52 protein-coding genes and 1 tRNA gene are annotated in these 57,671 nt (G+C 63.0%); 41 read left to right on the forward strand and 12 right to left on the reverse strand.

The window, feature by feature from the left end; translation table 11 throughout:
- Positions 1-820: 820 nt before the first annotated feature.
- The 9 genes from RT131_RS12560 (at position 821) to RT131_RS12600 (ending at position 9,177) form a co-directional block, all read left to right on the forward strand.
- The gene (locus RT131_RS12560; protein WP_313173147.1) at positions 821-1,570 is read left to right on the forward strand and encodes an SDR family NAD(P)-dependent oxidoreductase; all 750 of its coding nucleotides are present in this window, start codon (positions 821-823) and stop codon (positions 1,568-1,570) included.
- 260 nt (positions 1,571-1,830) lie between these two features.
- Positions 1,831-2,520: a HEPN domain-containing protein gene (locus RT131_RS12565; RefSeq protein ID WP_313173148.1), complete on the forward strand. Its 690-nt coding sequence runs from the start codon at positions 1,831-1,833 to the stop codon at positions 2,518-2,520.
- Positions 2,521-2,659: 139 nt separating this feature from the next.
- Positions 2,660-3,667, forward strand: coding sequence for a WYL domain-containing protein (locus RT131_RS12570; RefSeq protein ID WP_313173149.1), 1,008 nt, complete (start codon positions 2,660-2,662; stop codon positions 3,665-3,667).
- Between the two features lie 206 nt (positions 3,668-3,873).
- Entirely contained in the window at positions 3,874-4,668 is a 795-nt protein-coding gene (locus RT131_RS12575) for an ATP-binding protein (protein WP_313173150.1), read from the forward strand.
- Positions 4,669-4,703: 35 nt separating this feature from the next.
- Positions 4,704-5,987 (forward strand): hypothetical protein, encoded by a 1,284-nt coding sequence (locus tag RT131_RS12580; RefSeq protein WP_313173151.1) that lies wholly within the window; start codon positions 4,704-4,706, stop codon positions 5,985-5,987.
- A complete protein-coding gene (locus RT131_RS12585; protein WP_313173152.1) occupies positions 5,987-7,639 on the forward strand; it encodes a hypothetical protein in 1,653 nt (550 codons plus the stop codon). The genes RT131_RS12580 and RT131_RS12585 overlap by 1 nt, the downstream gene beginning before the upstream one ends.
- The gene (locus RT131_RS12590) at positions 7,636-8,283 is read left to right on the forward strand and encodes an OmpA family protein (protein ID WP_313173153.1); all 648 of its coding nucleotides are present in this window, start codon (positions 7,636-7,638) and stop codon (positions 8,281-8,283) included. The genes RT131_RS12585 and RT131_RS12590 overlap by 4 nt, the downstream gene beginning before the upstream one ends.
- Positions 8,284-8,374: 91 nt before the next feature.
- Complete coding sequence (locus RT131_RS12595) at positions 8,375-8,773, forward strand: hypothetical protein (RefSeq protein WP_313173154.1); 399 nt, start codon at positions 8,375-8,377, stop codon at positions 8,771-8,773.
- On the forward strand, positions 8,770-9,177 hold the full coding sequence (locus RT131_RS12600) for a hypothetical protein (RefSeq protein WP_313173155.1): 408 nt from the start codon (positions 8,770-8,772) through the stop codon (positions 9,175-9,177). The genes RT131_RS12595 and RT131_RS12600 overlap by 4 nt, the downstream gene beginning before the upstream one ends.
- Before the next feature lie 564 nt (positions 9,178-9,741).
- Here the strand turns inward: RT131_RS12600 and speA are convergent.
- Complete coding sequence (gene speA, locus RT131_RS12605; protein WP_313173156.1) at positions 9,742-11,631, reverse strand: arginine decarboxylase; 1,890 nt, start codon at positions 11,629-11,631, stop codon at positions 9,742-9,744.
- A gap of 234 nt (positions 11,632-11,865) precedes the next feature.
- On the opposite strand from speA, the gene speE reads away from it, so the two are divergent.
- The gene (gene speE / locus RT131_RS12610) at positions 11,866-12,723 is read left to right on the forward strand and encodes a polyamine aminopropyltransferase (protein ID WP_282267936.1); all 858 of its coding nucleotides are present in this window, start codon (positions 11,866-11,868) and stop codon (positions 12,721-12,723) included.
- 267 nt (positions 12,724-12,990) lie between these two features.
- Complete coding sequence (locus tag RT131_RS12615; RefSeq protein WP_313173157.1) at positions 12,991-13,647, forward strand: RIO1 family regulatory kinase/ATPase; 657 nt, start codon at positions 12,991-12,993, stop codon at positions 13,645-13,647.
- 147 nt (positions 13,648-13,794) lie between these two features.
- Here the strand turns inward: RT131_RS12615 and RT131_RS12620 are convergent, their stop codons facing one another.
- Entirely contained in the window at positions 13,795-14,133 is a 339-nt protein-coding gene (locus RT131_RS12620) for a P-II family nitrogen regulator (protein ID WP_057628415.1), read from the reverse strand.
- A 156-nt stretch (positions 14,134-14,289) separates the two neighbouring features.
- On the opposite strand from RT131_RS12620, the gene RT131_RS12625 reads away from it, so the two are divergent.
- The 3 genes from RT131_RS12625 (at position 14,290) to RT131_RS12635 (ending at position 17,825) form a co-directional block, all read left to right on the forward strand.
- Positions 14,290-14,547 (forward strand): accessory factor UbiK family protein, encoded by a 258-nt coding sequence (locus tag RT131_RS12625; RefSeq protein WP_313173158.1) that lies wholly within the window; start codon positions 14,290-14,292, stop codon positions 14,545-14,547.
- A 10-nt stretch (positions 14,548-14,557) separates the two neighbouring features.
- Positions 14,558-16,072 (forward strand): YifB family Mg chelatase-like AAA ATPase, encoded by a 1,515-nt coding sequence (locus tag RT131_RS12630; RefSeq protein ID WP_313173159.1) that lies wholly within the window; start codon positions 14,558-14,560, stop codon positions 16,070-16,072.
- Positions 16,073-16,298: 226 nt separating this feature from the next.
- Entirely contained in the window at positions 16,299-17,825 is a 1,527-nt protein-coding gene (locus RT131_RS12635; protein WP_313173160.1) for a hypothetical protein, read from the forward strand.
- 275 nt (positions 17,826-18,100) lie between these two features.
- Here the strand turns inward: RT131_RS12635 and RT131_RS12640 are convergent, their stop codons facing one another.
- Positions 18,101-19,516 carry a PLP-dependent aminotransferase family protein gene (locus RT131_RS12640; RefSeq protein WP_313173161.1) on the reverse strand — a complete coding sequence of 472 codons (1,416 nt, stop codon included), beginning with the start codon at positions 19,514-19,516 and terminating at the stop codon, positions 18,101-18,103.
- A 270-nt stretch (positions 19,517-19,786) separates the two neighbouring features.
- Between RT131_RS12640 and RT131_RS12645 the strand changes: the two genes are divergently transcribed.
- Together RT131_RS12645 and RT131_RS12650 are read left to right on the forward strand one after the other, a co-directional pair.
- Complete coding sequence (locus tag RT131_RS12645) at positions 19,787-20,986, forward strand: hypothetical protein (protein ID WP_313173162.1); 1,200 nt, start codon at positions 19,787-19,789, stop codon at positions 20,984-20,986.
- Positions 20,986-21,939 carry a hydroxymethylglutaryl-CoA lyase gene (locus RT131_RS12650; protein ID WP_313173163.1) on the forward strand — a complete coding sequence of 318 codons (954 nt, stop codon included), beginning with the start codon at positions 20,986-20,988 and terminating at the stop codon, positions 21,937-21,939. Before RT131_RS12645 ends, RT131_RS12650 begins: the two co-directional genes overlap by 1 nt.
- Before the next feature lie 163 nt (positions 21,940-22,102).
- Here the strand turns inward: RT131_RS12650 and RT131_RS12655 are convergent.
- Positions 22,103-22,179, reverse strand: a tRNA-Arg gene (locus tag RT131_RS12655).
- Between the two features lie 127 nt (positions 22,180-22,306).
- Between RT131_RS12655 and ubiA the strand changes: the two genes are divergently transcribed.
- A complete protein-coding gene (gene ubiA / locus RT131_RS12660; RefSeq protein WP_313173164.1) occupies positions 22,307-23,200 on the forward strand; it encodes a 4-hydroxybenzoate octaprenyltransferase in 894 nt (297 codons plus the stop codon).
- A gap of 154 nt (positions 23,201-23,354) precedes the next feature.
- Here ubiA and RT131_RS12665 read toward each other — a convergent pair whose 3' ends face one another.
- Together RT131_RS12665 and RT131_RS12670 are read right to left on the reverse strand one after the other, a co-directional pair.
- Positions 23,355-23,936, reverse strand: a complete 582-nt coding sequence (locus RT131_RS12665; RefSeq protein WP_313173165.1) for an HdeD family acid-resistance protein — start codon at positions 23,934-23,936, stop codon at positions 23,355-23,357.
- Positions 23,937-24,081: 145 nt separating this feature from the next.
- Complete coding sequence (locus RT131_RS12670) at positions 24,082-24,783, reverse strand: ComF family protein (protein ID WP_313173166.1); 702 nt, start codon at positions 24,781-24,783, stop codon at positions 24,082-24,084.
- Between the two features lie 73 nt (positions 24,784-24,856).
- Between RT131_RS12670 and bioB the strand changes: the two genes are divergently transcribed.
- The 4 genes from bioB to bioC all read left to right on the forward strand — a co-directional run bounded on the left by bioB (position 24,857) and on the right by bioC (position 28,955).
- Positions 24,857-25,885: a biotin synthase BioB gene (bioB, locus tag RT131_RS12675; protein WP_313173167.1), complete on the forward strand. Its 1,029-nt coding sequence runs from the start codon at positions 24,857-24,859 to the stop codon at positions 25,883-25,885.
- 90 nt (positions 25,886-25,975) lie between these two features.
- Positions 25,976-27,184: an 8-amino-7-oxononanoate synthase gene (bioF, locus tag RT131_RS12680; protein ID WP_313173168.1), complete on the forward strand. Its 1,209-nt coding sequence runs from the start codon at positions 25,976-25,978 to the stop codon at positions 27,182-27,184.
- Positions 27,185-27,201: 17 nt separating this feature from the next.
- Positions 27,202-27,969, forward strand: coding sequence for a pimeloyl-ACP methyl ester esterase BioH (bioH, locus tag RT131_RS12685; RefSeq protein WP_313173169.1), 768 nt, complete (start codon positions 27,202-27,204; stop codon positions 27,967-27,969).
- Between the two features lie 98 nt (positions 27,970-28,067).
- Complete coding sequence (gene bioC / locus RT131_RS12690; protein ID WP_313173170.1) at positions 28,068-28,955, forward strand: malonyl-ACP O-methyltransferase BioC; 888 nt, start codon at positions 28,068-28,070, stop codon at positions 28,953-28,955.
- A 430-nt stretch (positions 28,956-29,385) separates the two neighbouring features.
- Here bioC and RT131_RS12695 read toward each other — a convergent pair whose 3' ends face one another.
- Genes RT131_RS12695 through RT131_RS12705 form a run of 3 tightly spaced genes read right to left on the reverse strand, consistent with a single transcriptional unit; the run spans position 29,386 to position 31,414 of the window.
- A complete protein-coding gene (locus tag RT131_RS12695) occupies positions 29,386-29,817 on the reverse strand; it encodes a ketosteroid isomerase-related protein (RefSeq protein WP_313173171.1) in 432 nt (143 codons plus the stop codon).
- A 29-nt stretch (positions 29,818-29,846) separates the two neighbouring features.
- Positions 29,847-30,455: a YdcF family protein gene (locus RT131_RS12700; RefSeq protein ID WP_313173172.1), complete on the reverse strand. Its 609-nt coding sequence runs from the start codon at positions 30,453-30,455 to the stop codon at positions 29,847-29,849.
- Positions 30,452-31,414 (reverse strand): pyridoxal-phosphate dependent enzyme, encoded by a 963-nt coding sequence (locus tag RT131_RS12705; protein WP_313173173.1) that lies wholly within the window; start codon positions 31,412-31,414, stop codon positions 30,452-30,454. Before RT131_RS12705 ends, RT131_RS12700 begins: the two co-directional genes overlap by 4 nt.
- Positions 31,415-31,557: 143 nt before the next feature.
- Between RT131_RS12705 and RT131_RS12710 the strand changes: the two genes are divergently transcribed.
- The 11 genes from RT131_RS12710 to RT131_RS12760 all read left to right on the forward strand — a co-directional run bounded on the left by RT131_RS12710 (position 31,558) and on the right by RT131_RS12760 (position 44,396).
- Positions 31,558-32,181, forward strand: a complete 624-nt coding sequence (locus tag RT131_RS12710) for a hypothetical protein (protein WP_313173174.1) — start codon at positions 31,558-31,560, stop codon at positions 32,179-32,181.
- A gap of 491 nt (positions 32,182-32,672) precedes the next feature.
- Positions 32,673-34,562 (forward strand): tRNA uridine-5-carboxymethylaminomethyl(34) synthesis enzyme MnmG, encoded by a 1,890-nt coding sequence (gene mnmG, locus RT131_RS12715; RefSeq protein ID WP_313173175.1) that lies wholly within the window; start codon positions 32,673-32,675, stop codon positions 34,560-34,562.
- A gap of 219 nt (positions 34,563-34,781) precedes the next feature.
- A complete protein-coding gene (locus tag RT131_RS12720; RefSeq protein ID WP_313173273.1) occupies positions 34,782-35,600 on the forward strand; it encodes a nucleotidyltransferase domain-containing protein in 819 nt (272 codons plus the stop codon).
- A 65-nt stretch (positions 35,601-35,665) separates the two neighbouring features.
- Positions 35,666-36,199, forward strand: a complete 534-nt coding sequence (locus RT131_RS12725; protein WP_313173176.1) for a gamma carbonic anhydrase family protein — start codon at positions 35,666-35,668, stop codon at positions 36,197-36,199.
- Positions 36,200-36,390: 191 nt separating this feature from the next.
- Complete coding sequence (locus RT131_RS12730) at positions 36,391-37,203, forward strand: DUF2167 domain-containing protein (RefSeq protein ID WP_313173274.1); 813 nt, start codon at positions 36,391-36,393, stop codon at positions 37,201-37,203.
- Between the two features lie 183 nt (positions 37,204-37,386).
- Complete coding sequence (locus tag RT131_RS12735; RefSeq protein ID WP_313173177.1) at positions 37,387-38,085, forward strand: RDD family protein; 699 nt, start codon at positions 37,387-37,389, stop codon at positions 38,083-38,085.
- On the forward strand, positions 38,082-39,074 hold the full coding sequence (locus tag RT131_RS12740) for a stage II sporulation protein M (RefSeq protein ID WP_313173178.1): 993 nt from the start codon (positions 38,082-38,084) through the stop codon (positions 39,072-39,074). Before RT131_RS12735 ends, RT131_RS12740 begins: the two co-directional genes overlap by 4 nt.
- Positions 39,064-40,653: a DUF4129 domain-containing protein gene (locus RT131_RS12745; protein ID WP_313173179.1), complete on the forward strand. Its 1,590-nt coding sequence runs from the start codon at positions 39,064-39,066 to the stop codon at positions 40,651-40,653. Before RT131_RS12740 ends, RT131_RS12745 begins: the two co-directional genes overlap by 11 nt.
- The gene (locus tag RT131_RS12750) at positions 40,650-41,798 is read left to right on the forward strand and encodes a DUF4350 domain-containing protein (RefSeq protein WP_313173180.1); all 1,149 of its coding nucleotides are present in this window, start codon (positions 40,650-40,652) and stop codon (positions 41,796-41,798) included. Before RT131_RS12745 ends, RT131_RS12750 begins: the two co-directional genes overlap by 4 nt.
- Entirely contained in the window at positions 41,795-42,814 is a 1,020-nt protein-coding gene (locus RT131_RS12755) for a MoxR family ATPase (protein ID WP_313173181.1), read from the forward strand. The genes RT131_RS12750 and RT131_RS12755 overlap by 4 nt, the downstream gene beginning before the upstream one ends.
- A gap of 283 nt (positions 42,815-43,097) precedes the next feature.
- The gene (locus RT131_RS12760) at positions 43,098-44,396 is read left to right on the forward strand and encodes a DUF58 domain-containing protein (protein ID WP_313173182.1); all 1,299 of its coding nucleotides are present in this window, start codon (positions 43,098-43,100) and stop codon (positions 44,394-44,396) included.
- A 464-nt stretch (positions 44,397-44,860) separates the two neighbouring features.
- Here the strand turns inward: RT131_RS12760 and RT131_RS12765 are convergent, their stop codons facing one another.
- Together RT131_RS12765 and RT131_RS12770 are read right to left on the reverse strand one after the other, a co-directional pair.
- Entirely contained in the window at positions 44,861-46,048 is a 1,188-nt protein-coding gene (locus RT131_RS12765) for a glutathionylspermidine synthase family protein (protein WP_313173183.1), read from the reverse strand.
- 4 nt (positions 46,049-46,052) lie between these two features.
- On the reverse strand, positions 46,053-46,616 hold the full coding sequence (locus RT131_RS12770; protein ID WP_312369406.1) for a DUF1190 domain-containing protein: 564 nt from the start codon (positions 46,614-46,616) through the stop codon (positions 46,053-46,055).
- Between the two features lie 542 nt (positions 46,617-47,158).
- Here RT131_RS12770 and ilvD point away from each other — a divergent pair.
- Together ilvD and RT131_RS12780 are read left to right on the forward strand one after the other, a co-directional pair.
- Positions 47,159-48,997: a dihydroxy-acid dehydratase gene (ilvD, locus tag RT131_RS12775; protein WP_313173184.1), complete on the forward strand. Its 1,839-nt coding sequence runs from the start codon at positions 47,159-47,161 to the stop codon at positions 48,995-48,997.
- 30 nt (positions 48,998-49,027) lie between these two features.
- Positions 49,028-49,633: a hypothetical protein gene (locus RT131_RS12780; RefSeq protein WP_313173185.1), complete on the forward strand. Its 606-nt coding sequence runs from the start codon at positions 49,028-49,030 to the stop codon at positions 49,631-49,633.
- Here the strand turns inward: RT131_RS12780 and RT131_RS12785 are convergent.
- Positions 49,621-50,679: an integron integrase gene (locus RT131_RS12785; protein WP_313173186.1), complete on the reverse strand. Its 1,059-nt coding sequence runs from the start codon at positions 50,677-50,679 to the stop codon at positions 49,621-49,623. The two genes, RT131_RS12780 and RT131_RS12785, sit on opposite strands and share 13 nt — an antisense overlap.
- Positions 50,680-50,856: 177 nt before the next feature.
- On the opposite strand from RT131_RS12785, the gene RT131_RS12790 reads away from it, so the two are divergent.
- The 7 genes from RT131_RS12790 (at position 50,857) to RT131_RS12820 (ending at position 56,783) form a co-directional block, all read left to right on the forward strand.
- Positions 50,857-51,258 carry a DUF4288 domain-containing protein gene (locus RT131_RS12790; RefSeq protein ID WP_313173187.1) on the forward strand — a complete coding sequence of 134 codons (402 nt, stop codon included), beginning with the start codon at positions 50,857-50,859 and terminating at the stop codon, positions 51,256-51,258.
- 402 nt (positions 51,259-51,660) lie between these two features.
- Positions 51,661-52,080: a DUF4279 domain-containing protein gene (locus tag RT131_RS12795; protein ID WP_313173188.1), complete on the forward strand. Its 420-nt coding sequence runs from the start codon at positions 51,661-51,663 to the stop codon at positions 52,078-52,080.
- Between the two features lie 121 nt (positions 52,081-52,201).
- Positions 52,202-52,612 (forward strand): hypothetical protein, encoded by a 411-nt coding sequence (locus RT131_RS12800; protein ID WP_313173189.1) that lies wholly within the window; start codon positions 52,202-52,204, stop codon positions 52,610-52,612.
- A gap of 423 nt (positions 52,613-53,035) precedes the next feature.
- Positions 53,036-53,416: a hypothetical protein gene (locus RT131_RS12805; protein ID WP_313173190.1), complete on the forward strand. Its 381-nt coding sequence runs from the start codon at positions 53,036-53,038 to the stop codon at positions 53,414-53,416.
- A 419-nt stretch (positions 53,417-53,835) separates the two neighbouring features.
- Positions 53,836-54,249, forward strand: a complete 414-nt coding sequence (locus RT131_RS12810; RefSeq protein WP_313173191.1) for a hypothetical protein — start codon at positions 53,836-53,838, stop codon at positions 54,247-54,249.
- A 751-nt stretch (positions 54,250-55,000) separates the two neighbouring features.
- Complete coding sequence (locus RT131_RS12815; RefSeq protein WP_313173192.1) at positions 55,001-55,324, forward strand: hypothetical protein; 324 nt, start codon at positions 55,001-55,003, stop codon at positions 55,322-55,324.
- A 1,003-nt stretch (positions 55,325-56,327) separates the two neighbouring features.
- Positions 56,328-56,783, forward strand: a complete 456-nt coding sequence (locus RT131_RS12820) for a hypothetical protein (RefSeq protein WP_313173193.1) — start codon at positions 56,328-56,330, stop codon at positions 56,781-56,783.
- Positions 56,784-57,671: the final 888 nt, after the last annotated feature.

Consider the following 57,671-nt stretch of genomic DNA (forward strand, 5'->3'; position numbering starts at 1 on the left):
TCCCTGTCCTTCCATATCCCCGCGCCTGTCGGCGCGCCCCCTTAACTAAAGGGGGAAGTGAAACCGCCTACGGCGGCTTCACCCCAAGGGTTTGCGCTGCAAACCTTGGGCCCCACTCCCTGTCCTTCCATATCCCCGCGCCTGTCGGCGCGCCCCCTTAACTAAAGGGGGCTATTACGACTGTAGGTTCGCGGGTAGTGCCTTTGGAACTTTCTAGCCCCGATATCGGTTGATGTCGGGGCTTTTGTTTGTGCACTTGTAGCCCGGGTAAGCGCAGCGCACCCGGGGCTTTGCTCGTCCGCTTGCTTGAGTTTGTCTGTTTGCGAGGTTCATTTCCCTGCAAAAAGCACCCCTCCCCAACCCTCCCCTGCGCCTGCGGCGCAAGGGAGGGAGCGAAGCGCGGCCGCACTGCGAACTGACAGATGCCGCAATCTGCCCCCTCCCTTTGGCGCAGCCAAGGGGAGGGTTGGGGAGGGTTGGGGAGGGGTGCTTTGGCTTTGGCTTTGGCTTTGGCTTTGGCTTTGGCTTTGGCTTTGGCTTTGGCTTTCGCTTTGGCCGCTGCTGTGGCTTTAGCCCTTCTCCCGCCTGCGGGAGAAGGGTTGGGATGAGGGCGCCTTGGCCTTGGCCTTGGCTTTCCCTTCTCCCGTTTACGGGAGAAGGTGCCCCGAAGGGGCGGATGAGGGGAGCTTTGGGTTTTACCGATAAAGCCCCTGCCGAGCATGGCTCGGCACTACAGATGAGGCTTGGCGTTGCCCCATTCCTTCTCCCGCTTCCGCCGCCACAGTGCGAAAATTCACTCCCCTGCCCCAAGGATTCCGCAATGTCCAAGACCGCTTTGATCACCGGCGCCACCTCCGGCTTCGGCGCCGCCGCCGTCCGTCGCTTTGCTGCGGCCGGCTGGAAAGTGATCGCCACCGGTCGCCGCGCCGAGCGCCTGCAGCCGCTGGTCGAAGAATTCGGCGCCGACAAGATCCACGCCGCCGCCTTCGACATCCGCGACGCCGCCGCGATGGAGGCCGCGCTGGCCGCCCTGCCGCCTGCCTTCCGCGACATCGACCTGCTGGTCAACAACGCCGGCCTTGCCCAGGGCACCGCCGCAGCCCAGCACGCCAGCCTGGAAGACTGGCGCACCATGATCGATACCAACATCACCGCGCTGGTCACGCTGACCCATCACCTGCTGCCCAAGCTGGTCGAGCGGCGCGGCGCCATCATCAACATCAGCTCCACCGCCGCGCTGTATCCCTACCCGGGCGGCAATGCCTACGGCGGCACCAAGGCCTTTGTCAGCCAGTTCTCGCTGGGCCTGCGCTCGGACCTGCACGGCACCGGCGTGCGCGTGACCGCGATCGAACCTGGCATGGCCGAAACCGAATTCACCCTGGTGCGCACGCATGGCAACCAGGCCGCATCGGACCAGCTGTACGGCGGCGCCAATCCGATGACCGCCGAAGACATTGCCGAGCAGATTTTCTGGGTGGCCAGCCTGCCGGCACACCTCAATGTCAACCGCATCGAGTTGATGCCGGTGAGCCAGTCGTTTGCCGGGTTCCAAGTGCATCGCGGTTGATTCACACATACTGCACCGCAACAATTCTGCACCTCATAAACCAAAGACGCCCTGAAGCTGAACCCTTCGGGGCGTTTTCATATCCGGCGTCGGTCAATTACCCGTTTCCCGCCCAGACAACTCAAGTATTTCGTGTGCACGCCGATGAGGCTTGTGTATTGCCAAATACATTTTTTCACGCCATCTTCATCATCAGGGGGTCCGGTCGGGGGTTGATCAGACGGTAAGTTGCAGCAAGGAACAGGGAAGCAAGCCGCCTCATGGAAGTCGGAACAGCGAGTGCACTGCGCGAGCGCCATCGCGCAATAAGGAACACGCAAAGCGAGGCACTGGCGATTCGCCTGCATCGCGCTATCAGCTGGTTGGCCGCTGCGGAAAGCAACCGGCATGACAATGACACCCGTTTCGTTCAATTGTGGATCGCCTTCAACGCGGCATACGCCGGCGAATTCCCAAACGAACAGAGCGAACGCCAACACGTTGCTGACTTTGTAACGCGGTTGGTCAGCTCAGATACCCAACAATGCTTCCACGCCTTGTTGTTCAAACAGTTCTCCGGACCGATCCGCCTGCTGATCGATAACCGCTACGTCTACGCGCCGTTCTGGAATGCACTGCGCGACCATGATTCCAGCGATCGTTGGAAAATCCAGTTCGAGGCCAGCCGCAAAGCAGCGATGGGCGCCTTGCTCGAAAACCGTCTCGCCGAACTATTGAGCATCGTGCTGGACCGCCTCTATGTGCTACGCAACCAGCTCGTGCACGGCGGGGCAACGTGGAAAAGCAACATCAACCGCGACCAGCTCCGCGATGGCAACAACCTGCTCGGCGCACTGGTGCCAGCCATCATCACTGTGATGATGGAGACCGATGCATTCGAAGATGACGCCATCGCCTACCCCATTGTGCCGCAGCGTCTGGGCGTCTCTCGGGAAACGCATCGCCATTAAATAGGTATCGGTGCTGGCAAGACGCGACGACCGCGACAGAAACCGACGCACCAACTAATTAACGTCCGCTCGTCACCCAGACCGCACGCTGCCATGGGCGGTTCACCCGCAACCCCGGATTGATCACCTGCCATACGCCATGTCCAAGAAAGACCCCAAAGATCCCCTTGTCCGATGCCTCGTCCTTCTTGGGCTGATCCCGCGTTATCCCAAGAGCAGCTCGGTACAAGAGCTCAAGACAGCGCTTGAACAACGCGGTTTCTCTGTCACCGCTCGAACGTTGCAACGCGATTTGGGCGAAAAGCTCAGCACACGTTTTCCGTTGATCTGCCAGGACGATGGACAGACGTATCGCTGGAGCTTCGACAGCCAAGCGCAGATCAGCCTACCGGCCACTGATACCGCAGCAGCGCTCGCTATGAACCTGGCAGAGGGTCACCTTAAACACCTGCTGCCACCCGGCGTACTGGCGCTGCTGGAACCGCAGTTCGCAACCGCCCGCAACCATCTGCAATCGCTGCAACACAATCCGCTTACCCGCTGGGCAGAACGCGTACGCAGTCTGCCCAATGGCAAAGCACTATTACCCGCCAGCGTTGATGGTGCTGTATGGGAGAACGTGGCGACCGCCCTGCTGGAACAGCGCCAGCTGCAGGTCGACTACCTCAGCCGGGTCAAGGGCGAAGTCAAAGCCATGACTCTGCATCCGAAAGGCCTGGCGTCGCGCGGCCCGACCAGCTACCTGATCGCCAGCGTCGGTGACTACATCGACTTGCGTCACTTCGCCTTGCACCGTATCCAGCGCGCCGAAGTACTGAGCCTTTCGGCACACGACGACGATTTCGACATGGATGCCTACCTACCAACGGCAGCATTTACCCCAAGACAGGGCACGGGCACCGTGGAACTGGTAGCAGATCTGCATCCAGATACTGCATGGATATTGCGCGAAACCCCACTAAGCGAAGACCAGATCCTGGAGTCATTGCCGGACAGCGACTGGCTACGGCTAAAGGCAAGTGTCCCGGATGACCGAGAGACTCTTTGGTGGCTGTCCAGCATAGGAAACAAATTGAAAGTGCACCAACCTAGTCGCTTTGTCAGCGAAATAAAAGAAGGAGCCCTGCAGTTGCTCGAATTGTACTGACAACCGATTTCATACCCACTCAATTGACCAGAGCTCTGAACTACCCAGCAAGAATTTCAAGAAAAGCAACTATGACTAGCTCTTCTCGCTCATCGCCGTCTCAAGCAAAACACGCACATCTCTTGCCAATTGCTCGCGCCCCCCGATTCACCCTCGAAAGGGACGTGATATTGGGGGCTCAGGCGCGCCTGAAACTACAAGAATGTTTGGCACGCATCCGCCATCACCGCACGATCTACAGCGACTGGGGCTTCGCCGCGGTTGACCCACTGGGCCGCAGCAGCGTAATAAATTTCCATGGACCGCCTGGTACGGGAAAAACCATGGCTGCCGAGGCATTGGCCGGAACATTGGGACTGGACTTTCATCACATTGGCATTGCCGAGCTGGAAAGCCGCTATCTAGGTGAAACCGCGCACAACATCCAAGCCGCGTTCAACCTTGCACGCGAGAATAATTCACTGTTGTTCTTCGATGAGGCTGACACCCTGCTAGGGGCACGTTTGTCCAACGTAACTCAAGGTGTGGACAACGAAATAAACGCAATGCGCTCAACCCTATTGATCGAATTGGAGCGTTTCGAAGGCATCGTAGTGTTCGCAAGCAACTTCGCTCGCAACTACGACGAAGCATTCCGCAGCCGCATCAGCTACCACATCCATTTCGACCTGCCGGACAAACTCGCGCGCAGTGCGCTGTGGGACCGCATGCTGGTGCCAGGCATCCCGCTCGCCACCGAGCGTGCCACCTTACTGGAGCAGGCCTCTGAGGCATCGCGAGGGCTTTCGGGCCGAGATATCCGCACATGTCTACGGCTGGCGCTACCCAAGGCACTGCTTGAGGCAGATAGCCAGCCCGCGCTCGCACGGCTGAGCTGGCAGAACCTTCATCAGGCCATCACCGATGTGCAGAGCTCTCAGCAGCAGGTCGGCCGTCCCCCTTCGCACAGCGCTGCGACGCAGGGAACGGTACAGGCTGCACGCGATCTTCTTGGCGTCTAAGCACGCCCCCTTTTGATACCTGAAGGAAAACCGATATGGGATGGTTCAGTAATCTACTCTCCGCTACCAGCAACTTCGTCAGCAAGGCCGCCAGCGCAGCAACCAGCGTAGCCCAATCCACCTGGGCTGCCATCAAAAGGACTGCGGCCAAAGTAGTCACATGGGTTGCCAATCATGGGGAAAGCACCGTTGCCAAGGCCAAGGACCTGTGGAAGGCCGCACGTCCTTACGTGGCGCATGCGACGACCTGGCTGCACAAGGCCGGGATGGCGCATCCGCTGATCAAGAAAGTCGCGGTGCTCATCGATGGGCTGCTTGCACTGGAAAAATCTCCGGTGTTGCAGTGGCTGGACAAGGCAGTGACATGGATCGTGGAGCAGGCTAAGCGCCTGAACGCCGCGATGGAAGAAGGTGCGCAAGTAGAACTGAATGACGCAGAGCGCGCGCATGCGGAGCAGTACCAGCAGTCCTTCCGTGATGCTCAAGGCAGCTTCAGCGGTGAGCAGGCCTACTCAATTTCGGTAGTGGCCATGATCAACGACCTGGTGCTGGCGCAGCACAACATCAATGCGCTGGTAAAAAGTGGCGAGGTTGTCGACGTGGACCACTTCCTGCGCCTGCGTGCCACTCAAAAACTCCTGAAGGAGGCCAATATCCGCTTCGCGAAACTGAATGAGGAGGCCTTGGTTTCGGCCGACGATATCTTCCTTGTGCGTGTGGCAGCTGATCTACTAGCGCCCGCCCCCACACTTTCAGAAACTGACGCACAGACGCTGGATCAGCTGCTACAGCGCCGCTATAACTGCGGCCTGCTGCCGTTCGCCTTCGAGGAGCTTCTTCCTGCCTGGCACATGCGCAACGAGGTGCTGAACGAGCAGTGGAAGGTACTAAGCAAGCAGGTAGCTCAGAAGCAGGTCCTTCTGCGCCGGCTGGAATCCGATCTTTCGGTATCGATCGATGGTCGATTGAGCGATGAAGAACAAGCGATGCTTAACGACCTGCGTAAGTCCCTACCGCTGGACCGCAAAGCATTCGAAACGATCAGTGCAGAAAAGCTGGCGCTTTCCCACTATTTGCATGCCGCAGAAGGCTTCCTGCAGGTTCTGGAGAAATCCGCCGAAGAACTGGAAGCCACCGGCATGGGCTATCTGATCGGCACGGGGCAGCAAGTGGGTGAGCTGATCATTCAAGGCGCGGAGCAGGGTAAGCGCTGGGAGCAATTCAGCACCGAAGAGCAGGACCTGATTATTGACTTTGCCAACATCTTCGAGGAAGAGTGCCTGCAGCGCGTGCAGCGACTGGTTGAGGTCAGCGCCTGATGCTCGACCATGTCGTGCACTTCATTACCCCGGACTGGAGCGAACCATTCCAGTTAGGATTCTTTGCCATCATCCTCTGCGCCGCCTTGCTAACAATCATTGGGGTATGGCGTACCGCGCGTCAAGCGAACTGGGAAGCCAACTGGGAAGGCACCGGCCGTGGCACTGCGGGGCTGGCACTAGATGTTGATCATGGCTCGTTCAACGATGTCTGCGATGCAGTGGCTACCAAGCCGGAAAAGTACGCCGAGATCGTACCCGGCCTGCTATTGATCTTCGGCCTTTTGGGTACATTCGTTGGCCTCGGCATTGCGTTGGACAGTGCCTCCTCGATCCTGACCAACGCCAATGCGCAGAATGCGCTAGATGGCGGCATGAATGATCTGCTGGAAATGATGGGAGGGCTGGGCACTAAGTTCAAAACGTCAACTTGGGGAATTCTTGGCTTCCTACTGGTGAAGCTGGCACTAGCTAGCATGGGCCGCGACACCAACCGCCAGCAGTGGGTGATTGCCCGCATGAAACAGGAGATGGACAGGGCCAGACAGATCGGCAAGCAACAGGAGGAGCAGCGCAACCAGCGTATGCAGGCGGCCTTGGTTGACTTAGCCGTACACATCGATGACTCACTGGAACAGCGGCTGCAGCAGGACCGCGGGCTGCGTCTGCAGCACCATGAGGACATGGCCACCGCGATGCAACAGGCCTTGCTGGCGCTTGGCCAGACCTATGGGCAGCAGCTCAGTGCGGCGCTAGAGCACGATCGCACTCTTCGATTGCAAGCCAACAGCGCGAGCGTCCTTCAGTTGGGTGCTCAGCTGACGGGCGCGCTGGAAGATCTTCGAAGGCAGCTGGGCCAAGGCAACGATATCGCTTTGAATACCCAACAGATCCTGCAGACGTTCACCGCTTCGCAGGAGGTTTTCAGCGACTCGATTAAGCGCAGCGCTGACACGATGTCTGAGGCAGCTTCCAATATGAACGGTGCTGCTGACGAAATGTCGGCGGTGATTACTTCTTTTGACATCGGCGTACGTGAGACGCTGGGGACCATCGAGGGCAACCTAGGTACCACCATTGGGAGCATGGACCGCTCGCTACGCGATAATCTCGGCACCATGGCGACCCTGCTGGACGGCACGGCCAGTACGTTGCAGAAGTCGCTGGATACATTCTCGACCAACACCGGAGATACGCTGAAGCAAGTGACCACCAGCATGGCCGCTGCTTCGGAAAGCCAGAACAAGGTGATGGGCGATGTGCGCAACGCAATGGGCGACGTGCAGGAGATGGTGCAGGACACCACCAACTCCATCGCTGCCATCAGCGCAACGCTCAGCGACAGCCTGCGTTCGGTGGCCAAGAGCAACCTGCAAATGGCAGCACTAGTGGACCCAGTGAAGGATTCACAGGCCAACATGTCGCGAGTAGTTGCCTCATTACAACAACTAGTGCTCCGTCTGGATCGCGATGGTAGTGAGGGAGAGCAGCTGCGTGAGGAGGTCGCGAGGGGCTCCGATGCCGTAGTCAGAGCTCACAAGGACAGCCAAGACCTGCTGCAACGCCAGACCCATAGCTTGGAAGCATTGCGCGGTCTGATGCAAGGCATTGTTAGACCCCTCCCCAAGGATGAGGCGGAGCTGGCGGGATGAAGGATAAGCCCAACGAATGGGTAGCCATCTCCGATCTGATGGCCGGAGTACTTGCTGTGGTGATGCTAATGCTGGCGGTAGTCGTGCTGCAGCGCAAGTTTGCCGAAGCTCAACACCAGCGCGACCTGGCCGCGCTGGATACGATCAGCGGTAGTCCGGTAACCGAGCTACTCAAGAAAGTGCAAAACACGCTAGGTGAGCAGGGTGCCAGCCATCTGATCAGCGTGGATGTGCCAAGTCGCCGTATCACCCTGCGCGATGGTGTCTTCGCGCAAGGAAGCGCCTGTGTGACTTCGACAGCCGCAATTGCAGTGGGAGCGGTTGAAGAGCAGGTCGGTAGGTTTTTACGTGACAATCCTTCAGGCCGAATCTTCGTTGAAGGCTATACCGACAATGCACCAGTCAAACGTCCAGTCATCGACTACGTTCGTTTCTGCACAGTTTACGACGACAATTACACGCTCTCAGCAGCACGCTCTCGTGAAGCGCGTAAAGCGATGCTTGGAACTCTTGAAGCCACATTGGCAAGACGCATAGTTGTAGCAGGGTATGGCGACTCACGCCCCTTGCCGAATATTTCCCCGTCCGATTCGCGTAACCGTCGTGTCGAGGTTCTATTCACTATGGATGGAACTTCTGATTAGGGAAGAAGCGTGGCGACACAATCTGTCGCCACGCGCCCCCATCATTGACCTGACGCAGCCGCTCCGGCTGCCCTTCAAAAGGGGTACTCTGATGGAAGCCCTTGCCGTCCTGTTTTTCCTGTTCAATCTGTTCGTCATCCTGCCGCTGCAGATCTACGCCTTCATCCGCGGCATCAACGTGCAGCGCTACAACCTTGGCATTGCCAAGGGCCGGCGCTACAAGCAAGGTTTCTGGTGGCGGCAGGCGGCGGCCTTGGCACGCTCGCGCAAGGCCGGTGGTGTCAACTTCGTTGTCACCGCCGTACTGGCTGCTATTGGCTTGGTACTGGCCTTCTCAATCAACGCCTGGCTACAGGTTGGGCTCTGCAGCTACATCCTGGTCAACGCGCTGGTGGCCGCCAACTTCTTCGCCACTCAGTTGCCGATCATCGATGCCGAGGCGGCCGCATCTAGCGACAATTCCACCAGCACGCCGGAGGCGACGCCTTGATCCGCATTATTCGTTCCGTTGGCGCCTTCGGCTTGCTGCTGGCGCTCAGTGGGTGCACGGGCACGCCAGGATGCAGTAGCGGCGACAGTCAGGACCTGCTGGGCGACATAATCGAGGAGGCGTTTGAAAGATCTGCCCATGGCAAGGAATTGCGGCCATTGGTGGACTACCGCGTGCGCAGCATCCAGACCGTAGGCCATGACAAGGATGTCGACCGCTACGAATGTGCGGCGACGCTTGAGATCAGTTTGGCTGGTAGCAACGCAAAGCCGGTCTCACAGGAAATCGAGTACGACGTCTATCTGATTCAGGACGATGAAGCCGATTTTGAGATCAGCTTCGATGAGGGCGTTGACACCGCCATCAGCAATGCGGCGCTGCGCAAGGCCATGGGCTGGCGCTGATGCGCCCAGAGCAAGCACAACAAACCAAGCACGCGCCAATCTCGGCGCAGTCAGGAGCGTTCATTGGCCATTCCCACCCCGCCAATCACTTTCTACTGCCGCAACTGCAATTGGAAGAAGACGTTGCCGATGCAAGTGGGCGACTGGCGCCTTCCAGGGTTCAGCCGTTTCTCTTCCTGCCCCAACTGCGGGCGCGAGGATACGTTGCAAGAACGACGTGCCGGACCGCTGGATCTCGCAGCCGCTCGCCTTGCCAGAATCGTTCGCGGTAGCTGATGGACTTGTGCGCTGGCGACACGCTTTGTCGCTTGCGCAGCGCAGTATTGCACTCAGGCTGCGGCGTTCCTTGCGCCCGGTCTTTCACACCAGGAGATACGCATGTTCAAGATCGTAGGTAGCGTCGTTGTGTACGGCTTCGCACTGTTGGGCCTGGCCGCTTACTTGGACAAGGCGCATGGCGATGGGCGCTTGTTCGCAGATGATTGAGGTGGGAGTGGCGGATAGCCTGCCCTCACCCCAACCCCTCTCCCGCGTGCGGGAGAGGGGCTCTAGACCACGCTGGCTTCAGCCCAGCGGTTCGTCCGACAGGTAGGTGTAGCCGGTCAGGCCAGCTTCCAACGCTGCATCCAGCTCGGCGGCGCGGGCGGCCGGCAGCTGGGCATCGGCCACGCGCTTGCGGTAGGCCGCACGCAGGTCGGCCAGGCTGTAACCCACGTAGTCCAGCATCACGTCGGTGGTGTCGCCGCGACGCTGCTGGGTGATCACGTAGCCATCGTCTTCGACCACCACTTCCACCGCGTCGGTGTCGCCGAACAGGTTGTGGATGTCGCCGAGGATTTCCTGGTAGGCGCCGACCAGGAAGAAGCCGATGCGGTAACTCTCGCCGTGACGCACCGCGTGCAGCGGCAGCGAGCTGTCCAGGCTTTCGTTCTCGACGTAGGTCTTGACCATGCCATCGGAATCGCAGGTCATGTCGGCGATCACGCCGCGACGCTCGGGACGCTCGTTCAAGCGCTCGATCGGCACGATCGGGAACACCTGGTCGATTGCCCAGGCATCGGGGATCGACTCGAACACGCTGAAGTTGACGAAGTACTTGTCGACCAGACGATCATTCAATTCGTCCAACGCCGGGCGATGGCTCTTTTCGTCGTAACTCAGGCGCGCGCGCACGCCGTTGGCGATGGCGTAGAACAGGTCGTCGATGCGCGCACGCTGCGGCAGGTCGATCTGGCCCAGTGCATAGGCACTCAGGCCCTCGGCGTGGAAATGCTGGGCTTCCTGGAACAGTTCCACCGCCGGGCGCTGGTCTAGTTCCTCGTGGATCTCGCGCAGGTGGCGGATCGCCGCCGGCTCGTCGTCATGCGCTTCCGGCACGCGGCCTTCGGCTGCCTGCTCAACCTCCGACACGTTGGCGATCAGCACCGCATGGTGCGCGGTCATCGCGCGGCCGCATTCGGTGATGATGCGCGGCGGCGTCAACGCATGCTCTTCGCAGGCTTCGGCCAGCGGCTGCACGATGTTGCTGGCGTAGGCATTGAGGCCGTAGTTGATCGAGCAGTAGCTGCGCGAACGGGTGCCTTCGTAATCGATACCCAGGCCGCCGCCGACATCGACGTGGCTGATCTTCGCGCCCAGCTGCGACAGCTCGACGAAGTAACGGGTGGCCTCGCGCATGCCGTTGGCGATGTCGCGCACATTGCTGATCTGGCTGCCCATGTGGAAATGCAGCAGATTCAGGCAATCGGCGTACTCGGTGTCACGTAGCGCCTTCCACAGGTCCAGCAGCTGGCGCGGGGACAGGCCGAACTTGGCCTTGTCGCCACCGCTGTTCTGCCACTTGCCGGCGCCCAGCGAGGCCAGGCGCATGCGCACGCCGAGGCCCGGCTTCACGTCCAGTGCCTTGGATTCCTCCAGCACCAGCTTCAGCTCGGACGGCTTCTCGATGACGATATAGGTCTGCAGGCCGAGCTTGCGGCCGATCAGGGCCAGGCGGATGTACTCGCGGTCCTTGTAGCCGTTGCAGACGATCAGCCCGCCCGGCCGGCTCAGCGCCAGCACCGCCATCAGCTCCGGCTTGGAACCGGCTTCCAGGCCGAAGCCTTCGCCGTGGTGGCTGGCCAGGGTGCCGGCCACGCCACGGTGCTGGTTCACCTTGATCGGGTAGACCGCGGTATAGCCACCAGCGTAGTCCCAGTCGGACTGGGCTTGGGCGAAAGCTGCCTGCAGCTTGCCCAGGCGCTGGCCGAGGATGTCCGGGAAGCGCACCAGCAACGGCAGCTTGGCGCCGGCGGCACGCGCCGAATCGACAACCTGCGGCAACGACACCGCCGCGCCCTGGGCGCCTGCGGGACGGACCACGACGTGCCCGGCGGCATCGACGTCGAAATAACCATCAGACCAGTGCGGAATCGAATAGGTCTTGCGGGCCTGTTCGAGGGACCAATCGCTCATCGGCGTAGCAACTCTCAGCTGTGGATAAATAAGGACGCGCATTCTAACGCTAGCGGGGCAAGGGTCCGTTACAATCCGCGCCCTCACTACCTCCCCTCTCCCCCCGGGAGAGGGGTCGGGGGTGAGGGCAAGCGTGAAACCTGACTGTGACAGGCTTCGCCCTTACCCTCATCCGCCCCTTCGGGGCAGCTTCTCCCGGTGGGAGAAGGACAGCCCCAGCACCCAGGAATCATCATGACCTCCAACGAAAACTGGTTCATCGAACACTTCCAGCCGACCGGTTCGGCTATTGGTTTCCGCATCACCGGCAAGCTGGACGAGGTGCAGTCGCCGTTCCAGAAGATCGAGATCTATGACAGCACCGACTGGGGCAAGCTGATGGTCATCGACGGCGCCATGATGCTGACCACCAAGGACAATTTCTTCTACCACGAGATGATCAGCCACCCGGTGCTGTTCACCCACCCGGCGCCCAAGCGCGTGGTGATCATCGGCGGCGGCGACTGCGGCACCCTGCGCGAGGTGCTCAAGCACCCGGGCGTGGAGAGCGCCACCCAGTGCGACATCGACGAGCAGGTCACCCGCATGGCCGAGAAGTACTTCCCGGAACTGTGCGAATCCAACGGTGACGCCCGCGCCGAGCTGCTGTTCGACGACGGCGTGGCCTATATGGCCAACTGCGCCCCGGGCAGCGTGGACGTGGTGATCGTCGACTCCACCGACCCGGTCGGCCCGGCCGAAGGCCTGTTCAACAAGGCCTTCTTCGAAAGCTGCTTCCGCGCCCTGAAGGACGACGGCCTGCTGGTGCAGCAGAGCGAGTCGCCGCTGGCCCTCCTGGAGCTGATCAAGGACATGCGTTCGGAAATGGGCAAGGCCGGCTTCCAGTCGTTCAAGACCCTGCCGTTCCCGCAGCCGTGCTACCCGACCGGCTGGTGGTCGGTGACCGTGGCCAGCAAGCAGGCCGGTTTCGGCTTTGGCTTCCGCGAGGCCGATTCGGCCGCCAAGCCGTTCGACACCCTGTACTACACTGCCCCACTGCACACCGGCGTGCTGGTCAGCCCGCCGTTCGTGGCCAAGGCACTGGGCGAATAAGCCCCCTGCCAGCGCCGTGAACCCAACCCCGCGCCGGCAATGGCGCGGGGTTTTTCGTTTTCCGGCGAGGACGCAGACAGGCGGGCTCTCATCATTCACATGGCCGCAACAATCCTTTCCGGCGCCTGACTCCTACATTTTTTTTACATTCAGCAATTCATGGACTGTGCAGTTTTATAATTGCCACACATCCCCGCCCGTCCAGGGCTCGTTAGACCGGCTTTGCAAGACGCTTTCCGCGCCGTTGCCCGCGTCAGGAAGGTTTTGATGAACACATTGCCCAGTTTCGACGGCGATCACGCCGTTGTTCCCGTCCACCATTTGCTCAAGCGCGGCGAACGCCTGCTCGAGCCTGATGTCTACCGCACCGAACTGGATGGCCGCCCGGCCGTGGTCAAGGACTACCGCCGCTATCAGGGCACCCCCCTCTCCCCGGTGGCACGCCTGCTGGTACGCCGCGAAGCCAAGGTGCTCAAGCGCCTGCAAGGCTGGAAGCACGCGCCTGCGTTGCTCGGCACCCTGGGCGGCCTGGCGTTGGGCATGGAATTCATCCCCGGCGACACCTTGAGCGCCGGCGTGCAGGGCGTGAGCCAGGAAGTCTTCGACCAGCTGCAGAACGCCCTGGCGCGCCTGCATGCAGCCGGCATTACCCACAACGACCTGCATGGCACCAATGTCGTGGTCAGTGCCGGTGTACCGGTGCTGCTGGACTTCACCTCGGCGCTGCGGGCACCGCGCTGGCTGCGCAACTGGCCGATCTTCCGCCAGCTGCGCCGCGGCGACATGAAGAATCTGGTGAAGATGCGCCAGCGTCTAACCGGGCAGAAGCCTTCCGCCGAACAGGCCGCGGCGCTGGCCGAGCCGGGCTGGGTGCAGGCGGTGCGTAATGCGTGGAAGCGGCTTTATCGGTGGATCAAAGGCTAAGGCCAAAGCTACCCCTCCCCAACCCTCCCTTTGGCTGCGCCAAAGGGAGGGGCCAAGCTCTGCTCCCTCCCTTGCGCATAGCGCAGGGGAGGGCTGGGGAGGGGTGCTTTAAAGCTCTAAAGCTTCAAATCCCCAAAACCCCAAACCTCAAAGCGCATCCCCATCCAGCTCGCCGGTGCGGATCCGCACCACGCTGCCCAGGTCGTACACGAATACCTTGCCGTCGCCGATCTTGCCGGTGCCGGCGGCCTTGACGATGGCCTCCACCACTTCATCGGCCTGCGCATCGGTCACCGCGACCTCGATCTTCACCTTCGGCAGGAAATCGACCACGTACTCGGCACCGCGATACAGCTCGGTATGGCCCTTCTGCCGACCAAAACCCTTGACCTCGGTGACGGTGATACCGGCCACGCCGCGCTCGGCCAGCGCCTCGCGCACGTCGTCCAGTTTGAACGGCTTGACGATGGCCATGATCATCTTCATTGGTCGGCTCCTTGGGTGATAGCGGAAGCATACCCCGAGACGGCAACGTGCCACCCGCCTGCATCCGGACTATCCTTACCCACAGTCAAAACGGATACCGATGCCCGCCATGGGCGGCCAGCTTCCACGCTAGGCCCACCCCTGCGGAGAACCCCCATGATCGACCTCAATCACATCGATGCACTGGCCCGCCGCCTGAGCGACCTGGTGCCGCCGGGCCTGCGCGATTCGCGCGAAGAACTGCAGGCCACCTTCAAGAGCGCACTGCAGGCCGGGCTTGGCAAGCTGGACCTGGTCACCCGCGAAGAATTTGACGTGCAGCGTGCTGTCCTGCTGCGCACCCGTGAAAAGCTCGACGCGCTGGAACTGGCCGTCGCCGCCCTGGAAAGCCGCGCCACCGACAACAACGCCTGAGCACCGGGCCATGAGCCTGGCCTTGGTGCACAGCCGCGCCCGCGCGGGTGTGCATGCACCGCTTGTGCAGGTGGAAGTCCACCTGTCCGGCGGCCTGCCCTTCACCCAGATCGTCGGCCTGCCCGAGGCCGCGGTACGCGAATCGCGCGACCGGGTGCGCGCCGCCATCCTCTGCGCGCAGTTCGACTATCCGGCGCGCCGCATCACCATCAATCTCGCACCGGCCGATCTACCCAAGGAAGGCGGTCGTTTTGATCTGCCGATCGCACTCGGCATTCTCGCTGCCAGCGGCCAGATCGACCGCAACGCACTAGCCAGCTACGAGTTCATCGGCGAACTGGCACTGACCGGCGAGCTACGCGCGGTAGATGGCGCCTTGCCCGCCGCCATTTCAGCCGCCAACGCGCAGCGCTGCCTGATCGTGCCGCCAGGCAACGCGAGCGAAGCAGCGCTGGCCCAACACGCCGAGATCAAGGTCGCTCGCACGCTGCTGGAAGTCTGCGCCGCACTGAGCGGCAGCAAACAGCTGCCCGATGCGCAGGTGCCGCCAACCGAACCCGCCGCGCTGGCCGACCTCAGCGATGTGCGCGGTCAGCAACATGCGCGGCGTGCGCTGGAAATTGCCGCGGCTGGCGGCCACCATCTTCTGCTGCTGGGCTCACCCGGCTGCGGCAAGACCTTGCTGGCCTCGCGCCTGCCCGGCATCCTGCCCGAGGCAAGCGAGGAAGAAGCACTGGAATCCGCGGCAATCGCCTCGATCAGCGGGCGCGGCGTTGACTCCAGTCGCTGGCGGCAACGCCCTTACCGTTCGCCGCATCACACCGCAAGTGCGGTTGCCCTGGTTGGCGGTGGCTCGCATCCGCGGCCCGGCGAAATTTCGCTCGCGCACAACGGCGTTCTGTTCCTGGACGAGTTGCCGGAGTGGAATCGCCACGCGCTGGAGGTGCTACGCGAGCCACTGGAGTCCGGCACAGTCACCGTTTCGCGGGCCGCGCGCAGCATGGAGTTCCCCGCACGCTTTCAACTGGTGGCGGCAATGAATCCATGCCCGTGTGGTTGGGCCGGCGACAGCAGCGGTCGCTGCCGTTGTTCCGCTGAGAGCATCCGTCGCTATCGCGCACGCATCTCCGGCCCCTTGCTGGACCGCATTGACCTGCACCTGCAGGTGCCACGTTTGGCACCGAGTGAATTGCGTGGTGATGCCCCCATTGGCGAGAGCAGCGCCGAGGTACGCGACCGGGTGATGCGGGCAAGGTCACGTCAACTGCAGCGCGCCGGCAAGGCCAACGCACATCTTGGCCAAGCGGAAACCTTGCGGGACTGCGCGCTATGTGCTGCCGACAGCGACCTGCTGGAACAGGCGATGGAGCGGTTGCAGCTGTCGGCGCGCTCAATGCACCGGATTCTGCGGGTCGCACGGACGATTGCCGATCTTGCTGCCGAAACTGCCATCCAACGGGCGCATCTGACCGAGGCGATTGGGTATCGGCAGTTGGATCGGGGTGGTGGTGGGGGTGAGGGGTAGGTTGTTTGGGGTTTTGGGGCTTGCTTGGAACCACTGCAACGGCAAAGGCTTGACCCCTCCCCAACCTTCCCCTGCGCTTCGCACAAGGGAGGGGGCAGAGCTTGGCCCCCTCCCTTTGGCGCAGCCAAGGGGAGGGCTGGGGAGGGGTAAGCTCTTCAAGCACCACATTCAAGACAAATCCCGAAAATCCGTTCACCATCGCCGGCAGCCCCCGCGGAGACCGGCCATGGAACGTATCGAACGCCCCTACTTCCCGATCATCTATGTGCGCGGCTATGCGATGACCCGCGACGAGATCGTCGAGACCACCTCCACGCCCTTCATGGGCTTCGAGGCCGGTTCCACCAAGATGCGCCAGGCGCAGGACGGCAGCATCGTCAAGTTCGTCTTCGAGTCGCCCCTGGTGCGCTTGATGAAGGACTACAACTACCGCGACGTCTACGAGTTCGGTGCCGAGCGCCGTGACCGCATCTCACCGCGCTGCATCGTCATCCATCGCTACTACGATCCGGCCGACCCCGCCTTCGGCGATGGCAAGACGCCGTCGATCCCGGATGCCGCTGCCGCATTGGGCAAGCGCATCGAACAACTGCGCGACAGCATCTGTGGCACCAACGCGGCCATGCGCAAGGAGTTCCGCGTCTATCTGGTCGCCCATTCGATGGGCGGGCTTATCTGCCGCTGCCTGCTGCAGAACCCGGACGTGGCAAGTGCCGAGGTGCGGGCGATGGTCGACAAGGCCTTCACCTATGCCACGCCGCACAACGGCATCGAGGTCGGCGGCATCAACCTGCCGAACCTGCTGTCGATCAACGACATCAACAATTTCAACCGCAGCAACATGGGCAAGTACCTGAAGGTGCCCAAGGACAAGGTCAATACACTGGGCAACTCCGGCTTCCCGCCCGAGCGGCTGTTCTGCCTGATCGGTACCAACAGCCGCGACTACGCCGCTGCGCATGGCTTGTCTTCCTTTGCGGTCGGTGCGCTGAGCGATGGCCTGGTACGCATTGCCAATGCCTATGTCGAAGGCTCACCGCGGGCCTTCGTCAACCGCAGCCACAGCGGCTACTTCGGCATCGTCAACTCCGAGGAGGGTTACCAGAACCTGGTGCGCTTCCTGTTCGGCGATACCTGCGCCACGGCCCAGCTCGACATCAGCGCCCTGCCGTTTCCGCCCGAGATCGAAGCCGCGCGCAAGCGCGGCAAGAAGATCGAATCCTCGTACTACATCGAGGCCACCGTCGCCCCGCGCGGTGCCTACACCTACGAACTCACCTCGCGCACCCAGGCCAACCAATGTGCCATCCGCCGCGAGTACGGCGATATCTTCGATGCGCAGGGCAACCTGCTCAAGGACAAACGCTCGACCGTGCTGTTCTCGGTGTTCCTCGACAGCAGCAAGATCCTGGCCGGCAGCGAGATCGCGTTTTCCATCGATCTTGCGGTCAGCAATGCCGGCTATCAGGTTGATGGCGCGCTGTTCCTGAAGAACCACATCCCCGGCGAGTACCTGTTCCGCAACACGCTGGTGGTCTTCGCCAAGCCCGACGATGCGGGCGGCTGGCGCCTGCGTTACGTGTGGAGCGATGATCAATGGGCCGGCGGTCCGAAGAACGAAGCCGAGCTGGACACGGCCCGCACGAAGGCCATCGGCATCAACCAGCAGGCACCCAACATCTTCGGCATTCCGCTGCAGTCGGCCAAAGGCTTCCAGGCAGAGCTGAAACTGTCGCTCTCTGACTGGCGCTAGGAAGAACGAGGGCCACGGCAATTGCGGAGCAGACGCCGCCATGCTGCCGTTCTATGGCGATGGCGCTTCTGGCCCGAAGCCGCAGTTGCCACGACGTCGGCGCCAGGCGGAGCGCCACCCCGGCAAGGGACCCTCAATCGCGCCCCGCCCACTTTCGCCATCAGCGCGATGCACAGATCTTGGATCACCAGGACCCGCCGCACGACGCAATGATCAAGCCATGCGTCACTGCCGGTCGCGGCCGGCAGTGACAGTTCCGCACTTTCAGCCAGGCATCACGCCAGTGCCGCAACCTGGTCCATCTCCTCGCGGAGGCTGTCGATGAAGACGCTGTCGTTCAGATAGGCCACATTCAAGCGTGTCCATGGCGACACCTGCTCGGCGTCGACGTTGAAGAACGCACCGGGCGCCAGCACAACACCTCGTGCCAGCAGGCGGGCGGTCAGCTGGCGCGTATCGTCGATACCATCGAAACGCGCCCACAGATACAAGCTCTGCTCGGGTGTGGCATAGACCGTGGCGTTGAGCCGCTGCAGCACGTCCAGACCTTCGGCAGTGGCGGCGCGGACGCGGTCCTGCAGGCGCCCGACATGGCGCAGGAAGTTCCCCTCGCGCAGGATCGCTTCAAGCACGCGTTCGCCATACTCGCTGCTGCCGATATGCAGCAGCATCTTCAGGTCGGCCAGCTCCTCGATGTGGGCGTTCTCCCCGGCGATGAATCCGCTGCGCAGCGCGGCCGATACCGATTTTGAGAAACTACCCACATACAGCGTGTTGCGGAACTGCGCCAACGACGACAGGCGAAATGCCGAATTCGGCTTGAAGTCGGCCATGGCGTCGTTTTCGACGATCAGCACGTTGTGCGCCGCCGCCAGCTCAAGCAAACGCTTGCCGACCTCCGGCGACACATCGGTGCCGGTCGGATTGTGCGCGGTGCTCTGCATGAAGAAGATGCGTGCCTTGCTGGTCTGCAGCGCCGTCTCGAACTCGACCAGGTCCGGGCCATCCACGCGCCGGGTGATGGCGACGGATTTTGCACCATGCAACTGCAGCTTGCCGAACAACGGGTAATAGCCCGGCTGTTCCACCAACACGGTGTCACCGGGTGCAACATGACGCCGGATGATCAGGTCAAGCGCGTGATTGGCACCGAACGTGGTCACCAGCTGGCGTGGGCCAAGCTCCATGCCGTGCATGGCCAGGCGTCGTATCAGCTGCTGGCGCAGCGGCAGATAGCCGTAGCGGTTGCCGTAGCGGAAGAGGCTGCCGATGCCGCTGCGGGCAACCTGCCGGTGGAAGCGATCAAGGCGCATATAGGTCAACCAATCGACCGGCGGAAAACCCTCCGCCAGATGCGAGCGCCCCGGCTCGCGGATGGCCTGCTGGCGCATCATCCACAGCGTATCGATCACCCGGCTGTAGCCGATCGGTTCCTCGTCAATGTCGCGTTCGGCGGGCACCTCGATGCCGCGTACAAAGAAGCCCTTGCCGTGCTGCGCTTCGACCAGTGCCCTCTCGCCGAGCAGATCAAACGCCGAGATGACCGTGTTCTTCGAGTAGCCGTTCAATCGTGCGTACTCGCGCAACGAAGGCAGCTTGTCGCCGGGCTTCAGCACACCGGCCAAAATCTGGCGACCGATGTCCATGGCAACTTTTTCCGCTAGTGAAATCTTCCGTGGTTCAGAGCGCATAAAAATCCATGCAAAATTCTTCGGGCACTGACTGTATCGGCGCACCGAGGCACTCTGTAAAGAGCATAAACAGACATTTTGAGATGCGCTCGCAATCGCGCGTCACCGGCATTGCTGTTTCCTGTAACTGTACCCACCGGCTGCGCTGCATTGCTTACGCGCCGCCTGCAGATCTGCGCGACCCTCGATGGCGATCACTCGTGCAAGGGGATACGCGTGAACGCAGTTTCTGCACATTCGCCACCCGCAGTGCAAGAAGACGGGACTGCAATGCAGGCAGCCAAAACGCGCGCACATGCCGCCTGTAATTTCGCCGACAGTGCACTACCGGACGGCTCGTTTGGCATCGGCGCGGACCGCGTCGGCTGCCGTGAGCCACCCAACGACCCGTCATCCGGCTTCATCGAAGGCTTGCTGCTCAATGGCATCGCGCAGCGCGTCCACATGCCAGGCATCAGCAGGACGTTGGCCTCCCTCATCAGTCGTTTGGCCCACCTCAGCAGCAACGATGGATTCATCGCTTTCGGCGCAGGCCCGCTGTTACGCGTATGCATTCAGTTCGCGGGTATCGACGACATCCGCAGCGCAGGTTCGCGGGTACTACGCCTGGGCAATCAGCTGGTCGGTCTGGCCAACACCATGAACCCGCTGCTGGTTGCCCACGGGGGCGGCTGCAAGAGCATCGACGCACATCCGGGCTACGCCCTTCGCCACGGTGCCTGCCTTGAGGTCGCGCTGGTTGTGGATATTGCCGGGTGCTCCAATTGCCGCGGCATCAGCGGCATGGTTGCTGGGGTGGCGCAGCATATCGAGCCGCTGATCCAGGGCCGCAAGGTCGGAACATCCATCACTCGCATCGCTGATCAGCAGCTGCTGTGCGCACAGATCACCCTGCAGACGCAGCGCTTCGCCCCCTTCCTTGAGGTCGATGCACTGGCCGGGCGCATTGTGGATCTGCACACCTTCATCTGTGCCCGTCAGTATCGGACCGACCTGTACAACGCCCGCATCGTTGAAACAGTGAACGCGGTGCTCGCCGGCACGGCGGCAACTCACACCCGGCCGCAGAACAGCTGGACGGCGCATGCCTGCGGCAATGCCGCGCTGGCCGTCTGGTACTGCGACCACCGTGGCCGTCTCTGCGGCAGGATTGCCGTGCCGATGGTCGCCGCTCAGTGCGAGGTGTGCCAGGACAGGCAGCATCCGGTACCTGCTGCCGATGCCTGCCCAGGCCCGCAGCCGATCAATCACGCCGCCGCCATCGGTCTGGCATGCAGTCTGGCCAGCCTGCATGCCCATGCGACTGACGCCATCGCTGCCGCGGAGCCCGCCAGGTACGCACGTGATCTCGCCCTATTGGTGGGCGCGCGAGCGGATGAAGTGGATCTGCTCGTGCAGGCCATGCCAGCTGCGGCAGACATCCGCAGCGACCGGGCGATGGCGTTGCTCGATGCACTGCGGAGCCGCTGATGCAAACACAGGCGCCGACAACGGCAGATCGGGTGCGCATCATCGAGACAGGCGCGCACCGCGGCTTGGCCAACCAGGCCAGGGTGCTGCCGACCACGGTGCGGATCAATCTGATCGCGTTGTTGGAATCAGCCGGGATCAGGGAAGTCGAAATCGGTTCGTTCGCCCCCTCACGCCAGGTACCGCAGATGGCCGACACCGCGACGCTATGTACGTTGCTGGGCACGCCGCCCATCGACCGGATCCGCTCGCTGTGGGTGCCAGACATGAGAGGGCTGGAGAGGGCCATCGCCACTGGCTGCCGCGATGTCACCGTCGTATCGGCGGCATCGGATGCGTATTGCCGCGCCAACTTCAGTTGCAACATCGCCGAGAGCCTGCGCCGCGCCGACGAGATCGCCGGCCATGCACTGGCAGCAGGCATCCAGGTCAGGGCTGCGCTGTCCACGGCCATCGACTGTCCGTTCGATGGGAGGGTGGCGCTGTCGGATGTCACCCGCATCGTTGCGCGCTTCCATGAAATGGGCTGCCGCGAAATCAGCCTGGGTGACACAACCGGATCGGGGACCCCGGTGTCAGTGGGCACGTTGCTCCGCGCGTGTGCCACCGAGGTGCCCGTGCATCACCTCGCCGCCCATTTCCATGACACCTTCGGGCTGGCCATCGCCAACGTGGTTGAAGCACTGGAGCACGGCGTGCGCGCGTTCGACAGCGCCATTTCCGGGCTCGGTGGCGACGCCCATGCGCCGGATGCTGCCGGCAGCCTCGCCACCGAAGACCTGGTCTATCTGTGCTCCGAGCTGGGTATCGGTTGCGGGGTGGATCTGGATGCGCTGCTGCTGGCGGCCGAGTACATAGACTGCCTACTGCAGCGCAAAACCGAATCGCGGGTGGGTCGCGCCCTGCGCGCCAGGCACCGCCAGGCCAAGGGCAGGACCGGGGCGACGGGCTGATGATGGCCACGGCCCGCAGCCCTGCGCGCGGCGCAAGCGCACCAGGCACGCCTTGCCGCGGTTTCCAGTCCGTAGTCCCCGCGCCGGCCGGCCCTATCGTCGAAAAGCAGAAGCCCCGCGATGCGGGGCTTCTGGCGACCTGCGCAGATGGCAGGCTGGAATCTGGCGCGCCCGGAGGGATTCGAACCCCCGACCAATGGCTTCGGAAGCCACTACTCTATCCGGCTGAGCTACGGGCGCATTGTGACCCGGCCGGCTGAGCCGGGCGGAGGCGCATTCTAACGGCAAAAGCGTCCGCAGGTCTGCCCCCATCCAACAGATCGGCACAGGCGGGCGGGAAAAACCGCCCAGCTGTTAACCTTTACGCATGAGCCGTCTCCCAAATACACCGTCCACCGCAGCCAACACCTCGCGGTTCGGGCACTACTGGAAATTGATGCGCGCCGACCGCCCGATCGGCACCTTGCTGCTGCTCTGGCCCACCTGGTGGGCGCTGTGGCTTGCTGCCGACGGCCTGCCACCGCTGTGGACACTGTTCGTGTTCAGCGCTGGCGTGTGGCTGACCCGCTCGGCCGGTTGCGTGATCAATGACTACGCCGACCGCTGGCTGGACCCGCACGTCAAGCGCACCAAGGACCGGCCGCTGGCCACCGGCGCCATCTCCGGCCGCGCAGCGCTGACGTTGTTCGCCGGCTTGATGCTGGTCGCATTTGCGCTGGTCCTGACCCTGAATGCCCTGACCATCGGGCTGAGCTTCATCGGCGTATTCCTCGCCGCCAGCTATCCCTACCTCAAGCGCTATACGCATCTGCCGCAGGTCTACCTGGGCATGGCCTTCGGCTGGGGCATCCCGATGGCCTTCGCCGCCATCCAGGGCGAGGTCCCGCCGCTGGGCTGGGTGCTGTACGCCGCCAACATCCTCTGGTCCACCGCCTACGACACCTGGTACGCCATGGTCGACCGCGACGATGACCTGAAGGTGGGTTCGCATTCCACCGCCATCCTGTTCGGCGATCTGGACCTGGTCATCCAGGGCATCCTGTACGCGCTGTTCTTTGCCGCGATGGCGCTGGTCGGACAGCGCGCGGGGCTGGGCTGGGCCTATTGGGCCGGCATCGGCGTGGCGATGGCCTTGGTGGTGTACGAGTTCTGGCTGTGCCGCGACCGTGAGCGCGAGCCCTGCTTCAAGGCCTTCCTGCACAACAACTGGGTCGGCGCGGTGTTGTTTGCCGGCATCGTCGCCAGCCAGTATCTGGATTGAAACGAAACGGCCCGCAATGCGGGCCGTTTTGTTTTAGGTAGAGCCGAGCCATGCTCGGCCGGCGCATTACCGGTGAAGCCCCTGCCGAGCATGGCTCGGCACTACACCCCCGCCCTTTCGCGCAGCTAAGGGGAGGGCTGGGGAGGGGTAAGCACTACATCGCGCCGATGGACTTGCCCAGCGAACGCAGGCGGAACGCTGCAATTATCTGCAGCACCCCGTAGATCAAGGCCAGCACGCCGATCCACAGCGAAGTCACCGCCAATCCGGCCAAGGGGTTCAGCGCGAACATCACGCCCAAGGCCACTGCCAGCAGACCGCTGACAATCAGCATCCACTCACCAGTGATCTGCTTGCGCACGCGGATGGCGAACACAATGCGGTAAATGCCGCCAACCACCAGCCAGGCGGCCAGAAACAGCAGCAGCACGCTCGCCGTAGCCAGCGGGTTGATCACCGCCAACACGCCAAAGCCTATCGATGCCAGCGCATAGAACAGCGCCCAGCCACGCGAAACCGGCGCCGAGCCACTGAAAGCCGAAATCAGCACGACCACGCCTTCAACAATGGCCATGATGCCCAACCACCACGCCAGCACCGTTGCGGTGCGCACCGGTGCCATCACCGCCAATACGCCGAATATCACTGCAAACAGACCGAACAACAGCAGCACCCACCAATTGCGCGTCAGCGTGCCAAACAACGATCCAGCAGGAAATCCCGGGGAAGCTCCCATGTCCGTCTCCTCATGTTGAACAGGTGTAAAGGCCTCTCGACCCCAGTCTAGGCCCATCGCTGTAGTAATGGCATGTAGAGATGACATCGGCGATTTCAAGCGGACCGTACTGCTGGCCAGGCCTTGCTGATCACTTCGGCGGCGATCACGGCACGCGTGCGCAGACCCAGGCATCCACGCGCTGCACGCCAGCGCGGCGCAGGGCGAGCGCAGCGGCTTGCAAGGTCGCTCCGGTGGTCATCACATCATCCAGCAGCACCACATGCGCTGGCGGTTGCCCCACCGCAATGAAAGCGCCGCGCAGATTGCGCTTGCGCTCCGATGCATCCAGTTCCGATTGTGGCGGTGTGGGACGCTGCCTGTGCAGGCCCCGGCATAGTGGCAGCTGCAGCGCGCGCGCCAGCGGCCTGGCCAGCTCCCAGGCCTGGTCATAGCCCCGCTGACGCAGCCGCGACAGATACAGCGGCACCGGCACGATCGCCTGCGGGCGCTCGGCACTGCCCAGTACATCCACCATCAACGCTGACAGCAAACGGCCGGCGCTGAGATCATGGTGAAACTTGAAGCGCAGCAGCAGGCCATCAAGCGGCGCGTTGTATGTGAACGCCGCCCGCACCGCCTGCAGGGGCGAGCGCGCGTGTTGGCAGGCGCCACACAGGCCCTCCGCATCGGCCCCGGGCAAGGGCAAGGCACAGCGCCTGCAGGCGGCCTGTTGCCACGGCATCCCAAGGCTGCAAGCCAGGCACAGGTCCCGCCCCGGCAGGCCATCCTCGCCGCACACCAGGCAGCGTGGCGGGAACAGCAGCGCCGACAAGCGCCCTCCAATCCTGTAAACCAGATGATTCATTTGATGGTTGACAGCGATGTATATGCTGACCAGACTGCGCCGCTTCCATCGCCCCATCTGTCAGGTAACACCGATGTCCACCGTCATCCGCCACGACTGGAAGCGCGAAGAGCTGCTGTCCCTGCTCGAACTGCCCTTCCCCGAGCTGCTGCACCGCGCCGCCAGCGTGCACCGCCAGCACTTCGACCCGGCGCAGGTACAGGTTTCCACCCTGCTCTCGGTCAAGACCGGCGGCTGCCCGGAAGACTGTGCCTACTGCCCGCAAGCCCAGCGCTACGACACCGGCGTGGACGCGCAGAAGCTGATGGACACCGACAGCGTGGTGGCCCGTGCCCGCGCCGCCAAGCAGGCCGGTGCCTCGCGCTTCTGCATGGGTGCTGCCTGGCGCTCGCCCAAGGACCGTGACATCCCCAAGGTGGCGGCGATGATCCGCGAGGTGAAGTCGCTGGGCCTGGAGACCTGCGCCACCCTGGGCATGCTCGAAGGCCATCAGGCGCAGGCATTGAAGGACGCCGGGCTGGACTACTACAACCACAATCTGGACACCGCGCCGGATTACTACGACTCCATCATCCACACCCGCCAGTACCAGGACCGCCTGGACACGCTGGAGCACGTGCGCAACGCCGGCATGAAGACCTGCTGCGGCGGCATCGTCGGCATGGGCGAGACCCGCGAACACCGCGCCGGCCTGCTGCAGGCGCTGGCCAACCTGCCGGCGCACCCGGACTCGGTGCCGATCAACCGCCTGGTGCAGGTTGCCGGCACCCCGCTGCACGGCAGTGCCGAGCTGGACCCGCTCGAGTTCGTGCGCATGATCGCGGTCGCCCGCATCGTCATGCCGCGCTCGATGGTGCGGCTGTCGGCCGGCCGCGAGAGCATGAGCGACGAGCTGCAGGCGCTGTGCTTCCTGGCGGGTGCCAACTCCATCTTCTATGGCGAAAAGCTGCTGACCACCGGCAACCCGGACACCGAGCGCGACCAGGCCCTGTTCGCCCGCCTCGGCATCCGCCCGCTGCAGGTAAACGTGGACGCCGACGACCACGACCCCCCCGGTACGGTCCACCTGGATATCGCCCCGGCCTGCGCGCACAGCGCCTGACCCGGTTGGCGCCCCGTCGCCGGGGCGCCGCTTGGGCATTCTTACAGGCAACCGGGTACGCTAGCTGCCCGCTTGACCATGAACCTTGCCATGGCCCGTCCTGACATCCACGACCGCATCATCGCCCAGCGCAAGCTGCGGCTTGCCCAGGGCCGCATCCGCAGCCGGCGCAGCATCAGCCGCCGTGACGGGGTGCGATTGGAACTGGACGGCCGCTGGTTGACCGGCTTCTGCAGCAATGACTACCTCGGCCTGTCGCAACAGTTCGAGGTGATCGCTGCGTTGCAGGACGCCGCTGGCCGCGAAGGCGCCGGCAGCACCGCCTCGCACCTGGTCTGTGGCCACCACAGCCTGCACGAGCAGCTGGAACGCGAGATGGCCGATTGGCTCGGCTATCCACGCGCCCTGCTGTTCGACAGCGGCTTCATGGCCAACCTGGCCGTGCAGCAGGCGCTGCTCAGCGAAGAAACCGATATCTGCGTGCAGGACCGGCTCAACCACGCCAGCCTGCTCGACGCCAGCCGCCTGGCCGGCTGCCGCCTGCGCCGCTATCCGCACCTGGACAGCGAAGGCGCCATGCGCCAGCTCAAGAACGCCGGCGACGGCGCTGCCATGCTGGTCACCGATGGTGTTTTCAGCATGGATGGCGACATCGCCCCGCTGCGCTCGCTGTCTCTGGTGGCGCGCATGCAGGAAGCGCTGTTCTATGTGGACGACGCGCATGGCATCGGGGTGATCGGCGAACACGGCCGCGGCTGCGTGGCCGATGCCGGCCTGGGCGTGAACGAGGTTCCGCTGCAACTGCTGACGCTGAGCAAGGCCCTGGGCGGGCACGGCGCCGTGGTGGTGGGCGAGGACGCACTGATCCAGCATCTGGCCGAAACCGCGCGTCCTTACATCTACACCACCGCCCTGCCGCCGGCACAGGCTGCCGCCTCGCTGGCCGCGGTGAAGCTCGCGCGCCGCGACCATTGGCGCCGCGACAAGCTGACCGAATTGATCGCCAGCTTCCGTGACGGTGCGCGGCATCACGGCCTGGAACTGATGGCCTCGGAGACCCCGATCCAACCGCTGCTGTGCGGTGACGAAGCCACGGTGATGGCCTTGTCGGCAACGCTGGAGCAGTCCGGCTTCCTGGTCAGCGCGATCCGCCCGCCGACCGTGCCCGAAGGCAAGGCGCGCCTGCGCGTGACCTTGTCGGCGCTGCATACCGTGGACCAGGTCAAGGCGCTGGTGGAAGCGATCGCCAAGGCCCGCGACGTGGTGCTGTACCAGAAATCCCTGAACACTGTTGCCTGAGAACCGGTTGTAACGCCATGCATATCGAAGTCACCGGCAGCGGACCGGCATTGGTCCTGATCCACGGCTGGGCACTGCATGGCGGCATCTTCGCGCCGCTGCTGGAACGGCTGGCGCCGCACTTCGAGCTGCATGTGGTCGACCTGCCTGGCCACGGCCACAGCCGCGACGACGCCACCCCGCTTCGCCTGCCCTACCTGGTCAACGCCATCGCCAGCGCCACGCCGGCGGCGGTGTGGTGCGGCTGGTCGTTGGGCGGGCTGGTGGCCCTGCACGGCGCCGCCACGTTGCCGCAGGTGCGCGGGCTGGCGATGCTGGCGGCGACGCCGCGTTTTGTCCGCGATGCCGATTGGCCCGATGCGGTCGAGCCGGTGGTGTTCGAGCAGTTCGGCCGTGATCTGGAACAGGATTACCGTGGCACCCTCGAGCGCTTCCTGGCGCTGGACGTGATGGGCTCGCAACACGCCCGCAGCGAGCTGCGCACCCTGCGCGATGCGCTGGTCGAACGCGGCGAGCCGGCCCCGCGTGCGCTGCACGAAGGCCTGGCGCTGCTGGAGCGCAGCGACCTGCGCGGCAGCCTTCCCAGCCTGCACAAACCGGGCCTGTGGATAGGCGGCCAGCGCGACCGGCTGGTGCCCTCCAAGGCCATGCACCAGGCTGCCGCATTGGCGCCGGCGGGCCTGCACGCCGCCCACACCATCGACGGCGGCGGCCATGCCCCCTTCCTTGGCCACGCCGACCACGTTGCCGGGCTGCTGCAACAGTTCGTTGCGGGCTGCGCGTGAGTGGTTACGCAGCCATTCGCGCGCACTGGCCGATGATGTCGTTGGCCGCTTGAGCGCAACCGTGCCTCTCCCCTGAATTACCAATCCGAATCACCGTCATGTTTTCTCTGTTCGACCCCAAACACGTCCGCCGCGCCTTCTCGCGTGCCGCCAGCAGCTACCGCGCCGCCGCGGTGCTGCAGCAGGAAGTAGCCAAGCGCCTGCTGGAATCGCTGGACTACCTGGAAGACCGGCAACCGCAGGTGGTACTGGACGTGGGCAGCGGCCCGGCCCACGCCACCGCGGCGATGAAGAAGCGCTGGCCGAAGGCGCAGGTGATCGCGTTGGACCTGGCCCTGCCGATGCTGGCCGAGGCCAGGAAGCAGGCCGGCTGGTGGCGCCCGTTCTCGCGCGTCTGCGCCGACGCCCGCGCCCTGCCGCTGGCCGACAACAGCGTGGACGTGATCTACAGCAACCTGTGCCTGCAGTGGGTGGAAGACCTGCCAGCGGTATTTGCCGGCTTCCGCCGTGTGCTCAAGCCGAACGGCCTGCTGGTCTGTTCCACCTTCGCCCACGACACGCTGGTGGAGCTGCGCCAGGCCTTTGCCCAGGCCGATGACACCTCGCACGTGAGCCACTTCGTGCAGATCGCCCAGTTCGGCGATGCCTTGATGATGGCTGGCTTCCGCGATCCGGTACTGGACCGCGACATGTTCACCCTGACCTACGACGACCTGCCCGCACTGATGCGCGAGCTCAAGGCAATCGGCGCCACCAATGCCATGCACAACCGGCGCCACACCCTGACCGGGCGCAGCCGTTTTGCCGCTGCGCGCGAGGCGTATGAGCCGATGCGCCGTGCTGACGGCAAGCTGCCGAGCAGTTGGGAAGTTGTCTACGCCCATGCCTGGGCACCTGCACCGGGCGCCCCGATCCGGGAGCAGGGCCATGATGTGGCGAGCGTACCGTTGTCGGCGATTCCGATCCGGCGGAAGACGAAGGAGTAAGGAGTGGAGTAAGGATTCGGGATTCGGGATTCGGTGCAGTCTGTTCCGGCTTTCGGCTTTTTTGGGGTGTTGGCTTTTAGCTTTAGCTTTTAGCTTTAGCTTTTAGCTTTAGCTTTTAGCTTTTAGCTTTTGGCTTTTGGCTTTGGCTTTAGCTTCAGCTTCTGGCTTTTGCTCTTGCTTTTGGCTTTGGCTTTGGCTTTGGCCTTGGCTTTTGGCAGTTGCCTTTGATTTTCTCCTCTCCCCTTGCGGGAGAGGATGCCGAAGGCAGGAGAGGGGAAGCGGCGAAGCCGCCAAGCTCATGCCCTCGCAGATCGCATGCTGATCGATCCGCAAGCGTTCCCAGCGTCGCGGCTTACGCCGCTCCTACACGCGTGCATCGTGATGCCTCGCAGCCTGCGTCGCGCCAACAACAGCACAAACACCAACGCCGCTATGCGCGCGCTACCTGCGCGATCCAGTCCTGCAGGTTGTAGTAATTGCTGACGCGACTGATCCTGCCATCGCGCACATCAAAGAACGCGCCACCCGGCAGCACGTAACGCTGCCCACGTGCCGGCGGCAGGCCTTCGTCGGTGTGGTGGTATTCGCCGTGCACCACATATTCGGCGGCCACGCGCAGGCCATCGTCGCTGGCCATCACCACCACGTCGCGCAGCTGCTCGCGATAGCTCGCCTCCATGCGCTGCAGGAAGGCGGCAAACAGCGTGCGGCCGGTTTCACGCGCCCCCTGGTTGAGATCGTGTGCAACCTCCTCGCTCAGGCAGGCCAGCATGCCTGCCCAGTCACCGCGATTGAACGCTGCGTAGTACGCGTGCACCAGCGCGACGGCCTGCTGCCGTGCAGAGGATTCATTGCCAACCATTACATTCCCCGTGAGAACGAGAGCACCGCTCAAGCGCCTTTTGCAAACAGGTCGCGGTGGAAGAAATAAACCTCCTGCAGCAGAAAGCGCCAGCTGGTATGGAAGCTGCGAAAGCGCGTGCTCGGCGTGGACGAAGCCAAGGCATCGATGCCCAATTCCCTGGACAGGCGCAGCGCGCGTGCCATGTGCAGCGGGTCGCTGACCACGATCACCTTGTGCATGTCGTGCTTCAACATCACGTGCTTGGCCTCGACCAGATTCTGCCGGGTAGTGCGCGAACGGGTTTCGATCAGGATGTCGCTGCTGGGGACCTTCTGCTTCAACGCATAGCGCCGCGCCACCTGCGACTCGGAGAAACGCGCACCCGCGCCGCCAAAGCCACCGGTAAAAATCAACTTCGGCGCATAGCCCTGCCGATACAGATCCAGGCCGTGACGGATGCGTTCTTCAAACACCGGCGAAGGTTTGGCGTCATAGGCCGCAGCGCCGAGCACGATGATGGCGTCGGCAGGTGCGGCCTGGTCACGGTCGCCGACCCAGATGATCCACGCCGCTACGCCCAACAGCCACAACAGCAGCAACACACACAACCGCCACACCCAGCCCATCACCCCTGTGCGCCGAACAGCTGACTTCATGCCTGCCCCCAGGGCAAGGCATCCAGATCAACGTTGCCGCCGGACAACACCAGCCCCACCGTGCGCCCGACAAAGCGCTGCGGCTGGGCCAACACCGCCGCCAGGGTGATCGCCGAGGACGGCTCCACGGTCTGTTTCATTACCTGCCAGATCAATCGCATCGCGGCCACGGTATCGGCATCGTCCACGCTGATCACCTGCGCCGCACCGTGCAGCAACGCAAAATTGGGTTCACCGAGCGCACCACGCAGACCATCACACAGCGTGTCCGGCACGAAGTCGATCCGCCGCTCCCCCGCCGCCAGCGAACGGGCGGTATCGGCGGCACCGGCAGGTTCAGCCAGCACCAGCTCGCAGTTGGGCAACAACTGCTGCATCGCCAGCAGGCTGCCGGCCGCCAGCCCACCGCCGCCAACCGGCACCACCAGTACATCCAGTTGAGTCCCGGCCTGCCGGATCAATTCCAGCACCGCGGTCCCCTGCCCAGCGATCACCCGCGGATCCGCATAGGGATGAACCAGGGTGGCTCCGGTCTCACGCTGCACACGCAGGCACTCGGCCTCACGCGCCGCCTGGGTGGGTGCGCAGCGCCACAGCGTGGCCTGGTTGCGTTCGATATTGGCCAACTTGGCCGCCACCGCACCTTCCGGCACCACGACATGGCAGGGAACGCCCCGCGAGCGCGCCGCCAGTGCCAGTGCCGCCCCGTGGTTGCCCGACGAATGCGTCACTACACCATGCCTGGCGTGCTCCACGTCCAACGACCACACCGCGTTGCAGGCCCCGCGGAACTTGAATGCACCGCTGCGCTGCAGGTGCTCGGCCTTGAAATGCAGGCTGGCACCGGCCAAGGCATCCAGCGCGCGCGAGCGCAGCACCGGGGTGACCGTCGCATGGGCAGCGATACGTGCCGCCGCCGCCAAAACCTCGGCAAAACCGGGCAGGGGAAGTTCATTCATGCTCAAAGGTTAGCCCAGGCCCCGGCCCTGCGACCATCTCACCTGCGCACACGTTGTATGTTCAGCCATGTAGACGCGAATTAAGGGCCGATTCAACGCGGCGGCCCGAAGCTGCATGCCATACCCACTGGGGGGGACTTTTCATGATCAAGCGCCTGATTCTTTCCACCGGCCTGCTGTTGGGCCTGTCCGGCTGCGCCACGTATGACTACGTAGGCGGCGGTTCGGGCGGCTACTACCACGGCTCCCCCTCGGTGCAGTACAGCTATCCCTATGGCTACCCCAACGGCTATGGCTACGGCGGTTATGGCTATGGCAGTGGCTATTACGGCTACGGCAGCTACGGCTACCCGGTCTACCGGCCCAATTACAATCGTCCGCGCCCGCCGTATCACGGCAACGGCCAGCGTCCGCCCGGTCATGGCAATGGCCAGCGGCCGCATCCGGGCGGTGACGGCGACCATAACCATGGCGGCAACCGTCCGCGCCCACCGGGCAATGGCAATGGCGGCAATGACGGCCGCCCGACCCGGCCGCCACCGCCGGTGAACGGCGGCGGCAACAAGTCGCCGTGGCGCAATCTGGACAATCTGTCGCGCCCGCAACCGCGTGCCAATTACCAGCCGACGCCACGCGCCCAGCCTATGCAACAGGCCATGCAGCGTCCGCAGGCCGCCGCCCGGCCTGCCATTCAGGTACGGCCGATGCCCGCCCGACAGGCGTCACAAACCCGCCAGGTACACGGGGTCAGGAACCTGGAACCATAAAAAGGTTGCAATTGCCGTAAATGCAGGCATTCTTGGTTCCACGGGTGACCGGCAACGTCGCATAGTGACCTAAACCGGCCTTACCCAAACAGCTCAATGTCGATGTCCGTCAGGAAATCTGGATCCCCCCTGTTCCGGCCCTGTCGGGCATCGGCGCCTAATAAAGACAAAGCCCCGGCCTAGGCCGGGGCTTTGTCTTTAACGCTTTCCCGCCAAGGCGGGCCCTGCTGGATTGCAAGGCCGGTAGTCCCCCGACTACCGGCCCCCTGCTACCCCAACGTGCGCTTCGGTCGGCCCCTGTTCCAATTCCGACCTTGTTGCGCCTATGTCGCATGCCACGCTGGGTGCAATGTATTAACTGCAGGTTGCGTGCCAACTTTAGGGTTGATGCGTACCTGATTGCGCTTGGCGGTAAAATCACCACACATGCCGTAACAGCGTGCGAATACCACGCCGACGGACTTCACATTTTCTTTACCGATCTCACGCCCATGAGCGACTCCTTCTACCGTTACGACGTCATCGTCATCGGCGGCGGCCACGCCGGTACCGAGGCGGCCCTGGCTGCCGCGCGCGGCGGTGCCCGCACCCTGCTGCTGACCCATAACGTCGAGACCGTGGGCGCGATGAGCTGCAACCCGGCCATTGGCGGCATCGGCAAGGGCCACCTGGTCAAGGAAATCGACGCCCTGGGCGGGGCCATGGCGCATGCCGCCGATCGCGCAGGCATCCAGTGGCGCACCCTCAATGCCTCCAAGGGCCCGGCGGTGCGCGCCACCCGTTGCCAGGCCGACCGCAACCTGTACCGCATGGCGATCCGCGGCATCGTCGAGTCGCAGCCCAACCTGACCGTGTTCCAGGCGGCGGTGGATGATCTGATCATCGACGGCGACACCATCCGCGGCGCCATCACCCAGACCGGCCTGACCTTCCACGCCCCAGCGGTGGTGCTGACCGCCGGCACCTTCCTGGCCGGCAAGATCCATATCGGCGAAACCCAATACACCGCCGGGCGCATGGGTGACCCGCCGGCCACCACCCTGGCCGCGCGCCTGCGCGAGCGCCCGTTCGCCATCGACCGCCTGAAGACCGGCACCCCGCCGCGCATCGACGGCCGCTCGCTGGACTACAGCGTGATGGACGAGCAGCCTGGCGATGACCCGCTGCCGGTGATGTCCTATCTGGGCGATGTCCGCGAGCACCCACAGCAGGTGAGCTGCTGGATCACCCATACCAGCGAGCGCACCCACGACATCATCCGTGGCGCGCTGCACCGCTCGCCGCTGTACAGCGGCCAGATCGAAGGCATCGGCCCGCGTTACTGCCCGTCCATCGAAGACAAGGTGGTGCGCTTTGCCGAGAAGAACAGCCACCAGATCTTCGTCGAGCCCGAGGGCCTGGACGTGGTGGAGATCTATCCCAACGGCATCTCCACCTCGCTGCCGTTCGACGTGCAGTTGGAGCTGGTGCGCAGCATCCGTGGTTTCGAGCAGGCACATATCACCCGCCCCGGTTACGCCATTGAATACGACTTCTTCGATCCGCGCGGCCTGAAGAACACGCTGGAGACCCGCCAGGTCAGCGGCCTGTTCTTCGCCGGCCAGATCAACGGCACCACCGGCTATGAAGAAGCCGGCGCACAAGGCCTGCTGGCCGGCATCAACGCCGCCCTGTTCGTGCAGGGCAAAGACGGCTGGTGCCCGCGCCGCGACGAAGCCTATATCGGCGTGCTGGTCGACGACCTGATCACCCACGGCACCAGCGAGCCGTATCGCATGTTCACCAGCCGCGCCGAGTACCGGTTGCAGCTGCGCGAGGACAACGCCGACGCGCGCCTGACCCCGACCGGCCGCGAGCTGGGCCTGGTCGATGACCGCCGCTGGGCCGCGTTCGAGACCAAGCAGGCCGCCGTCGCCAACGAAAGCGCACGCCTGCGTGGCATCTGGGCGACGCCGGGCAATGCCCTGGGCCGCGAAGTCGCCGAGACCACCGGCGTGGCGGTCAGCCGCGAAACCAATGTGCTGGACCTGATCAAGCGCCCCGAGCTGGATTACGCCAAGTTGATGCAGGTGCCGTCCCTGGGCCCCGGCGTGGAAGACGCACGCGTGGCCGAGCAGGTGGAGATCAGCGTCAAGTACGCCGGTTACCTGGACCGACAGCGCGAAGAAATCGAACGCCAGCAGCGCCATGAAAACACCGCGATCGCCGAAGGCTTCGACTTCGCCTCGGTGCGCGGGCTGTCGGCCGAGGCACTGCAGAAACTGGAGCGCGTGCGCCCGCAAAGCATCGGCCAGGCACAACGCATCCCCGGCATGACGCCCGCAGCAATCTCGCTGCTGCTGGTGCACCTGGAGCGGGCACGCCGCGGCAAGGTGGCGTGATTTTTTGGGAGGGGTTGTTGGAGCCTTGAGAGCTTACCCCTCCCCAGCCCTCCCCTTTGCTTCGCAAAAGGGAGGGAGCAGAAGCGGCGCTCCGCCATCTGAAAGAACACGCCAAACAGCCCCCTCCCTTGCACCGAAGGCGGAGGGGAGGGTTGGGAAGGAGTGCCTTTCGCGCGCACCCTGACTAGACTGCGTCTCCCGCTAAAGGAGCCGCAGAATATGGACATTCACCCGATCGACCCGGAAAAGCGCCAAGCCGTACTCGCCGCGCTGGAACAGATCGAACGCCAGCACGATGTACGCGTGTTGATGGCCTGCGAATCCGGCAGCCGCGGCTGGGGATTCTCATCGCCGGACAGCGACTACGATGCCCGCTTCATCTACGTCCATCGCCAGCCGTGGTACCTGAGCGTCAATGAACGGACCGGCCCGGGCGAAGCACAACGCGATGTGATCGAGCTGCCCATCGATGACGAGCTGGATATCAGCGGCTGGGACCTGCGCAAAGCATTGCGCCTGGTCTCCAAGTCCAACCCAACCCTGTCCGAATGGCTGCGCTCACCCATCCACTATCGCGGTGATGCTCAGGCCATTTCAGAATTACAGGCCGCGGTACAGCAGTTTCACTCGCCCCTGGGCAGCTGGTGGCATTACTTCAACATGGCAAGCGCCAATCATCGCGGCTATCTGAAAGGTGAGCGGGTGCGCACCAAGAAATATCTCTACGTGTTGCGGCCCTTGCTCGCCTGCCAATGGATAGAGAACGAGCCCACACCGCCGCCCATGGCTTTTGAGGACCTGCTCGATCGCCTGCTTCCCGATGGCAATGTACGCAACGCCATTGATCAGCTGCTGGTGACAAAGCGGCGCAGCGCGGAGGTAGCCGATGGCCCTCGCATAGCCCTCATCAGTGACTACATTGATGCCGAGCTTGCGCGGCGCAGCAGTACACCGCCGCTGTTGACTGCAGGCCAAGGTGACGCCAACGCGCTTGACGGACTTTTCAGACAAATGCTCATTGCCCACGCACCGCGTTGAGATCCCCAAACCGGCAACAGCGACTATGATGTTGCTTGCTAAATTCGTTCCCCGAGGCAATCACCATGCCCGCACTCCGCCCCTTCCTGGATAAAACCCCCACCCTCGGTGAGCGCGTCTATATCGACGAAGCCTGCACCATCATCGGTGACGTGCAGATTGGCGATGATGCGTCGGTGTGGCCGGGTACGGTGATCCGCGGTGATGTGAACCACGTACGCATCGGTGCGCGTACCAATGTGCAGGACGGCACCATCATCCATGTGAGCCACGACAGTCCTTACAACAAGGGCGGCTACCCCACGCTCATCGGCGAAGGTGTCACCGTCGGCCATGGCTGCATCATCCATGCCTGCACCATTGGTGATTACTGCCTGATCGGCATGGGCGCCTGCATCCTCGATGGCGCGGTGATCGAGGCCAATGCCTTCATCGCTGCCGGCGCCGTGGTCGGGCCGGGCAAGCTGGTGCGCAGCGGCGAGTTGTGGGCCGGCAATCCGGCGCGACTGATGCGCCAGCTCAGCGACAAGGACATCGAAGGCCTGCGCTATTCGGCCGACCACTACGTCAGGGTCAAGGATCAATACCGCGGCATGTAGGGCTGAGCGAGCAGGCATTGTCGGCAAGCCCCCTGCGGGTGCACACTGCCGGCCCGGCGTGGGGACGCCTTTGAGGGTTTGACATGAAGTCGATGAAAGTCGTGGCGCAGCGCCTGTTGGCGGCTGTGGCACTGCTGTGCGTGGTTTGCTTTTCCGCCTCCGCCCAGGACGCTGCCCAGCAAGAAGAGGGCATGAGTGTGGAGCAGTTCGAGCAGTCGCTGCAGTTCCGCAGCGGGCAGATCGAGGTACCCGAGGCACGGGCCCACTTCAATTTGAACGACGAGTTCCGCTATCTGGACAAGGCTGACGCGCGCCGCGTACTGGAAGACATGTGGGGCAACCCGCCGGATGACAGCGTGCAGGGCATGATCGTGCCGCGCAGCCCCGGCCTGAGCGAACCGGAAAGCTGGGCGGTGGTGGTGACCTGGTCCGACGATGGTTACGTGTCCGACGAAGATGCCAGCAAGATCGACTACGACGATCTGCTCAAAACCATGCAGGCGGAAACCCGCGACAGCAATCCGGAGCGGGTGAAAGCCGGTTATGGCTCGCTTGATCTGGTCGGCTGGGCAGTGCCGCCGCGCTATGAGGCCGGCAGCAAGAAGCTGTACTGGGCGCGCGAGCTGGCCTTCAATGACCAGCCTGACCACACCCTCAACTACGACATCCGCGTACTCGGACGGCACGGCTACCTGAGCTTGAATGCCGTTTCCGGCATGTCCGAGCTGGCGACGGTGCGCGAGGGCATGGACAAGCTGTTGCCGATGGCCGAGTTCGACCAGGGCGCCCGCTACGCCGACCACAATCCCAGCACCGACAAGGTCGCCGCCTACGGCGTGGCGACGCTGATCGGCGGCGGGCTGGCGGCCAAGGCCGGCCTTTTTGCCAAGCTCGGCCTGCTGCTGGCCAAATTCTGGAAGCTGCTGTTGATCGGCGTGCTGTTCCTCGGCGGCGCAATCCGGAAGCTGTTCGTGCGTGGTGACGACAACCGCACCGCGCGCTGAAACCTGCCGCGCCCGGCCCGCTGATCGCATCGGCGGGCTGGGTTTTCGCGCTGCCGCCAGCTACAGTCAGCATTCTGATAAGGACGTAGCAGAGACACGAATGCCCCAGGCATCCGTCCGGGCTGGACTCCGGGCTTCCATCCGCCGCACGCAGTACCCGCATCGGGTGCCGGGCTCACTGCAATGAACGACGCTGCACGGCCGATGCTGGACACCTACCGCGAAGTCATCACGCCCGAAGGCGTGCCCCTGCAGCTGCCCGCCGCCGGCCCGGTGCCACGCGCCCTGGCCTGGCTGATCGATCTATGCGTGCGTTTTGGCGTGCTGGCGGTGATGAGCCCGCTGCTGGTCGCCCTCGGCGAACTTGGCCAGGGCATCTACCTGGGGCTGATGTTCCTGATGTTCTGGGCGTATCCGATCGTGCTGGAAGTCTGGTTCGGCCGCACCCTGGGCAAGAAGGTATTGGGCCTGCGCGTGGTCGCCCGCGATGGCGCGCCGCTGGGCTGGATGCCGGCGATCGTGCGCAACCTGCTGCGCACCGTCGACGCCCTGCCGTTTGGGTATGCGCTGGGCCTGGTTACCTGCCTGTTTGATGCCCATGGCCGTCGCCTCGGCGATCTCGTCGCCGGCTCGTTGGTGGTACATACGCCGCCACGCCCGGCTACGCCACCGGCCCGCATCGATACCGTGCTGGCGCCGCCGCTGCCGCTGCAGCCCGGCGAACAGGCCGCGCTGGTCGCCTATGCCGATCGTGCCCCGGCGCTGTCGCCCGGACGCCAGCATGAGCTGGCCGACATCATCAGCGGGCTCAGCCAGGAGCGGGGTCAGGCCGGCGTGCTGCGCCTGTATGCGATGGCCAACTGGTTGCTGGGGCGGCGATGAGACAGGAACAGTTCGTCACCCGCTACCAGCACGAATGGCAGCAGTTCGAGGACTGGCTGCAACGTCGTGGCGAGCGCTCGCGGAAGCAGCGCCACGACACCGACCCCGACCTGCTGGGCGATGAGACCATCCCGCAGCGCTATCGGCGCCTGTGCCAGCAACTGGCGCTGGCGCGCCGTCGCGGCTACAGCCCGCAACTGGTTGAACAGCTCCAGCAGCTGATGCAGCGTGGTCACAACCTGCTGTACCGCACACCCGCACCGCGCTGGCAGCGCGTGGTCGAATTCCTGTTCGCCGACTTCCCCAGCACCGTGCGCAGCCAGGCCGGAGCGATGTGGGTGGCCTGCGCATTGTTCGTTGTTCCGCTGGTCGGCATCTTCGTCCTGCTGCAGTACAAACCCGAACTCATCCACATGCTGCTGGACCCGCGCCAGGTCGCACAGATGGAGAAAATGTACGATCCGGCCGCCGACCATCTTGGCCGCGACAGCGGCACCGATTGGGCGATGTTCGGCCACTACATCATGAACAACATCAGCATCGGCCTACGCACCTTCGCCAGCGGGCTGTTGGCCGGTATCGGCACCATCCTTGTGCTCTTGTTCAACGGCGTCACCATTGGCGCCGTGGCCGGACACCTGCAGCAGATTGGCTCGGGCGATCCGTTCTGGCGCTTTGTGGTGGGCCACGCACCGTTCGAGTTGACCGCCATCGTCATCGCCGGTGGTGCCGGCCTGCAGTTGGGACTGCGGCTGCTGGCACCGGGCCGCAAGCGCCGTATCGACGCCTTGATCGAAGGCGGTGTGATTGGTGCACGGCTATGCCTGGGCGTGGCTTTCATGCTGCTGGTGGCCGCTTTCATCGAGGCCTTCTGGTCTTCGATTGCGTGGGTGCCGATGTGGGGCAAGCTCAGCGTGTCGGCGGTGCTGTGGACGGTGGTGCTGGTATGGCTGTGGCGCGGCGGACGTGGAGCGGGTCATGCGGATTGATCGACTCGACGTCGTGCTGCGCGCGCGCTCGCAATGGGAAGCGATGGAGCTGGGCACCGCGCTGGTGCGCCGGCATGCCGCCGCCATCTGGAAGCCCTGGATACTGCTGACCCTGCCGGTGTTCGCGGTGCTCAATCTGCTGGGCTGGTGGCTGGACAACTTCTGGCTGTCCAGCTTCATCCTGTGGTGGCTCAAGCCTGCCTTCGAGCGCATTCCGCTGTATGTGATCTCGCGCGGCGCATTCGGTGCCGAACCCGGTACCCGGGAAACCCTGCGCGCGCAGTGGAACTGGGGCTGGCGCGGATTGGGAGCCTACCTCGGCTGGCGCCGGCTCAGCCCCGCCCGTTCGCTGTTGATGCCGGTCGACCTGCTGGAAGGTGGCGATGCCGCGCAACGACGCGGGCGCCGGCATGCGCTCGGGGGGGCCAGCTATGGCCACGCCTCGTTGCTCACCTGGGTGTGCTGGCACTTCGAGGCCATGTTGCAGTTTGCCGGCGTCGCCCTGGTTTTCATGTTCGTGCCGGTGGAACTGTTGTCCGAATCCCTGCGCGCCACCTGGGAACTGATTGGCGAAGACACGCCGGCCTGGGCATGGATAGGCTTCAATCTGCTGGCCTGGTTGGCCATGAGCCTGATCGGCCCGTTCTACAGCGGTGCCGGCTTCGGCCTGTATCTGAACCGCCGCACCCAGCTGGAAGCCTGGGATGTGGAGATCGCCTTCCGCCGCCTGCGTGAGCGTCTGGCCGGCCTGGCGCCGATGCTGGTGTTGCTGTTGGCCGTGTTCGCACTGCCATCACTGCAGGCGCGGGCGCAGGAGATCGCCGAGCCCCCCGGCAGCAGCAGCCACGGCAACCACAAGGGCACCTCAGCAGCAGCGCCCGAAGCCACGACGGCAACCACACCCCAACAGTTGTTTGGCGATGCACCTGCAGACACCGCCGGCTTCCGCCAGGCGGCGGCACGCGCTTACGAAGATCCGCAGCTGGGTGCCAAGCGCAGCGTCACCCGCTGGGTCAGGAAGGCCTCGGACAAGACGCCCGAAGCCGATGACGACAGCAACAAGCCTGATCCCGGCCCCCTGCTGGAGGGCATCGCCAAGTTCGCCGCACTGATCGGCGAAAGCATCCTGTGGATCCTGCTCGGCATTGTGCTGGTGATACTCGCATTGACCGCACGCTGGTGGCTGCCCTGGTTCCGCGGCGATGGTCGCAGCACCCGCAACGTACAGGCACCGGTGCTGCAGGAAGCCCTGCAGCTGCCGGAAGTGCTGCCGCCGGACATCCTCGGCAGCGCGCGCCGGCTATGGCGCGAGGGCAAGCCGCGGCACGCACTGGCACTGCTGTACCGCGCGTCGGTTGAAGTGCTGGTCGAACGCGGCAACGTCGTGTTGCCGCCGGGCGCCACCGAAGCGCAATGCCTGCGTGCATCGCGCAAGATGCCGCAGGAGGCCGACCGCAACCTGTTCGCACGCATGGTGCGGACCTGGCAGTACGCCGCCTATGCCGGCCGCCTGCCCAGCGACGAGGCCTTCGATGCGCTGATCAAGGACCTGCACCAGCAGTACGGGTGGCCGGCATGAACGCCGCCGTACGCAATGCACTGATCGTCGGCCTGCTGTTGCTGACCGCGTTGATCGCGTTCTGGTTCTTTCGCAATTTCGAGAAATCCAGCGAAGAAATCACCCTGCCCGCTTATGGCGAGCCCACTTACAACGCGCTGTACGCACTGCGCGAAACCCTGATCCGCGATGGCGTCAAGGCCGAAACCCGGCGCAAGCTCGACCTGCCGGCCATGCAGTTGCAGCCGGGCGACAGCGTGCTGATGCTCGACGACCCGCGCTTGCTGCCCCCTGCGCAGGTCGAGAGCCTGCTGGACTGGGTGCAGTTTGGCGGCCACCTGCTGCTGCGCGTGCCCGATGCCGACGAAGACCTGGATGGCGACGAACAGGGCCTGCTGGAACGCCTGGGCGTGGTCACCAGCGACGCCGCAGCTCGCTGCCAGGTCTGGCAGGTGCCGGGACAGGCCTCGCACGACGAATTCTGCAGCGGCAATCGTTTCACCCTTACCGACAGGATCCGCGCCGAGCTACGCTGGGCCGATGGCGGCGGTGATGACACGCTGGCCTATGCCCGCCTGCGTTACGGCCTGGGCCGGGTGGACATCCTTGGTGACATGGATTTCCTGCTCAACGGCGCAGGCGCGGGCGACCCTGGCCTGCGCGATCTTCCGCACCGCGATCTCGCCCACCTGGTGCTGGCCCCCAACTACGGCAAGGGCACAACGCACCTGATCTACGCGATGGAACTGCCATCGCTGTGGAAGACGCTGTTCGAACGCGGCTGGCCGGTATGGTTGCCGCTGCTGCTCGCCCTGCTGGCGTGGCTGTGGATGCGCTGCCAGCGTTTCGGCGCGCTGCTGCCCTCGCCGCGCGAAGACCGCCGTTCGCTGCTGGAACACGTGCGAGCCAGCGGCGAACACCTGCACCGCTACCGCAAGTCCCCGTTGCTGTATGACGCAGTCCGCCAGGCCTTCCTCGCCCGCCTGCGCCGGCGCGCGCCGGTGGCTGCGGCGTTGACCGGCGAGGCCCAGGCACAGGCGATTGCCGACCACCTGCAATGGCCCATCAGCCGCGTGCAGACCGCCTTGCAGATTCCCCCTTCGCAGGACGACATCGCCCTGCGCGACCGCATCCGCTTGCTCATCCAGATGAGAAACCAGCTATGACCGACACCTTCACTCCGCCCGCCCTCCCCGGCGCTGCAGCGACGCCGGCTCCCGCAGCGGTCAACACGGTTCTGATCGAACGCGTCGAGCGCATCCGCGAAGCGGTCGGCCATGCCTTTATCGGCCAGAGCGATGTGCTGGACCAGATCCTGATCGCCTTGCTGGCCGGCGGCCACGTACTGATCGAAGGCGTGCCCGGCTTGGGCAAGACACTGCTGGTGCGCGCCCTGGCACAGGCGCTGGAGCTGGACTACGCGCGCGTGCAGTTCACCCCGGACCTGATGCCCAGCGACGTCAGCGGTCATGCGGTCTATGACCCCAAGACCGAAAGCTTCAAGATCCGTCGCGGCCCGGTGTTCACCAATCTGCTGCTGGCCGACGAAATCAACCGCGCGCCGGCCAAGACCCAGTCCGCGCTGCTGGAAGTGATGCAGGAAGGCCAGGTCACCATCGAAGGCAAAGCCTTCTCGCTGACCCCACCCTTCCTGACCCTGGCCACGCAGAACCCGGTGGAGCAGGAAGGCACCTATCCGCTGCCGGAAGCGCAGCTGGACCGTTTCCTGCTGAAGGTATTGATCGACTACCCCCAGCTGGAGGACGAGAAGCAGATGGTGCAGGCCATCACCACCGGCCGCACCGCCAGCGACTTCAACCTCACCCAGGTGCCGCGCGTGCTCAGCGGTGCCGACGTGGTCGAGCTGCAGAAGGCGGTGGCGGCAATCACCGTTGATCCGCAGGTGATCGACTACGCGGTGCGCATTGTTGCCGCCACCCGCAAATGGCCTGGCATCGCGCTGGGCGCCGGCCCGCGCGGCAGCATCGCGCTGGTGCGTGCGGCACGTGCGCAGGCCGTATTGTCAGGCCGCGATTTTGTCACCCCGGACGACGTCCGCGAGATCGCCAAGCCAGCACTGCGTCACCGCATCGCACTTGCCCCGGAGCTGCAGATCGAAGGCCAATCCGCCGATGACGCCCTGACCGCACTGCTCGCCAAGGTAGAGGCCCCGCGCAAGTGAGGAATGCGGCAAGCACCCACGGCCAAGCCCGTGCCCCCGACCCAGCGCGCGCAGTGCGCCGGAGCGGTTGGGTGAAGGCAGCCGTTGCCTCTGCTTCGGATTTGGATTTGGATTTGGATTTGGATTTGGATTTGGCTTCTGCTTCTGATCTAGCCCCCTCCCTTGCGTGCGCAGCACGGAGGGGAGGGCTGGGGAGGGGTGCTCCGGCTTTTGCTTTTGCTTTTGCTTCTTCTGCAGCGCTTTCCCCATCAACACCAACACACAAAACAACCAGGGCCACGCAGTGAGACCCGCTCCCCTACTGATCGCCCTGCTGGTGCTCTGGAGCCTGCTTGGCCTGCCAGTCGCCCTGCACTACCTGCCGATGCAGGCATGGACCATCAGCGCGGCTGCAATCGCCCTGTTCGCAGCGCTCGATCTGCTGCTGCTGTGGCGCAGACCCAGCCCGCAGGTGCGGCGCGAACTCCCCGACTCCCTCGCCCTGGGCGTCGAACGTGAGACATGGCTGCAACTGGATTCCTACGGCAAGCAGCGCGTCGACGTATTCGACCTGCTGCCCGATGGCTGGAACAGTGACGGCCTGCCACGCCGCTTGAAGCTGGGCAAAGCCAGCGAAACTCGTTTCAGCTACCGCTTCACCCCGACCAATCGCGGCACGTTCGTATTCGATGGCGTGCACCTGCGCCTGCATTCGCCGCTGCGCCTCTGGCGCCAACAACGCACGGTTGGCACGCCACAAACGGTGCGTGTCTATCCCAACTTCGCTCCGCTCACCCGCTTCGCCCTGCTGAGCGCGGAGATGGCCTCGCGGTTGGTCGGCGCCCACCTCAAGCGCCGTCGTGGCGAAGGCACCGACTTCCACCAGATGCGCGAGTACCGCGTTGGCGACAGCCTGCGCCAGATCGACTGGAAGGCCACTTCGCGCGCGCGCAAGCTGATCTCGCGCGAGTACCAGGATGAAAAGAACCAGCAGCTGGTGATGATGATAGACACCGGTCGGCGGATGATGGCGGACGAAGGCGGCCTGTCGCATTTCGACCACGTGCTCAATGCCTCGTTGGTGGTCTCGTATCTGGCATTGCGCCAGGGCGACGGTGTCGGCCTGTTCGCCAGCGGTGGTGACAGTCGCTGGGTCGTCCCCAAGCGCGGCATGGGCGCGATCGACAGCCTGCTGCGCGCCAGCTATGACCTGCAGCCCAGGCCAGTGGCGACCGACTACCTTGCCGCGGCCACCGAGTTGTCGTTGCGTCAATCGCGACGCAGCCTGGTGATGCTGGTCACCAACGTGCGTGACGAAGACATCGAAGACCTGCTCGCTGCCGTGCGCCTGCTGCAGAAGCGGCATCTGGTCTGTGTCGCCAGCCTGCGCGAGCGCGAACTTGATCAGGCCTTGGCACGTGATGTGGAAACCGTACCCGAGGCGATACAGGCCGGCGCCATTGCCGCCTACCTGCAGCAGCGCAGTGATGCCCATGAAGCACTGCGCAGCCACCGGGTGATGGTATTGGACGTCACCGCCGAAGAGCTGCCTGCAGCGCTGGTAGAACGCTATCTGGCGGTAAAGCGCGACGGCCTGCTGTAAACCATCAGCCCCGGCTTCGCGGCTCACGCCGCTCCCACGACCCGACCATGGGCCTCACCGACCACGCCACTGTAGTGCCGAGCCATGCTCGGCAAGGGCCTTACCGACCCTGCCCATGTAGTGCCGAGCCATGCTCGGCAGGGGCCTTACCGGTAAAGCCTCAGCCGAGCATGGCTCGGCTCTACACCGGTGCCCGCTCCCTTTCGCGTAGCGAACGGGAGCGTTGGGGACGGATTTGCTTTGCTGCTGCTGATCCTGCGTCTGCTTCGCGGCTTACGCCGCTCCTACAAAAGACCCAAATCCGTAGTGCCGAGCCATGCTCGGCAGGGGGCCTTACCAACCATGCCCATGTAGTGCCGAGCCATGCTCGGCAGGGGCCTTACCGGTAAAGCCTCAGCCGAGCATGGCTCGGCTCTACAGTAACGCTGGCTTCGCGGCTTACGCCGCTCCCACACGGCAACCACTCAAAGATAGATACGCGTCGTGCCCTGCGGTGCATCGTCGATGATGGCGTGCGGCAGGAAGCGCGCACTGTCGCGGGTGATGCGGCTGTTGTCCTCGCGGATGCCCACACCACAGGCGCGGTCACCCACCACCCAACTGCCCACCAATGGATAGTTGCCCTCGAACACCGGCAAGGCATGAAACGCCTGGCGGATGCTCGGCCCGCTGTACGGCCCTTCGCTTTCCTGCCAGCTGCCATCGTTCATATGCATGGCCACGTTGGCGCCTTCGCGCGAATGCAGCGGCTTGCGTACCCAGCCGGCCGGCAACGCGCTGCCGTCATCGAAATACGATTCGAGCAGGTTCGGGTGACCACGATGGCGCTGCCACAACAGCGGCAGGATGCCCTTGTTGCTCAGCACCGCCTTCCATGCTGGTTCCAGCAGCTGCACGCCCGAACGCGGCAAGGCCGCGCCGAACTCCTCGCGCATCAGGTCTTCCAGCGGGTACAGCTTGAACAGGCTGCCGATCACCACATCATCCAGATCGGTGAAACGGCCGTCTTCGGACAGGCCAATATCCTCGATGGCGATGGCCGCACCACGCAGCCCGGCCTGCGCCGCGCAATCGCGCAGGTAGGCGACCGTGCCCTGGTCTTCCTCGGACTCGCCCACCGCACTGAAATACAGCGGCGGCGGCAGGCGCGAGGCCAGTTCGGCAAAACGCTCCACCAGGGTCTCGTGGAGGGAGTTGAACTGATCGGCCTGCTGCGGCAAGGCGCCACGGTTGCGCTGATCCTCCAGCCATTGCCACTGGAAGAACGACGCCTCGTACAGCGAGGTAGGCGTGTCGTAGTTCAACTCGTACAGCTTGGCCGGGCCGTTGCCGTCATAGGCAAAATCCAGGCGGCCGTAGAGATGTGGGTCGCGGCGACGCCAGCTTTCGGCGATCCAGTCGCGGAAGGCCTCGGGGATGGCCAGCTGCGCCATCAACGCCTCGCTGCCCACCACCTCGCCCACCAGATCCAGCGCCATGGCATGCAACTCGGCGCTGGGGTCCTCGATATGGTTTTCGATCTGGCGCAGGGTGAAGGCGTAATACGCGCTTTCATCCCAGTAGGGCGCACCGTCAATGGTGTGGAAGCGGAAACCGGCTTCGGCAGCACGGTCCCGCCAGTTGCCACGCTCGGCAATTGCAACGCGCTTCACTGCATCAACCGCCGACGCTGCTGCGGCCGCCGCTACGGGCGCCAAAACCGCCACGGCTGGCGGTGACGGCGCGGTTGGGCTCGGCGCTGACCGGCGCCAGGCCCGCCTTGCCGGCACCAATGCCGCTGGCCGTGTTCAGGCCACCACTGCCGCCCGGCGCGGGCTTGGCCCAACCGTTGGCGTTGTCCTTGAAGGCCGGCTGCGATGCCGGCGGTGCGGCCACGGCGCCACGGCTGCCGTTGAGCATCTGCGACATGAAGAAGCCCATCATCATCGGCCCGATGAACGAGGTGCCGGCGCTGGTCTGCTGCTGCACGCACTGTTCGGCCGGATACTCCTTGGCGCACTCTTCCTTGCTGGCGTACTTGGGCGCGGCATCGGCGGACTGCTTCTGCGCGGTGGCGAAGGCCTCGCGGCAGCTGGACGGATTGCCGGTGGCCTCGGAGCAGGCTTCCACCGAGGTGTACAGCCCTTCCTGCACCTGCACGGTTTCTTCCTTCTGGCAGGCGGTCAGCAGCAGCGGCACGGCGCTCATCAGCACCAGTGCGGTGGCCTTGGATCGCTTCATGGTCGGTTCCCCGTCAATGTGATTCCCCAATGATGCCCGATGCAGGCTGCAAGGCGGAAACCGGAATGTTCCTGAAGCTGAATCGCGTTTCAGGTGATTTGGGTGTTGGGGCTGATGTGATTGGGTTTCAGGGGGGGCTTTGCTGCTGCAGGATTACTTCTCCGACGCTGCTGGGTGGGCTGAGAGCCAGAGCTAGAAGCACCCCTCCCCAACCCTCCCCTGCGCTACGCGCAAGGGAGGGGGCTATCTGCTGCGCGCGTTCAGACCGCAAGCAAGCCGCTTCTACCCCCTCCCTTGCGCGCAGCGCAGGGGAGGGTTGGGGAGGGGTGCTTTTCGCTTCCGCCTTGCCTTTGCCTAGCTCTGGCTTTGGGACTGGCGCTGCCTCCGGCCCCCACCATCTCCACCCAGCCCCATTCGAAACCCCAACCAATCGCCCCATCCCACCCTCAAACCACCGCAACCCAATGGTTGCAGCTGCAACCTGGAACTTCATGCAGAATCAATCGCACTGCACTTCTGCCAGCCCGCTCCCGCTCGCCCCCATGCCCGAATACCGCTCTAAAACATCCACCGCCGGCCGCAACATGGCCGGCGCCCGCGCCCTGTGGCGTGCCACCGGCATGACCGATGGTGATTTCCACAAACCCATCGTCGCGGTGGTCAATTCCTTCACCCAGTTCGTGCCCGGCCACGTGCACCTGAAGGACCTTGGCCAGCTCGTCGCGCGCGAGATTGAAGCGGCCGGCGGCGTGGCCAAGGAGTTCAATACCATCGCCGTGGATGATGGCATCGCCATGGGCCATGACGGCATGCTGTACTCGCTGCCTAGCCGCGAGATCATCGCCGACTCGGTCGAGTACATGGCCAATGCGCACTGCGCCGACGCGCTGGTGTGCATTTCCAACTGCGACAAGATCACCCCGGGCATGTTGATGGCTGCGCTGCGCCTTAACATCCCGGCCGTTTTCGTTTCCGGCGGGCCGATGGAAGCCGGCAAGACCAAGCTGGCCGAGCACAAGCTGGACCTGATCGACGCCATGGTCGCCGCCGGCGACGAGAAGGTCAGCGACGAACAGGTTGCGGCCATCGAACGCAGCGCCTGCCCCACCTGCGGCTCCTGCTCGGGCATGTTCACCGCCAACTCGATGAACTGCCTGACCGAAGCGCTGGGCCTGTCGTTGCCCGGCAACGGCACTGTCGTGGCCACGCACAGCGACCGTGAGGCGCTGTTCAAGCGCGCCGGCCGGCTGATCGTCGAGCTCTGCCACCGCTGGTATGGCGGTGAGGAAGCCAATGTATTGCCGCGCGGCATCGCCACCTTCGAAGCCTTCGAGAATGCGATGACGCTGGATATCGCCATGGGCGGCTCCACCAACACCATCCTGCACCTGCTGGCTGCCGCACAGGAGGCCGAGGTGGCCTTCGACCAGCGCGATATCGACCGCCTGTCGCGGCGCGTGCCGCAGCTGTGCAAGGTGGCCCCGAACACGCAGAAGTACCACATCGAAGACGTGCATCGCGCCGGCGGGATCATGGCCATTCTTGGCGAGCTGGCGCGCGGCGGCCTGCTGCATACCGATGCCTCCACCGTGCACAGCCGCACGCTCGGCGACGCCATCGCGCAATGGGATGTCACCCAGACCCGGGATGAAGCCGTGCACCAGTTCTACAAGGCAGGCCCGGCCGGGATTCCCACCCAGGTGGCTTTCAGCCAGTCCACGCGCTGGCCCTCGCTGGACCTGGACCGTGCCGATGGCTGCATCCGCGATGTGGGCCATGCGTTCTCCAGCGAAGGCGGCCTGGCCGTGCTGTACGGCAATCTCGCCGCCGACGGCTGCGTGGTGAAAACCGCAGGCGTGGATGAATCCATCCACGTGTTCGAAGGCAATGCCCGCGTGTATGAAAGCCAGGACGCGGCGGTCAAGGGCATCCTCGGCAACGAGGTGCAGGCCGGCGACGTGGTGGTGATCCGCTACGAAGGCCCGAAGGGCGGTCCCGGCATGCAGGAAATGCTGTACCCGACCAGCTACCTGAAATCCAAGGGTCTGGGCAAAGCCTGTGCGCTGCTCACCGACGGCCGTTTCTCCGGCGGCACCTCCGGCCTGAGCATCGGCCACTGCTCGCCCGAAGCCGCTGGCGGTGGCACCATCGGCCTGGTGCGTGACGGCGACCGCATCCTGATCGACATCCCGCAGCGTGGCATCAACCTGCTGGTGGACGATGCCGAACTCGCACGCCGCCGCAGCGAACAGGATACCAAGGGCTGGAAGCCGGCCGAGGCACGCCCACGCAAGGTAAGCACCGCACTGAAGGCCTATGCCCTGCTCGCCACCAGCGCCGACAAGGGCGCCGTGCGCGACAAGGCGCTGCTGGACGGTTGACCCTGCAAGCGGGCGCGGCAGAATGTGGCCATGAACACGGCCACCCCCTGCCCGCCCCCGCTGCCTGCCATCGCCAGCTGCTTGTGGAATGGCCACCCGTATCGGGTGACGACTGCCGAGCTGGGGGCTTACGTGGATGCCCACCTTCCCGCACTGCTGTGGGACTTCGACATCCACACCGAGCGTATCGACCCTGACGGCATCGTGCTGGACGAAGACGATCTTCCGCCCGATGCGCTGCACCTTCGTGTGCATGACTGCCCGGCTTTCAGCAGCGGCCCGGGCGCAGTGGCGCACTGGAACGACATCGCCGGCATGCAGATCAGGTTCGCCAGCAAGGACGAACCCGAAGTACTGCTCTACACCGGCGAGCACCTTGCCCTCGACAACGGCGGCTTTGCGCTGAGTGAACGCGACGGCCAGTTATGGATAGCGCTCAATGGCCATTGCGATGGCATGCATGGCCCGGCCAGGATCGAAGTGCTCGCGCCGTTGACGTTCACCACCATTGCCTGCGGGCGCCGCGATCAGGCCCAGGCCCGCGAACACATCGCAACCGTGGTTGACCCCGACCACTACGCATTTGAATGTGACGAGTACGGTGTTGCACGCTTCCGCCCGATTCACAGGCGCTGATCGTCAGGCTCACGGGTACTTTCCAGCACCGACAAAGCCGGCACCGGCAGCCGATCCAAGGGACTGAGTACAGCACCGGCACCGCGCCCCAATACATGTGTGTAGATCTGTGTCGTGGCGATGTCCTTATGGCCCAGCAGTTCCTGCAGCGTACGGATGTCGCAGCCCGCGTCCAGCAGATGGGTGGCAAAACAGTGCCGCAGGGTATGGCAGCTCGCCGGCTGCAGGATTGCCACCTGCAAGCGCGCCTGCTTGATCGCCCGCTGCAGCACTTCCTCACTGAGATGATGGCGGCCACGCCGCCCCGTGCGTGGGTCGCGGGACATCCTGTGCGACGGGAACAGGTACTGCCAGCCCGGTTGTACGTCAGCTGATGGGTACTTCCTTGCCAAGGCATTCGGCAGATGGACCCGTCCCCCGCCTGCAGCAAGATCACGTTGATGCTGAAACAACACCTGCTCGCGCTGCTGCAGCAAGCGATCACGCAGCGACACTGGCAACGGAACACGCCTATCCTTGTTGCCCTTGCCGGCACGCACGCAGATTTCACTGCGCGCAAAGTCCACATCCTTGACCCGCAAGCGAAGGCATTCCATCAGTCGCATGCCCGTGCCATACAGCAGACGCGCCATCAGTGCGGTGACACCTTCCGGGATTGCCGACAACAGCCGGGCAACATCCTCCACAGGCAGAACGACGGGCAAACGTTTGGGGCGCTTCGCACGCACAACGTCCTGCAACCATGGCAGTTCCAATCGCAGCACCTCGCGATAGAGGAACAACAACGCCGCCAACGCCTGGTTCTGGGTGGCTGGCGCTACCTTGCCTTCCGTCGCCAGCCGGCTGAGGAATGCCGCAACCTCATCACCGCCCATCTCGCGGGGATGGCGCTTTCCGTTGGCCAGGATGAACCGCCTGATCCACCCCAGATAGGCCTGCTCGGTACGGATGCTGTAGTGCCGCAAACGGATCTGTGCCCTGACACTCTCCAGCAATCGCGGCGGCTGCGCCGGTGTTACACCGCTTGGAACAGGGTCATAACGCATAGGGCCGCTCCCAAGCGGTAGTTTCCGGGAAGCATGCAGTGCGGCCTTGGCTGCACCTATCGGCTAAATCCATGATTCGACGTGGGAATTTCTTAATTTGAAAGCGGCAAGAAAACAGGGATACTCTGCTCTACACCGCTGTTAGGCGGTCCAATACGAGTTAGGTGCATAACACAGATGGCCGCATACTCAAAAGACATATCTCCCGTTGGCTGGTATGTGGGCTCTTACCTACTTCGTTTCATTGAGCTCGACTCCAGCGGCAATGACGACCCTGAGGGGAAGTTTCTTGTCTGGGAGAACACTGTCATTGTGAGAGCCGGCAACCTGGAGGAGGCTTATGCCAAACTCGTTGCTATCGCAAACTCGGGAACCGATTCATATAAGGGCGGTACCGAGGGAGTGCCAGTTCAATGGGTCTTTGAGGGAGTGACCGAGCTCCTGCCTATCTATGAGCCGCTAGAGGATGGCGCCGAAATCATGTGGGCGGAGCATGAGGCCGTCAGACTCAGCGAGCTGAGGCAACGAGCAAAGTCACTGAGTGAGATCAAGGAGCACCTAGATGGCGAGCGCACCTAACAATTCATTCAAGCCGACTGCCACTTGGTGGCAGCGGCTTAACTCAGAGCGTTAGGCGGCGGTGTGTTGGGTTGGCTGGCCCTTCTCGTTTCGGCAGCAACATCGGCAAGTCACCGGTCGGCTTCGGGGAGCAGCACCAACTGTTCTCGGCATCGGCAAGCTCATCATTTCGCCTTACGCTTCACTGCCCCACCGCAATTATTTCATCGCACTTCGGCGGCTACGCGCGGCAGGGTTTCCCAGGCAGGCTCCGCCCCGCAAGCTGTGGCATGATCGGCTCACGTTGGGTTGCACAAGCAAGGCAGCATTGGCCCGGGGAGCGGCAAGTGGCCACAGCCGCCTAACAATTCATTCAAGCCGAACCCGCTTCGCGGGTCGGCTTAACTCAGGCGTTAGCGCTCAATGACAGATCCCAACAACTGCTATGCCTACTTCGCGGTGTACGACGACGACCTTGACCCTTCGGTTGTGTCTGCTGAGCTTGGCACCACTCCGACACGCGCTTGGCGCAAGGGAGACCGAGACTCTCGGCACCGGGAACGGCGGACGGGTAAATGGTCGCTTTATTCCAGGGTCGAGCGTACCGCAGCTTTGGAGGAACACCTGGAGGACGTTCTTCTTCAAATGGACGCCAACTCAAGCGCCTTTGCCGCCGTCAGCCATCGCTTAGGCGGCACCATGCAACTAGTTGGCAACTTCAATGATATTGGTGCGGGACTCTGCGTTTCAACGACTATCGTTTCCCGGCTCGCCTTCTACGGCTTGCGACTAGATCTCGACACTTACTACCTGTATTCGGACAGTCGCGAGTGCACGGGTTGAGCGCTAACAATTCATTCAAGCCGACGCCGCTGCGCGGCGCGGCTTAATTCCAGAGTTAGCAGTCATGACAGATCGAAGTTGGCCTAGCCAAGTGCGGGAAGCGCTAGGCCATGATGTCAAGTTGTTCCCCGACCTCTACATCGACATCTATGCTTCGACCTGGCTTGCCAGCCACGTGCGCCTGGTGGAGTTGGCACCCTCTCAGCCAACAACAGATTTGGCCTTGCTGCTTTTTGTTGCGTCGCGAAGAATCGGAAGCTGTAAGACATGGCAGGAGTGGATTGCGGCGACTGCTTCTAGCCCCATGAATCGTATTGAGCTTCAAGCACTTGTTGATCATGCGATCTCTGACATTGCAGAAGCCAATGACACGAACACCACTCTTGAGCAGGCGCTACGCAGCCTCAGTACGCAATCTGCGGATCGTATCTGCTCATTGTCAGGGAACCCTTACGAGTACGGGCCTACTTATCAGGCCTACTGGTGGCGGGCTAGCACGTTCTTCTACCTCGAGGTTCACAATGAGTCGTAGAACAGCTGACTGCTAACAATTCATTCAAGCCGAACCGGCTTCGCCGGTCGGCTTAACTCAGGCGTTAGGCGGCGATGCGTTGGGTTGGCTGGCCCTTCTTCTGTCGGCAGCAACATCGGCAAGTCACCGGTCGGCTCCGGGTAACAGTTCCAACTGCTCCTGGCAGCGGCAAGCTCGCCACTTCGCCTTACGCTTCACTGCCCCGGCGCAATCATTCCATCGCACTTCGGCGGCAGCGCTCGACAAGGATTCCCGGGCAAGCTCCATCCCCCAGCCTGTGGCATGATCGGCTCACATTCGGTTGTACAAGCAAGGCAGCATTGGCCCAGGATCGGTAAGTGGCCACAGCCGCCTAACAGTTCATTCAAGCCGACGCCGCTACGCGGCGCGGCTTAATTCCAGAGTTAGGCGCTAGGAGGGGTAATGAGCTACGACCTGATGGTCTTTGACCCAGATGCAGCCCCAAAAGATCGTGAATCTTTTGTGGCCTGGTACGACAAGCAGACGGAGTGGTCAGAGGATCACAGCTACAACGATCCAGTGGTGAGCACACCTTCGCTGCAAGCTTGGTTCCGAGAGATGATTCAGTTCTTCCCGCCTATGAGCGGCCCTCACGCAGTGGACTCAGATGCATCTGAGGTCACGGATCACTCCGTCGGAAAGACCGTTATCTATTCAGCATTTGCTTGGTCAGTTGCAGAACAGGCATATAACAAGATGCGAGAGCTCGCCATCAAGCATCGCGTTGGATTCTTTGACGTAAGCTCAGATGACGGTGAAATTATTTTCCCGTTAACGCCATGAGGGCAATCGGCTTGGCGCCTAACAGTTCATTCAAGCCGAAGCCGCTTCGCGGCTCGGCTTAATTCAGGTGTTAGGCGGCAGTGGGTTGGGTTGGCTGGCCCCTCTTCTTTCGGCAGCAACATCGGCAAGTCACTGGTCGGCTCCGGGTAACAGTCCCAACTGTGCCTGGCAGCGGCAAGCCCGCCACTTCGCCTTACGCTTCACCGCCCCACCGCAACCATTTCATCGCACTTCGGCGGCTACGCGCGGCAGGGTTTCCCAGGCAAGCTCCACCCTGCAAGCTGTGGCATGATCGGCTAGCGTTGAGTTGCACAAGCAGGGCAGCATTGGCCCAGAGTCGGTAACTGGCCACAGCCGCCTAACAGTTCATTCAAGCCGAACTCGCTTCGCGAGTCGGCTTAATCTCAGAGTTAGGCGCCGTGAGATCCATCCACTACCTAGTTATCGCAACCCTCGCTCTATTATTCGGATCGCTCTCGGCTTCTGCCGAAGGCCCAGAAAAAGCTGAGACCGTTTCCATCGTCCAGCTCCTCGCAAATCCCGAAAAGTACGAGGGCAAACTAATCAGCGCACGCGGATTTGTACGCCTCGAGTTCGAGGGGAATGCCATATACCTGCACAAGGAAGACTATGAGCAGAGCCTCTACTCAAACGGACTCTGGCTCAACGCCAAAGACTGCAAACGCGTCGACGGCCAAGAATTCGACACTGGCTACGCTTGGGTCACAGCACACTTCACGGCAAGGCACCACGGCCACATGGGGCTGTGGCCTGGTGCACTTGAGGATGTTCGAGACTGCAGTGAGTGGCCGCCTTACCGGGCTGGCACCTAACAGTTCATTCAAGCCGAACCCGCTTCGCGGGTCGGCTTAATTCCGGAGTTAGGCAGCAGTGGGTTGGGTTAGCTGGCCCCTCTTCCTTCGGCCGCAACATCGGCAAGTCACCGGTCGGCTCCGGGTAGCAGCACCAACTGTTCTTGGTATCGGCAAGCTCGCCATTTCGCCATACGCTTCACTGCCCCACCGCAATCATTTCATCGCACTTCGGCGGCTACGCGCGGCAAAGTTCCCCAGGCAAGCTCCACCCCGCGAGCTGTGGCATCATCGGTTCGCATTGGGTTGCACAAGCAAGGCAGCATTGGCCCGGGGAGCGGTAAGGGCCACAGCCGCCTAACAGTTCATTCAAGCCGACGCCGCTATGCGGCGCGGCTTAATTCCGGAGTTAGGCGGCAGTGGGTTGGGTTAGCTGGCCCCTCTTCCTTCGGCCGCAACATCGGCAAGTCACCGGTCGGCTCCGGGTAGCAGCACCAACTGTTCTTGGTATCGGCAAGCTCGCCATTTCGCCATACGCTTCACTGCCCCACCGCAATCATTTCATCGCACTTCGGCGGCTACGCGCGGCAAGGTTTCCCAGGCAGGCTCCACCCTGCAAGCTGTGGCATGATCGGCTCACGTTGGGTTGTACAAGCAAGGCAGCATTGGCCCGGGGAGCGGTAAGTGGCCACCGCCGCCTAACAGTTCATTCAAGCCGACGCCGCTGCGCGGCGCGGCTTAATTCCAGAGTTAGGCCTCATAAGGAGAGTTCATGGAAATCATTGGATTCGCAATCGTCCTTCTCATTTGCATGGGTATCGCCAAGGCTATCAACGCCATGCGCGGCCGGCTTACTATAAATGGTGCCGCCATTTTTCTCGCACTGGCAGCAGCCTTTACTGCTTGGAACATCTACATGGCATGGCATTCCGATCTTTCGTCGTATCAGGTTGGTTACGCTTTTGGCCGCAATCTCGCCCCCGTCATTCTTGTATCTACCATTGCTACCTACTTCTTTTTTAAATTCCGCTCTGCCAAAGCACATGAGCTGTACGTCAAGAAGCTACGAGAGCAACGAGCTGCTGGTGAGGCCTAACAGTTCATTCAAGCCGAACCCGCTCCGCGGGTCGGCTTAATTCCGGAGTTAGGCGCGATGACCACTGCTACGCAGAGAGAAATGCGGAAGTCCGACCTAGCCGTTCTGGCAGCACTTGTAGCACTCGCCATCGCAGGAATCTTATTTAGGGATGCAATTGGGCTGATTGGATTCCTTGTTCTTCTAGTCGCCGCGCTGATACAACTAGTACGAGTCCTTTTCTTCATGGGAAGCCGAAAGAAACTTAAGGATTTATGGGAGGCGCTTCGAGATGCAATCTGGGGACTTTGAGTTCACAAGCAGCATGGCTTTCGCGCCTAACAGTTCATTCAAGCCTACGCCGCTTCGCGGCGCGGCTTAGTTCCAGAGTTAGGCATGACAAGAGTCCTTCCGATCGCCGTTGTCCTGAGTCTTGCACTCACCGCCTGCGGGAGCCAGGCGGGCATTCCCCTCGATCATGGGTGGGCGCCACCTGGCGCTTGTGTGTTTGTGGGCAACCGGGCCGACAAGCATTACTGCGCTACAACATCTACGCAGCTACTCTCCAATCCCGATGTATATGACGGCCAATTGATACAAGTTGCCGGCATCGTCGTGGCTTCATCCGATGGAGGTGATGCCTACTTGTTTCTCACTCGTGAAGCATTCGATGGAGGAGAACCTTACGGCACAGTCAATTTGAAAGGTCCGGACGCGCTTGCTCTAGCGAGGTTTGCTCATCAGTCGAACTCCATTCATACACCTGTCCAAGCTCGGGTTTCTGGCAGGTTTCGTCTTTACGGTCTGGCGCCTGATGGCTCGAGAGTCGCCCAAGGTGGGAACGATACTTTTCGCTTTGGAGCTATCGATGAAATCGAATGGCGACCCTAGAGAGGAAGGAAAACAGGTGGGTAGAGTCGGATCTTTCCATCCATTCTCAGCATGGCATCTGATCAATCATGCCTAACCGTTCATTCAAGCCGAACCCGCTTCGCGGGTCGGCTTAACTCAGGCGTTAGAGCTCATGGACACATCGTCGTTAGCCAAGAATCTTCTCCCCCAACCTGACCTTTCTTTTGGCATAGGTGGCATAGGGTTCTTCTCACTTGCCGCGCTAACCGAAGAACAGAACGGGTACGAAGGGCCTGACTGGAATCAGAGTTGGCTCGTCTTAGCCAGAGAAACCGCATGTGGCGACCCGATCTTCATTGATCAGTCCCAGGCATCATTGCCGGTGTATACCGCCATGCATGGCATGGGCTACTGGGAGACCACCCCAGTCGCGGATTCCTGGCATCAATTCTTGGCCGCCCTCAAGTTCGTTCGTCCTTACACAAGGCGCAGAGAGCATCCCGTTGGGCTGGAGGAGAACCCACTTACGGCGGAGGAACAGCTTGCTCTTAAAGTCGGCTTATCCAACATCCTTGGCTCACCGGTTCCAACTTTCTGGGACTCATTACTGGCGCCGTATGAGCCCTAACAGTTCATTCAAGCCGACCCCGCTGCGCGGGTCGGCTTGATTCCGGAGTTAGGTCGCCAACGATATCAATGCACACGACTCTTGCTTTCTTACCACTCTTATATAGCCCCGCCCTGACTGCCGCGAGGTTCGATCCAGAGCCCTTGGGCATGATTCAGGCCGAGGTTGGTCAAGCTTGCAAAGTAGTACCGATCGAATTCACTCTTTCACTCGCCGGAAACAATGGGCTCAGGATAGAACGATGGAATGCAAGGACATGCAAAGGTCTAGCTACATATGGGGCCTCGTACCGTCGTATGCAGTTCTTTCCCGGCCATGACACTCCGTATGCAATTCGTCGCATCGAGTAGCAGTACGCGGCCTAACAGTTCATTCAAGCCGAACTCGCTTCGCGGCGCGGCTCAATTCCAGAGTAAAGCCCTGCATGAAAGACTCCTGCGAACCTGAGATTACTTTCGCTGCTGCGAGGGCGCTTGCATCCAACAATTGCAATCAGCTCTCAGACGATCACCTGGAAGCAGAGCACTGCTGGATATTCTTTAGCCTCAACCGCGGCGATTGGGCCACTGCCGTATCACGGCACGGCCGCGTAAGCTCGGTGTACGATTTGCGGGATGACCCACAGAAGATGCGGGATTATTTGTCCATGTTTTCTGCGTACTGTTCGGGCAACAGAGAGGTTACGGATGGGTTACTGCAGGACTTCATGCGCAAGTACTATCCCGCCGGGACCTGATCGTTAACCCAAGCCGACGCCGCTTCGCGGCGCGGGTTGTTTCCAGAGCCAAGCGTCGTGTCGAACAATTCACTGATCACCAGAATTGAGTCCGTACTTGCGTCGGTGAGAGCTCGGCAGAGCACCGCGCAATGCCTCGCTCGAGCCATTCG

Origin of the sequence: Stenotrophomonas sp., from assembly GCF_032066555.1 — a bacterium.
Lineage (GTDB): Bacteria > Pseudomonadota > Gammaproteobacteria > Xanthomonadales > Xanthomonadaceae > Stenotrophomonas.

Coding starts and splice junctions, on each gene's coding strand:
- RT131_RS12560 (WP_313173147.1), top strand. CDS start 821: ATGTCCAAGACCGCTTTGATCACCGGCGCCACCTCCGGCTTCGGCGCC.
- RT131_RS12565 (WP_313173148.1), top strand. CDS start 1,831: ATGGAAGTCGGAACAGCGAGTGCACTGCGCGAGCGCCATCGCGCAATA.
- RT131_RS12570 (WP_313173149.1), top strand. CDS start 2,660: ATGTCCAAGAAAGACCCCAAAGATCCCCTTGTCCGATGCCTCGTCCTT.
- RT131_RS12580 (WP_313173151.1), top strand. CDS start 4,704: ATGGGATGGTTCAGTAATCTACTCTCCGCTACCAGCAACTTCGTCAGC.
- RT131_RS12585 (WP_313173152.1), top strand. CDS start 5,987: ATGCTCGACCATGTCGTGCACTTCATTACCCCGGACTGGAGCGAACCA.
- RT131_RS12590 (WP_313173153.1), top strand. CDS start 7,636: ATGAAGGATAAGCCCAACGAATGGGTAGCCATCTCCGATCTGATGGCC.
- RT131_RS12595 (WP_313173154.1), top strand. CDS start 8,375: ATGGAAGCCCTTGCCGTCCTGTTTTTCCTGTTCAATCTGTTCGTCATC.
- speA (WP_313173156.1), bottom strand. CDS start 11,631: ATGAGCGATTGGTCCCTCGAACAGGCCCGCAAGACCTATTCGATTCCG.
- speE (WP_282267936.1), top strand. CDS start 11,866: ATGACCTCCAACGAAAACTGGTTCATCGAACACTTCCAGCCGACCGGT.
- RT131_RS12615 (WP_313173157.1), top strand. CDS start 12,991: ATGAACACATTGCCCAGTTTCGACGGCGATCACGCCGTTGTTCCCGTC.
- RT131_RS12620 (WP_057628415.1), bottom strand. CDS start 14,133: ATGAAGATGATCATGGCCATCGTCAAGCCGTTCAAACTGGACGACGTG.
- RT131_RS12625 (WP_313173158.1), top strand. CDS start 14,290: ATGATCGACCTCAATCACATCGATGCACTGGCCCGCCGCCTGAGCGAC.
- RT131_RS12630 (WP_313173159.1), top strand. CDS start 14,558: ATGAGCCTGGCCTTGGTGCACAGCCGCGCCCGCGCGGGTGTGCATGCA.
- RT131_RS12635 (WP_313173160.1), top strand. CDS start 16,299: ATGGAACGTATCGAACGCCCCTACTTCCCGATCATCTATGTGCGCGGC.
- RT131_RS12640 (WP_313173161.1), bottom strand. CDS start 19,516: ATGCGCTCTGAACCACGGAAGATTTCACTAGCGGAAAAAGTTGCCATG.
- RT131_RS12645 (WP_313173162.1), top strand. CDS start 19,787: ATGCAGGCAGCCAAAACGCGCGCACATGCCGCCTGTAATTTCGCCGAC.
- RT131_RS12650 (WP_313173163.1), top strand. CDS start 20,986: ATGCAAACACAGGCGCCGACAACGGCAGATCGGGTGCGCATCATCGAG.
- ubiA (WP_313173164.1), top strand. CDS start 22,307: ATGAGCCGTCTCCCAAATACACCGTCCACCGCAGCCAACACCTCGCGG.
- RT131_RS12665 (WP_313173165.1), bottom strand. CDS start 23,936: ATGGGAGCTTCCCCGGGATTTCCTGCTGGATCGTTGTTTGGCACGCTG.
- RT131_RS12670 (WP_313173166.1), bottom strand. CDS start 24,783: ATGAATCATCTGGTTTACAGGATTGGAGGGCGCTTGTCGGCGCTGCTG.
- bioB (WP_313173167.1), top strand. CDS start 24,857: ATGTCCACCGTCATCCGCCACGACTGGAAGCGCGAAGAGCTGCTGTCC.
- bioF (WP_313173168.1), top strand. CDS start 25,976: ATGGCCCGTCCTGACATCCACGACCGCATCATCGCCCAGCGCAAGCTG.
- bioH (WP_313173169.1), top strand. CDS start 27,202: ATGCATATCGAAGTCACCGGCAGCGGACCGGCATTGGTCCTGATCCAC.
- bioC (WP_313173170.1), top strand. CDS start 28,068: ATGTTTTCTCTGTTCGACCCCAAACACGTCCGCCGCGCCTTCTCGCGT.
- RT131_RS12695 (WP_313173171.1), bottom strand. CDS start 29,817: ATGGTTGGCAATGAATCCTCTGCACGGCAGCAGGCCGTCGCGCTGGTG.
- RT131_RS12700 (WP_313173172.1), bottom strand. CDS start 30,455: ATGAAGTCAGCTGTTCGGCGCACAGGGGTGATGGGCTGGGTGTGGCGG.
- RT131_RS12705 (WP_313173173.1), bottom strand. CDS start 31,414: ATGAATGAACTTCCCCTGCCCGGTTTTGCCGAGGTTTTGGCGGCGGCG.
- RT131_RS12710 (WP_313173174.1), top strand. CDS start 31,558: ATGATCAAGCGCCTGATTCTTTCCACCGGCCTGCTGTTGGGCCTGTCC.
- mnmG (WP_313173175.1), top strand. CDS start 32,673: ATGAGCGACTCCTTCTACCGTTACGACGTCATCGTCATCGGCGGCGGC.
- RT131_RS12720 (WP_313173273.1), top strand. CDS start 34,782: ATGGACATTCACCCGATCGACCCGGAAAAGCGCCAAGCCGTACTCGCC.
- RT131_RS12725 (WP_313173176.1), top strand. CDS start 35,666: ATGCCCGCACTCCGCCCCTTCCTGGATAAAACCCCCACCCTCGGTGAG.
- RT131_RS12730 (WP_313173274.1), top strand. CDS start 36,391: ATGAGTGTGGAGCAGTTCGAGCAGTCGCTGCAGTTCCGCAGCGGGCAG.
- RT131_RS12735 (WP_313173177.1), top strand. CDS start 37,387: ATGAACGACGCTGCACGGCCGATGCTGGACACCTACCGCGAAGTCATC.
- RT131_RS12740 (WP_313173178.1), top strand. CDS start 38,082: ATGAGACAGGAACAGTTCGTCACCCGCTACCAGCACGAATGGCAGCAG.
- RT131_RS12745 (WP_313173179.1), top strand. CDS start 39,064: ATGCGGATTGATCGACTCGACGTCGTGCTGCGCGCGCGCTCGCAATGG.
- RT131_RS12750 (WP_313173180.1), top strand. CDS start 40,650: ATGAACGCCGCCGTACGCAATGCACTGATCGTCGGCCTGCTGTTGCTG.
- RT131_RS12755 (WP_313173181.1), top strand. CDS start 41,795: ATGACCGACACCTTCACTCCGCCCGCCCTCCCCGGCGCTGCAGCGACG.
- RT131_RS12770 (WP_312369406.1), bottom strand. CDS start 46,616: ATGAAGCGATCCAAGGCCACCGCACTGGTGCTGATGAGCGCCGTGCCG.
- ilvD (WP_313173184.1), top strand. CDS start 47,159: ATGCCCGAATACCGCTCTAAAACATCCACCGCCGGCCGCAACATGGCC.
- RT131_RS12780 (WP_313173185.1), top strand. CDS start 49,028: ATGAACACGGCCACCCCCTGCCCGCCCCCGCTGCCTGCCATCGCCAGC.
- RT131_RS12785 (WP_313173186.1), bottom strand. CDS start 50,679: ATGCGTTATGACCCTGTTCCAAGCGGTGTAACACCGGCGCAGCCGCCG.
- RT131_RS12790 (WP_313173187.1), top strand. CDS start 50,857: ATGGCCGCATACTCAAAAGACATATCTCCCGTTGGCTGGTATGTGGGC.
- RT131_RS12795 (WP_313173188.1), top strand. CDS start 51,661: ATGACAGATCCCAACAACTGCTATGCCTACTTCGCGGTGTACGACGAC.
- RT131_RS12805 (WP_313173190.1), top strand. CDS start 53,036: ATGAGCTACGACCTGATGGTCTTTGACCCAGATGCAGCCCCAAAAGAT.
- RT131_RS12815 (WP_313173192.1), top strand. CDS start 55,001: ATGGAAATCATTGGATTCGCAATCGTCCTTCTCATTTGCATGGGTATC.
- RT131_RS12820 (WP_313173193.1), top strand. CDS start 56,328: ATGGACACATCGTCGTTAGCCAAGAATCTTCTCCCCCAACCTGACCTT.